The 52,734-nt window shown below is 65.1% G+C and carries 57 protein-coding genes; 25 read left to right on the top strand and 32 right to left on the bottom strand.

Features of this window, described 5'->3' with window-relative positions; genetic code table 11:
* Positions 1-199 precede the first annotated feature (199 nt).
* From BFE01S_RS33490 to BFE01S_RS33460, 7 genes are all read right to left on the bottom strand, one after another.
* Entirely contained in the window at positions 200-754 is a 555-nt protein-coding gene (locus BFE01S_RS33490; protein ID WP_028229246.1) for a phosphonate degradation HD-domain oxygenase, read from the bottom strand.
* 75 nt (positions 755-829) lie between these two features.
* Positions 830-1,441, bottom strand: a complete 612-nt coding sequence (locus tag BFE01S_RS41260) for a GntR family transcriptional regulator (RefSeq protein ID WP_245621264.1) — start codon at positions 1,439-1,441, stop codon at positions 830-832.
* A gap of 94 nt (positions 1,442-1,535) precedes the next feature.
* Positions 1,536-2,399 carry a 2-aminoethylphosphonate ABC transport system, membrane component PhnV gene (phnV, locus tag BFE01S_RS33480; protein ID WP_028229245.1) on the bottom strand — a complete coding sequence of 288 codons (864 nt, stop codon included), beginning with the start codon at positions 2,397-2,399 and terminating at the stop codon, positions 1,536-1,538.
* Positions 2,389-3,303 carry a 2-aminoethylphosphonate ABC transporter permease subunit gene (locus BFE01S_RS33475; RefSeq protein WP_028229244.1) on the bottom strand — a complete coding sequence of 305 codons (915 nt, stop codon included), beginning with the start codon at positions 3,301-3,303 and terminating at the stop codon, positions 2,389-2,391. The genes phnV and BFE01S_RS33475 overlap by 11 nt, the downstream gene beginning before the upstream one ends.
* Positions 3,281-4,360, bottom strand: a complete 1,080-nt coding sequence (gene phnT / locus BFE01S_RS33470) for a 2-aminoethylphosphonate ABC transport system ATP-binding subunit PhnT (RefSeq protein WP_156967254.1) — start codon at positions 4,358-4,360, stop codon at positions 3,281-3,283. The genes BFE01S_RS33475 and phnT overlap by 23 nt, the downstream gene beginning before the upstream one ends.
* Before the next feature lie 105 nt (positions 4,361-4,465).
* Positions 4,466-5,551 carry a 2-aminoethylphosphonate ABC transporter substrate-binding protein gene (phnS, locus tag BFE01S_RS33465; protein ID WP_028229242.1) on the bottom strand — a complete coding sequence of 362 codons (1,086 nt, stop codon included), beginning with the start codon at positions 5,549-5,551 and terminating at the stop codon, positions 4,466-4,468.
* A gap of 455 nt (positions 5,552-6,006) precedes the next feature.
* The gene (locus BFE01S_RS33460) at positions 6,007-6,762 is read right to left on the bottom strand and encodes a DeoR/GlpR family DNA-binding transcription regulator (protein ID WP_028229241.1); all 756 of its coding nucleotides are present in this window, start codon (positions 6,760-6,762) and stop codon (positions 6,007-6,009) included.
* Positions 6,763-6,927: 165 nt separating this feature from the next.
* On the opposite strand from BFE01S_RS33460, the gene BFE01S_RS33455 reads away from it, so the two are divergent.
* Together BFE01S_RS33455 and BFE01S_RS41255 are read left to right on the top strand one after the other, a co-directional pair.
* Positions 6,928-8,511, top strand: coding sequence for an ABC1 kinase family protein (locus BFE01S_RS33455; RefSeq protein WP_028229240.1), 1,584 nt, complete (start codon positions 6,928-6,930; stop codon positions 8,509-8,511).
* Positions 8,512-8,672: 161 nt separating this feature from the next.
* Entirely contained in the window at positions 8,673-9,632 is a 960-nt protein-coding gene (locus BFE01S_RS41255; RefSeq protein ID WP_084170374.1) for a DMT family transporter, read from the top strand.
* Here BFE01S_RS41255 and BFE01S_RS33445 read toward each other — a convergent pair.
* Positions 9,620-10,879 carry a L,D-transpeptidase gene (locus tag BFE01S_RS33445; RefSeq protein WP_245621262.1) on the bottom strand — a complete coding sequence of 420 codons (1,260 nt, stop codon included), beginning with the start codon at positions 10,877-10,879 and terminating at the stop codon, positions 9,620-9,622. The genes BFE01S_RS41255 and BFE01S_RS33445 overlap by 13 nt on opposite strands.
* 178 nt (positions 10,880-11,057) lie before the next feature.
* Here BFE01S_RS33445 and nadE point away from each other — a divergent pair, with 178 nt between their 5' ends.
* Entirely contained in the window at positions 11,058-11,894 is an 837-nt protein-coding gene (nadE, locus tag BFE01S_RS33435) for an ammonia-dependent NAD(+) synthetase (protein ID WP_028229238.1), read from the top strand.
* Between the two features lie 45 nt (positions 11,895-11,939).
* On the opposite strand, the gene BFE01S_RS33430 is transcribed toward nadE, so the two are convergent.
* The 3 genes from BFE01S_RS33430 to BFE01S_RS41245 form a co-directional block, all read right to left on the bottom strand.
* Positions 11,940-12,203, bottom strand: coding sequence for an RNA-binding protein (locus tag BFE01S_RS33430; protein ID WP_028229237.1), 264 nt, complete (start codon positions 12,201-12,203; stop codon positions 11,940-11,942).
* A 72-nt stretch (positions 12,204-12,275) separates the two neighbouring features.
* Positions 12,276-12,407 (bottom strand): hypothetical protein, encoded by a 132-nt coding sequence (locus BFE01S_RS46330; protein ID WP_281177422.1) that lies wholly within the window; start codon positions 12,405-12,407, stop codon positions 12,276-12,278.
* Between the two features lie 118 nt (positions 12,408-12,525).
* Complete coding sequence (locus BFE01S_RS41245) at positions 12,526-13,059, bottom strand: hypothetical protein (protein ID WP_245621261.1); 534 nt, start codon at positions 13,057-13,059, stop codon at positions 12,526-12,528.
* On the opposite strand from BFE01S_RS41245, the gene BFE01S_RS44835 reads away from it, so the two are divergent.
* Positions 13,058-13,420, top strand: a complete 363-nt coding sequence (locus BFE01S_RS44835) for a hypothetical protein (RefSeq protein ID WP_156967253.1) — start codon at positions 13,058-13,060, stop codon at positions 13,418-13,420. The genes BFE01S_RS41245 and BFE01S_RS44835 overlap by 2 nt on opposite strands.
* 63 nt (positions 13,421-13,483) lie before the next feature.
* Positions 13,484-13,999, top strand: coding sequence for a DUF1993 domain-containing protein (locus tag BFE01S_RS33415; protein WP_028229236.1), 516 nt, complete (start codon positions 13,484-13,486; stop codon positions 13,997-13,999).
* A 73-nt stretch (positions 14,000-14,072) separates the two neighbouring features.
* On the opposite strand, the gene BFE01S_RS33410 is transcribed toward BFE01S_RS33415, so the two are convergent.
* The gene (locus BFE01S_RS33410; protein WP_028229235.1) at positions 14,073-14,699 is read right to left on the bottom strand and encodes a LysE family translocator; all 627 of its coding nucleotides are present in this window, start codon (positions 14,697-14,699) and stop codon (positions 14,073-14,075) included.
* Between the two features lie 137 nt (positions 14,700-14,836).
* Here BFE01S_RS33410 and BFE01S_RS33405 point away from each other — a divergent pair, with 137 nt between their 5' ends.
* Positions 14,837-15,301 (top strand): Lrp/AsnC family transcriptional regulator, encoded by a 465-nt coding sequence (locus tag BFE01S_RS33405; RefSeq protein ID WP_028229234.1) that lies wholly within the window; start codon positions 14,837-14,839, stop codon positions 15,299-15,301.
* Positions 15,302-15,363: 62 nt separating this feature from the next.
* Positions 15,364-15,597 (top strand): hypothetical protein, encoded by a 234-nt coding sequence (locus BFE01S_RS33400; RefSeq protein WP_028229233.1) that lies wholly within the window; start codon positions 15,364-15,366, stop codon positions 15,595-15,597.
* Between the two features lie 43 nt (positions 15,598-15,640).
* On the opposite strand, the gene BFE01S_RS33395 is transcribed toward BFE01S_RS33400, so the two are convergent.
* The gene (locus BFE01S_RS33395; protein WP_028229232.1) at positions 15,641-16,816 is read right to left on the bottom strand and encodes a pyridoxal phosphate-dependent aminotransferase; all 1,176 of its coding nucleotides are present in this window, start codon (positions 16,814-16,816) and stop codon (positions 15,641-15,643) included.
* A gap of 358 nt (positions 16,817-17,174) precedes the next feature.
* Here BFE01S_RS33395 and shiA point away from each other — a divergent pair, with 358 nt between their 5' ends.
* The 4 genes from shiA (at position 17,175) to BFE01S_RS33375 (ending at position 21,386) form a co-directional block, all read left to right on the top strand.
* Positions 17,175-18,479, top strand: a complete 1,305-nt coding sequence (shiA, locus tag BFE01S_RS33390) for a shikimate transporter (RefSeq protein WP_028229231.1) — start codon at positions 17,175-17,177, stop codon at positions 18,477-18,479.
* 166 nt (positions 18,480-18,645) lie between these two features.
* Positions 18,646-19,743 (top strand): 4-hydroxyphenylpyruvate dioxygenase family protein, encoded by a 1,098-nt coding sequence (locus tag BFE01S_RS33385; RefSeq protein WP_028229230.1) that lies wholly within the window; start codon positions 18,646-18,648, stop codon positions 19,741-19,743.
* A gap of 37 nt (positions 19,744-19,780) precedes the next feature.
* On the top strand, positions 19,781-20,551 hold the full coding sequence (locus BFE01S_RS33380) for an IclR family transcriptional regulator domain-containing protein (RefSeq protein WP_028229229.1): 771 nt from the start codon (positions 19,781-19,783) through the stop codon (positions 20,549-20,551).
* A 142-nt stretch (positions 20,552-20,693) separates the two neighbouring features.
* Positions 20,694-21,386, top strand: a complete 693-nt coding sequence (locus tag BFE01S_RS33375) for an NnrU family protein (RefSeq protein WP_028229228.1) — start codon at positions 20,694-20,696, stop codon at positions 21,384-21,386.
* Positions 21,387-21,609: 223 nt separating this feature from the next.
* Here the strand turns inward: BFE01S_RS33375 and BFE01S_RS43670 are convergent, their stop codons facing one another.
* Positions 21,610-21,981: a hypothetical protein gene (locus BFE01S_RS43670; protein ID WP_084170372.1), complete on the bottom strand. Its 372-nt coding sequence runs from the start codon at positions 21,979-21,981 to the stop codon at positions 21,610-21,612.
* A 102-nt stretch (positions 21,982-22,083) separates the two neighbouring features.
* Between BFE01S_RS43670 and BFE01S_RS33370 the strand changes: the two genes are divergently transcribed.
* Positions 22,084-22,845, top strand: a complete 762-nt coding sequence (locus tag BFE01S_RS33370) for a helix-turn-helix domain-containing protein (RefSeq protein ID WP_028229227.1) — start codon at positions 22,084-22,086, stop codon at positions 22,843-22,845.
* 350 nt (positions 22,846-23,195) lie between these two features.
* Here BFE01S_RS33370 and BFE01S_RS41240 read toward each other — a convergent pair whose 3' ends face one another.
* Both BFE01S_RS41240 and BFE01S_RS41235 read right to left on the bottom strand, forming a co-directional pair.
* Positions 23,196-23,612, bottom strand: a complete 417-nt coding sequence (locus tag BFE01S_RS41240) for a VOC family protein (RefSeq protein WP_042339544.1) — start codon at positions 23,610-23,612, stop codon at positions 23,196-23,198.
* A 724-nt stretch (positions 23,613-24,336) separates the two neighbouring features.
* The gene (locus BFE01S_RS41235; RefSeq protein ID WP_169742699.1) at positions 24,337-25,251 is read right to left on the bottom strand and encodes a helix-turn-helix domain-containing protein; all 915 of its coding nucleotides are present in this window, start codon (positions 25,249-25,251) and stop codon (positions 24,337-24,339) included.
* Positions 25,252-25,383: 132 nt separating this feature from the next.
* On the opposite strand from BFE01S_RS41235, the gene BFE01S_RS33350 reads away from it, so the two are divergent.
* From BFE01S_RS33350 to BFE01S_RS33330, 5 genes are read left to right on the top strand one after another with little or no spacing between them, the layout of a single operon-like run.
* Positions 25,384-27,585: a TonB-dependent siderophore receptor gene (locus BFE01S_RS33350; protein ID WP_169742698.1), complete on the top strand. Its 2,202-nt coding sequence runs from the start codon at positions 25,384-25,386 to the stop codon at positions 27,583-27,585.
* Between the two features lie 19 nt (positions 27,586-27,604).
* Positions 27,605-28,552, top strand: coding sequence for an ABC transporter substrate-binding protein (locus tag BFE01S_RS33345; RefSeq protein WP_084170366.1), 948 nt, complete (start codon positions 27,605-27,607; stop codon positions 28,550-28,552).
* An 8-nt stretch (positions 28,553-28,560) separates the two neighbouring features.
* Positions 28,561-30,579 carry a Fe(3+)-hydroxamate ABC transporter permease FhuB gene (fhuB, locus tag BFE01S_RS33340; protein WP_042339541.1) on the top strand — a complete coding sequence of 673 codons (2,019 nt, stop codon included), beginning with the start codon at positions 28,561-28,563 and terminating at the stop codon, positions 30,577-30,579.
* Between the two features lie 21 nt (positions 30,580-30,600).
* The gene (locus tag BFE01S_RS41230) at positions 30,601-32,301 is read left to right on the top strand and encodes a cyclic peptide export ABC transporter (RefSeq protein ID WP_042339522.1); all 1,701 of its coding nucleotides are present in this window, start codon (positions 30,601-30,603) and stop codon (positions 32,299-32,301) included.
* A 50-nt stretch (positions 32,302-32,351) separates the two neighbouring features.
* Positions 32,352-33,194, top strand: coding sequence for an ATP-binding cassette domain-containing protein (locus tag BFE01S_RS33330; RefSeq protein ID WP_245621259.1), 843 nt, complete (start codon positions 32,352-32,354; stop codon positions 33,192-33,194).
* A 419-nt stretch (positions 33,195-33,613) separates the two neighbouring features.
* Here the strand turns inward: BFE01S_RS33330 and BFE01S_RS33325 are convergent, their stop codons facing one another.
* The 7 genes from BFE01S_RS33325 to BFE01S_RS33295 form a co-directional block, all read right to left on the bottom strand.
* Positions 33,614-34,912, bottom strand: a complete 1,299-nt coding sequence (locus BFE01S_RS33325) for a sensor domain-containing diguanylate cyclase (RefSeq protein ID WP_028229221.1) — start codon at positions 34,910-34,912, stop codon at positions 33,614-33,616.
* Positions 34,913-35,689: 777 nt separating this feature from the next.
* Entirely contained in the window at positions 35,690-36,019 is a 330-nt protein-coding gene (locus BFE01S_RS44830; RefSeq protein WP_052421062.1) for a hypothetical protein, read from the bottom strand.
* A 42-nt stretch (positions 36,020-36,061) separates the two neighbouring features.
* On the bottom strand, positions 36,062-36,556 hold the full coding sequence (locus tag BFE01S_RS33315; RefSeq protein ID WP_156967252.1) for a hypothetical protein: 495 nt from the start codon (positions 36,554-36,556) through the stop codon (positions 36,062-36,064).
* Positions 36,557-36,740: 184 nt separating this feature from the next.
* Positions 36,741-37,325, bottom strand: a complete 585-nt coding sequence (locus BFE01S_RS33305; protein WP_028229218.1) for a hypothetical protein — start codon at positions 37,323-37,325, stop codon at positions 36,741-36,743.
* A 227-nt stretch (positions 37,326-37,552) separates the two neighbouring features.
* Positions 37,553-37,891, bottom strand: a complete 339-nt coding sequence (locus BFE01S_RS43660) for a hypothetical protein (protein WP_156967251.1) — start codon at positions 37,889-37,891, stop codon at positions 37,553-37,555.
* 56 nt (positions 37,892-37,947) lie between these two features.
* A complete protein-coding gene (locus BFE01S_RS33300; RefSeq protein ID WP_028229217.1) occupies positions 37,948-38,529 on the bottom strand; it encodes a hypothetical protein in 582 nt (193 codons plus the stop codon).
* 297 nt (positions 38,530-38,826) lie between these two features.
* Positions 38,827-39,063: a helix-turn-helix domain-containing protein gene (locus BFE01S_RS33295; RefSeq protein ID WP_028229216.1), complete on the bottom strand. Its 237-nt coding sequence runs from the start codon at positions 39,061-39,063 to the stop codon at positions 38,827-38,829.
* A 57-nt stretch (positions 39,064-39,120) separates the two neighbouring features.
* Between BFE01S_RS33295 and BFE01S_RS33290 the strand changes: the two genes are divergently transcribed.
* Positions 39,121-39,528 carry a VOC family protein gene (locus tag BFE01S_RS33290; RefSeq protein ID WP_084170360.1) on the top strand — a complete coding sequence of 136 codons (408 nt, stop codon included), beginning with the start codon at positions 39,121-39,123 and terminating at the stop codon, positions 39,526-39,528.
* A 154-nt stretch (positions 39,529-39,682) separates the two neighbouring features.
* Here BFE01S_RS33290 and BFE01S_RS43655 read toward each other — a convergent pair whose 3' ends face one another.
* Both BFE01S_RS43655 and ilvD read right to left on the bottom strand, forming a co-directional pair.
* Entirely contained in the window at positions 39,683-40,291 is a 609-nt protein-coding gene (locus tag BFE01S_RS43655) for a class I SAM-dependent DNA methyltransferase (RefSeq protein WP_084170358.1), read from the bottom strand.
* Between the two features lie 781 nt (positions 40,292-41,072).
* Complete coding sequence (gene ilvD / locus BFE01S_RS33280) at positions 41,073-42,932, bottom strand: dihydroxy-acid dehydratase (protein WP_028229213.1); 1,860 nt, start codon at positions 42,930-42,932, stop codon at positions 41,073-41,075.
* Between the two features lie 482 nt (positions 42,933-43,414).
* Here ilvD and BFE01S_RS33275 point away from each other — a divergent pair, with 482 nt between their 5' ends.
* Complete coding sequence (locus tag BFE01S_RS33275; protein WP_028229212.1) at positions 43,415-44,749, top strand: ABC transporter ATP-binding protein; 1,335 nt, start codon at positions 43,415-43,417, stop codon at positions 44,747-44,749.
* Between the two features lie 64 nt (positions 44,750-44,813).
* On the opposite strand, the gene BFE01S_RS33270 is transcribed toward BFE01S_RS33275, so the two are convergent.
* From BFE01S_RS33270 to BFE01S_RS33255, 4 genes are all read right to left on the bottom strand, one after another.
* Complete coding sequence (locus BFE01S_RS33270) at positions 44,814-45,368, bottom strand: hypothetical protein (protein WP_028229211.1); 555 nt, start codon at positions 45,366-45,368, stop codon at positions 44,814-44,816.
* Between the two features lie 79 nt (positions 45,369-45,447).
* Entirely contained in the window at positions 45,448-45,828 is a 381-nt protein-coding gene (locus BFE01S_RS33265) for a TraR/DksA family transcriptional regulator (RefSeq protein WP_028229210.1), read from the bottom strand.
* A 75-nt stretch (positions 45,829-45,903) separates the two neighbouring features.
* Positions 45,904-46,545 (bottom strand): MarC family protein, encoded by a 642-nt coding sequence (locus BFE01S_RS33260; RefSeq protein WP_028229209.1) that lies wholly within the window; start codon positions 46,543-46,545, stop codon positions 45,904-45,906.
* 106 nt (positions 46,546-46,651) lie between these two features.
* The gene (locus tag BFE01S_RS33255; protein ID WP_028229208.1) at positions 46,652-48,082 is read right to left on the bottom strand and encodes an aminotransferase-like domain-containing protein; all 1,431 of its coding nucleotides are present in this window, start codon (positions 48,080-48,082) and stop codon (positions 46,652-46,654) included.
* Between the two features lie 231 nt (positions 48,083-48,313).
* On the opposite strand from BFE01S_RS33255, the gene BFE01S_RS33250 reads away from it, so the two are divergent.
* The 3 genes from BFE01S_RS33250 to BFE01S_RS33240 all read left to right on the top strand — a co-directional run bounded on the left by BFE01S_RS33250 (position 48,314) and on the right by BFE01S_RS33240 (position 50,117).
* Positions 48,314-49,243, top strand: a complete 930-nt coding sequence (locus tag BFE01S_RS33250; RefSeq protein WP_028229207.1) for a LysR family transcriptional regulator — start codon at positions 48,314-48,316, stop codon at positions 49,241-49,243.
* Between the two features lie 103 nt (positions 49,244-49,346).
* A complete protein-coding gene (locus BFE01S_RS33245; protein ID WP_028229206.1) occupies positions 49,347-49,802 on the top strand; it encodes a DUF1269 domain-containing protein in 456 nt (151 codons plus the stop codon).
* 66 nt (positions 49,803-49,868) lie between these two features.
* A complete protein-coding gene (locus BFE01S_RS33240) occupies positions 49,869-50,117 on the top strand; it encodes a hypothetical protein (protein ID WP_042339515.1) in 249 nt (82 codons plus the stop codon).
* Positions 50,118-50,162: 45 nt separating this feature from the next.
* Here the strand turns inward: BFE01S_RS33240 and BFE01S_RS41220 are convergent, their stop codons facing one another.
* Positions 50,163-50,513 carry a DUF6566 family protein gene (locus BFE01S_RS41220; protein ID WP_042339512.1) on the bottom strand — a complete coding sequence of 117 codons (351 nt, stop codon included), beginning with the start codon at positions 50,511-50,513 and terminating at the stop codon, positions 50,163-50,165.
* Between the two features lie 52 nt (positions 50,514-50,565).
* Positions 50,566-51,012 (bottom strand): hypothetical protein, encoded by a 447-nt coding sequence (locus tag BFE01S_RS41215; protein WP_156967250.1) that lies wholly within the window; start codon positions 51,010-51,012, stop codon positions 50,566-50,568.
* Between the two features lie 168 nt (positions 51,013-51,180).
* On the opposite strand from BFE01S_RS41215, the gene BFE01S_RS44825 reads away from it, so the two are divergent.
* Complete coding sequence (locus BFE01S_RS44825; RefSeq protein WP_156967249.1) at positions 51,181-51,336, top strand: hypothetical protein; 156 nt, start codon at positions 51,181-51,183, stop codon at positions 51,334-51,336.
* Between the two features lie 103 nt (positions 51,337-51,439).
* Here the strand turns inward: BFE01S_RS44825 and BFE01S_RS33215 are convergent, their stop codons facing one another.
* On the bottom strand, positions 51,440-51,853 hold the full coding sequence (locus BFE01S_RS33215; protein ID WP_156967248.1) for a DUF6911 family protein: 414 nt from the start codon (positions 51,851-51,853) through the stop codon (positions 51,440-51,442).
* A gap of 449 nt (positions 51,854-52,302) precedes the next feature.
* On the opposite strand from BFE01S_RS33215, the gene BFE01S_RS33210 reads away from it, so the two are divergent.
* Together BFE01S_RS33210 and BFE01S_RS41210 are read left to right on the top strand one after the other, a co-directional pair.
* Positions 52,303-52,527 carry a hypothetical protein gene (locus tag BFE01S_RS33210; protein ID WP_156967247.1) on the top strand — a complete coding sequence of 75 codons (225 nt, stop codon included), beginning with the start codon at positions 52,303-52,305 and terminating at the stop codon, positions 52,525-52,527.
* Positions 52,528-52,540: 13 nt separating this feature from the next.
* Positions 52,541-52,734, top strand: a 194-nt coding sequence (locus BFE01S_RS41210) for a hypothetical protein (RefSeq protein WP_042339509.1), incomplete at its 3' end; no start/stop codon positions are given.

Raw genomic sequence — 52,734 nt, 5'->3', positions numbered from 1 at the left:
CCGCCCGCAGACTCAAGCCCCACAAGGTTTCCCGGGGGGCTTCCCGTCTCCCCGCGCTCTCAAGGAAAGCGCGAAAGACCGGCATTCTAGAGATCCGCTTCCGTTCTGGCAAGCGGTTTTTTGACAAGGTCATGTCAGGCCCCGAACGGAACCCGGAAGAGGCGTCGATCCGGCCTCGCCGGATCGACGTAATCCGCCTTCAGCCGCGGCGCAGCATCACGCGCTCGACAATATGCAGGTAGTGATTGAGATCGGGCGTCGGCTTGCCTGCCACTTTCGCGAGATCGTCCCAGCGGCGCAGGCGCACCGCGTCTTCGGCGAACGGGCGCTGCGCAAACTCGCGGGCCTGTTCGTCATCGAAAATGCCGCCCTGCAGTTCGAGACTGCGGACCGAATCCGCGGAGAGGCGGCCGAAATAGGCTGCGTCGGTCGCGCACAGATAGCGCTTCGCATCCACGTGGAGTTTGATCGGCTCCAGCACGCTGTCCGGCAGCACCGGACGCAGGAACGGCAGCGCGTAGTACTGGTGGAGGTCGTCGATGCCGCGCTCGGTCGGTGTCTCGCCCTGGCGATTCAGCAGGTGCCCCAGGTCGTGCAGGAACGCCGCCGCCACGAGCTCCTCGCTCGCGCCCTCTTCTTCTGCCAGCGCGCCGCTTTGCAGCGCATGCTCCAGCTGCGTGACGGGTTCGCCGCTATACGCAACCGCGCCGAAGCTGTCGAACAGCCCCTTAATATCCGCCAGACTCAGTGCCATCCTTTCCTGCTCCTTGTTTCAAGCGGAGCCCGCGCGCCTCCGCTTGCTGCCTCGAACCTTGCGGCACGCGCCGCGTCAGATTCCCTGCCCACGCATCAGCGCGGCCGCCTCGTCGGCGTCGCGCGAGGCCAGCGCGTTGAGAATCGCGCGGCACACGCCATACGATACGTCCATCGCGCCAAGCTCAAGCTGCCCCACCCCCGCCAGACGCAGCTCGCTCACGCAGCGCCGCCAGGCCTCGTGCAGCTTGCCGTTGCCCGCGGCCGCCATGAGCGCATCGCGAAACGCTTCGCGCGCCCCTGCGCAGCCGTCGCGATCCGCCGCGGCCAGCGCGTCGCGCATCGCATCGAGCCTTTCGCGCAACACCGCCACCTGCGCGGCGTCGATCTGCGCCGCCAGCATCCGGCACGCCGCCTCTTCCAGCACCGCGCGCAACACGCCCAATTCTTCCGCCTCGGCGCCCGAGACGCTGCGCACGAACACGCCGCGATGCTTCTCGTTGCGCACGAGCCCCGCCTGTTCCAGCGCCCGGAACGCCTCGCGTACCGGGCCCCGCGAAACCTGCAGGCGTGCGGCCCAGTCTGCTTCGTTCAGCTTGTCGCCCGGGGCAAGCAACCCGGCCGCGATACGGCGCTCGATCTCGTCGCGCACCAGTCCGGTCAGCGAATGCTGGCGCACGAGCGCGATCGGCGTGACGGCTGCGTAGCCGCTCGCCGTCGCGCCGTCCGCCTCTTCGGCGACGTGCCGGCCTGCCGAAGCGGCCGGCACGCGCCCCCCGGCTTCAATCCGCACGGCGCTTGGGCGCCTGCGCCGCGATCAGCAGCAGCGCGACCAGCGAAACGATGAGCAGGATCAGCGACAGCGCCGAAGCCGGCAGGTAATAGCCGCGCTCGACGGCACCCACCACGACGATCGGCACCGTAGCGAAGCCCGGCGGATACACCGTGAGCGTCGCGCCCAGTTCGCCGAGCGAGAGCGCGAAGCCCAGCGCCAGACTCGCGCGGATCGCCGGCACGAGCTGGGGCAGCACCACGCGGCGCAGCACCATCGCGGGCGGCGCACCGAGGCTCGCCGCCGCTTCGCGCAGGATGGTCAGCTCGGGGCGCAGCGCGGCCGACGCGCAGCGGTAGCAGAACGGCAGCACCAGCGCGAGCTGCACCAGCACCACAATCGCAGCCGAGCCGGACAGATCGAGCGGCGCCTTGTGATAAGCGATCAGGACAGCGAGACCGAGCACGACGCTCGGCACGCCATTGGGCACCATCGCGAGCGTATCGACCACGGCGCCCAGGCCCCGGCGGTCGCGCCCTTCGAGCGCGAGCGCGAGCCACAGGCCGAGCGCCGTGCCGAGCACCGCCACGCCGAAGCCGATTTCGAAGCTCGTGACGAGCGCGTCGAAGTCGCTCGATCCGAGGCGTTCGAACCAGCGCATGCTGTAGCCGTCGGGCAGGATCGTGCCGGACCAGTGCGAGGCGACGCTCGACAGCGCCACGACGATCACCGGCAGCACGAACAGCCAGAAGCAGACGAGCGCGGCGAAACCGAGCAGCGCGCCGCCTGCGATGCGCGCGGCGAGACTGCGCTCGACCGGGCGCGCGCGCGGATGCAGCGGCGGCAGCGCGATGCGATCGGGATTAGCGGCCATTGCGAGCGCCTCCTTGAGTGCGGCGGTTCACGCGCCGGTACAACGCATAGAGCGAGAGCGACATGGCAAGCATCACGACGGCGCCGGCGGCGGCGGTCGGCAGGTCCAGATCGACGGTTGCCGAGCTGTAGATCGCCACGGGCAGCGTAACGAGGTGCGCGCTGCCGAGCACGAGCAAAATACCGAACTCGTTGAACGTCAGCAGGAAACACAGGATCGTGCCGGCGGCGATACCGGGCCACGCGAGCGGCAGGATCACGCGCGCGGCGACCATCCACGTGTTCGCGCCGAGGCTGCGCGCCGCTTCGATCAGGCGCATGTCGAGGAGCGCGAACGCGGCGAGCGTCGGACGCACGACGAACGGCGCGTAGAACACCACTTCCGCGAGAATCACGCCGCCCATGCCGAACAGGAAGTCGAGCGGCGGCGCCTGCAGATGGAAAAGCCGTTGCAGCCCGATGCTCACCGAGCCCTGCGAGCCGTACAGGAAGATCAGCGTGAACGCGACGAGAAACGACGGAAACGCCACGAACAGTTCGAGAAAACGCGTCACGAGCCGTGCGCCCGGGAACGGCTTGAAGAACAGGATCGCGGCCAGCGCCACGCCGAGCACGGACGCGAGGCCCGCGCTCACGCACAGGATCCACAGCGTCGTGCCGATCACGCCGCGCGAGTCGGGATTGCTGAAGAACGCCGTGTAGGCGCTCAAGCTCAGGCCGTGCGCGCCCGTGAGGCTCAGCAGCACGAGGCGCGCGAGCGGATAAACGACGATCGGCCCGAGCACGAATACGAGCAGGAAGGCGATGTGCCACTGCGCGCGGCGCTCGCGGCGGCGCACGGCGGCCGCGTGCGCGTCGGCGCCCGCCAGCGGGAGCGCGGAATCAGGGGTTGATAAGGACGACATCTTCCGCCTCGTAACGCAGGGACACGCGCATGCCTTTTTCCGGCGTCATGCCGTGGCCGCGCTGCAGGGTGACCAGCACCGGTTCGTTCGGCATCGCGTCGAGCACGACCGGCACGGAAAGCACCGAGCCGTACCATTCGACCGATTCGATCGTGCCGTGCAGCGCGCCCTCGCCGAGCGGCACGATGCGCAGGCTTTCCGGACGCAGGCAGGCGAGCTTGTCGCGCACGTCGTGGCGCGCGTCGCCCACCGGGAACGCGACGTTCGGCGGCAGCAGGTTCGCGGCGCCCAGATAGCGCGCGACATAGGCGTCGTTGGGCGCGTCGTAGAGTTCCTGCGGCGTGCCGAGCTGGGCGATGTGGCCGTCGCGCATGAGCAGCGTGCGGTCGGAGAGCACCAGCGCGTCGTCCTGATCGTGCGTCACGCAGACAATCGTGAGATCGGGCAGGCGCTCGTGCAGCGCCTTGAGTTCGGAGCGCACCGAAGCGCGCAGATTGGCGTCGAGCGCCGAGAGCGGCTCGTCGAGCAGCAGCACGTCCGGCTCGATCACGAGCGCGCGCGCGAGCGCCACGCGCTGCTGCATGCCGCCCGAGAGCTGCGCGGGCATGACGTGGCCCGCGTCGCCGAGCTGCACGAGCTTGAGCGCGTCGGCCACGCGCCGCGCGATGTCGCGCGACGGCACGCCACGCGCCTTGAGCCCGAACGCGACGTTCTCGAACACCGAGAGGTGCGGGAACAGCGCGTAGCTCTGAAAGAGGAGGCCCAGGTTGCGCCGGTGCGGCGGCACGTGGGTCAGGTCGCGGCCCGCTACGCGGAGCGAACCGGCGAGTCCATCGGCTTCGACGAACCCGGCGATGAAACGCAGCAGCGTGGTCTTGCCGCAGCCGCTGCGGCCGAGCACGGTCAGCAGTTCGCCGCGGCGGATCGTGAGCGACAGATCGTCGAGGACGGTGCGGGTGCCGAAACGGACGCTCAGATGATCGATCTGCACGCCCGCGGCGCCCGCGGTTTCCATGGCGCCCGTGATGCCGGACACGTCCGGCAGGGCGCGGGCCATGCCGGCCGGCGAGAGGCTTGCGGTATTCACCGGGTTCATCTCCTGTCGACCGGAGTCAGTGCGCGAGCACCGGCTCCGGTCCTATGCAAAGCAAAACTCAAACGCTTATTGCGGCTTGACGACTTCGATTTCCTTGCCCGATGCGCCGATCACGTCGTTCTTCCAGCGCGCCGTCCAGTCGGCCTTCTTCGCCATCACCTGGTTCCAGTCCACCGGAATCAGCTTCACGCCGGCGATCGCCTGCTTGACCGCTTCGCCGTTCTTGCCCGCGAGCGCCACGTCCGTGCGGGCCGGGATGCCGAAGATATCCGGCACCTTCGACTGCACTTCCTTCGACATCAGGTAGTCGATCAGCTTCTTGCCTTCCGCCTGATTCGGGCCGCCCTTGATCAGGCCGATCGCGTACGGCAGCTGGAACGTGGTGGGATGGCCGCCGGCATCGGCTGCGAGGAAGATCGGCTTGAGCGAGAGGCCGCCGTTGGCCGCGTCGTCGAGGTCCATCTGCAGGTCGCCGTTGGCCACCGCGATTTCGTTGCGCGAGAGCAGCACGTCGAGGTAGCCCGTGCCCTTCGTGTGGAACCTGGCGCTCTGCTCGAGCTTCTTCAGGTAGTCGAACGCCTTGTCTTCGCCCATCAGCGAGGTCGTGAGGATGATCACGGCCATGCCGTCGCCGGCCGTGGCCGGGTTCGAGTACGCGACCTTGCCCGAGTAGTCCGGCTGCAGCAGGTCGGCAAACGTCTTCGGCTGATTCTTCACGACGTCCGGGTTGATCGCGAACGAGAAGTAGTTGTTCACGAACGTGGCCCACGAGCCGTCGGCCGCCTTGGCGATCCCCGGCACGTTCTTGTAGTTCACGCTCTGGTACGGCTGCAGCAGGCCGCTTTGCTGGGCTTGCTGGATGAACGGCGGCAGCGTCACGAGGACGTCGGCCTTGGGCGAATCCTTCTCGACGTTGGCGCGGTTCACCACTTCGCCGCTGCCCGCCGTCACGATGTTCACCTTGACGCCTTCCTTCTTCTCGAAGGCCGGCAGCACGTCGCGGTAGAGATTTTCGAGGCCGTCGGCGGTGTAGAGCACGACTGCGTCGGCAGCGTGGGCGCTCAGCGCGAAGCCTTCCAGCATCATCGCGGCGGCCAGCATCGGCAGCAGCTTGCGTGCGAAACCCGCGCGATGGGAATTCGTGTGGTTCATGTCACTCTCCGAAGGCAAAAACCAGGTTGCTCGGGGATACCCGATGCGTGTGTGATCGAACGTCGGCGGCTGACCATGCCGCCTGCTTTTCCCGTCCGGTGCCGCCCACGGATTGCAGATTGTCTGCAATCCTCCGGTTGCGGCCTAAAAACGAGGGCTCGCACGAGGCGCGGGGATGCAGTCCGCCTGGCGTGCCAGCCCCGTCTGAACGGGCACCGGAAGAATCACAGATTTCCGTGACAGCGCCGTGACGATGATGGTGGATGGCAAAAAATTCCACAAATCGCCAAAAAAATACATAACGCCCGGCGCGCTTCGGCAGCGCGTTCAAACCGTTTTAGACGAAGAAAGCGAAGAGGGTGTGGCAACGCCGCGAATCGTGCAAACGCGCGAACGCGCCGTGCAAAGCGGCAGCGGCGGCCTCCGGACCGGCGCCCGGGCCTGTCGCTGCCGGGTCAGGCGACCAGCAGTTCCGGCCCGCGGGCCGCGATGGCACGCGCCACCGATTTTTCGGGCGCGAGTTCGGTGATGACGTAGCGCGCGCGCTCGAAACCGTTGATGCGCACGGGCGTCACGCGCCCGAACTTCGAATGGTCCGCCACGACGATCGCGCAGCCCGTGGCGAGGAGCATGCGGCTGCGCACCTCGGCCACCATGCGCGAGTAGTCGGTCAGCCAGCCGTCGACGCTGATGCCGCCCGCGCCGACGAAGGCGTAGTCGGCGTGATATTGCCCAAGCTGCTGCACGGTATCGAGGCCGAAGGTGGCCTCTTCCTGGTCGGAGAGCTCGCCGCCCAGCAGCGTCACGCGGTTCTCGTTGCGGCGCCCGAGCAGCAGCGCGATGCGCCAGTCGTTCGTATAGACGGTCAGCCGGTGGCGGTCGGTGAGCGCGCGCGCCACGGCATGAGTCGTGCTGCCCGAGTCGAGGATGACCGAGGCGCCGTCGGGCACGAACTCGGCAGCACGCTCGCCGATGGCGCGCTTGGCGCTCGCATTCGCGGCTTCGCGCGTGTCGAGGTCGGGCTCGCGGCGGTCGCTGGAAAGCGCGCCGCCATGGGTCGTGATGAGCAGGCCGCGCGCGGCGAGCGTATTGAGGTCGCGCCGGATGGTCTCGCGCGACACATGCAGTTCGCGCACGAGCTCGGCCACCGAGAGCGCGCCATTCCGGTTCACTTGCGAGAGGATGTATTGATGACGTTGTTCTGCGAGCATCTCGATGAGCGCCGGGCGCGGGTGAGTTCGGAAAGGCCGCCGTATTGTATTACGTGTATTACGCACGGCCATCGTTATTACGTGTGGCCAGCCGACCCGCATCCCTGCTACTCTCGCCTGTGCCGCGCCCCGCGTGCGGCATGGATCTGGTAGACGGCTGCATCGATGCGCTCAACATTCCGACAACTCCGGCTCCTCTTTTGTGTGCTGCGTTACGGCGCCAGGCTGCTCTGGCTCGCAGCGCCCGAACACCACAAGCTGCACTGGCTCCTCACGCTCGCCACGCGCCTGCGCGACGACGAGCGCTTTGCGTCGAGCCTGCACGGCGCGCTGCCCCGGCTCGCACCGGTTGCCGCGGCGTTCGCGCAGGTGCTGGGCGAGCGGCCCGAACTCGCCGCCGCCACGCTGCACGACGCCATCGACGCGCTGGAGCGCCTCGAAACCCCGCTCGCGCCCGATGCGCTCGAACGCACCCTGCACGCCGCGCTCGGCAAGCCGCCGAAGACGCTGCTCTCGTGGATCGACCCGGTGCCCTGCCACCACGGCTGGTGCGAACAGACGCACATCGCCCGCCTCGCGCTGCCCGTGAACGGCCATCAGATGCTGACGCTGCGCGTGCTGCGCGCCGACCACACCGAAGCCGTGGACGACGAAGCCGCGCTCCTGTGCAACGTCGCGCGCTGGGTGGAGCGCTTCTCGCCCACGGCGCGCAAGTTGCAATTGCGCAAGCTCGCGCTGGCGCTGCGCGAAGACCTCCAGCGCCGCTTCGACCTGCGCGCGCAGGCCGCCAATCTGAGCCAGGCCGGCCACCATCTCGCCGACAACCCGCGCATCGTCGTCCCCGACGTGATCTGGGACCTGTGCACGCCCCATACGCTCGCGGTCCAGCACCTCGACACCGTGCCCGCCACCGATCTCGTCGCGCTCGCCGAGCACCGCATCAACGTGACGCGGGTGGCCGCGCATCTGATCGAAGTGGTCACGCAGCAAGCGTTCGAGCACGGCTTCTTCCACGCGGCGCTCGACGCGCGGCGCGTGGCCGTCAGCGTGGAGCCGGACACGCACGGGCGTCTCGTGCTGGCCGCCTCCGCGCTGATGACGAGCCTTTCCTCGCCCGAGCGCGAGTTCTTCGTGCACGGCGCCACGGCGCTGTTCCAGCAGGACTACGCTCGCCTCGCAGCGCTGCATCACGCCGCCGGCAACGTGCCGGGGCACGCGCGCACCGAGCAGATCGAAGCCGAACTGCGCACGCGCAGCGAAGCGCATTTCGCCGACGGCGTCGATACCCGCAGCGCGGGCGCGCTCTTTCATCAGTTGCTGCATGCGGTGCAGCCATTCGGCGGCGACGTGTCGCCGCGACTCGTGGCGGCGCAGCGCGCGTTCGGCCAGGCGGAAGCGCTTGCGCGCGAGATCCATCCCGGCGTCGATGCCTGGAGCATTGCCGAGCGCACGCTCGCCGGCATCGCGCAGCGCGACCTCGATCATCGCGGCTGGATCCGGCGGCTTTCGCAGGAGTTGCCTCACCTCGCCCAGGTGGCGCCGCGCGTGCCGCAACTGCTCTTCCACTTCCTGCAACACCACGCCGGCGTGCGGCAGGGCCATCCCGCTACAGCCACCGCGCTGCACGCCGGTGCGGGGAGCCTTGCCGAAGCGTTGCGCAAAGAGCACCGGCGCACGCGCACTCTGTTGATCGCCTGCGGAGTGTGCGGCGTGGTGCTGGGCGCCGCAGCGATGTGGCTGGGCCGCTGAGCGCTCGCCCCTTCATTCGCTTTCATGCACCGAAGCCAGCGCATCGGCCCTCGGCCCCGGTGCAGTCCTGAACAAGACCCGTTACAGCCGGCGCGCGATACTGCACGCCTGCCATTCCGCGTCAGCCGCGTGGGCCCGAAGCCCAGCCGCAACCCATACCGATGCTTGCCACTTTCGCTCCCGCCCTCTTCGTCGTCCTGTGGTCGACGGGATTCGTCGTCGCCCGCGCCATCGCGCCCTACGCCGATCCCAACCTGTTCCTGCTCGCCCGCTTCGCCGGCACCGCCCTGCTGTTCGCGGCCGTCGCACTGATCGCACGCGCGCCATGGCCGCGCGGACGCGAGCTCGGCAAGCATCTCTTCGCGGGCGCGCTGCTGCAGGGAATCTATCTGGGCGCAGGCTACTGGGCCGTCGCACAAGGGCTGAGCGCCGGCGTGATGGCATTGCTCGGCGCGCTCCAGCCGCTCCTCACCGCCGCGTTCGCCGCGCGGCTCTTCGGCGAGCGGCTCTCGGCGCGCCGCTGGACGGGCATGGCCCTCGGCCTCGCCGGTGTCGTGCTCGTGCTGATGCCGAAACTGCACGCGGCGCTCCATGGCACGCACGCACCGGGCCATGCAAATCCGCTGCTGGTGGTGATCGTGGCGGTGGCGGCGGTCGGCTCGATCACGGCGGGCACGCTCTATCAGAAGACCTCGCTCGCCCAGGCCGATATCCGTTCAGCAAGCGCCGTGCAGAACGCGGGCGCGGCGCTGGTGGCCGCACTGCTCGCCGCGGTGCTGGGCGAAACGCGCTGGATCGCCACGGCGACGCTCTGGGTATCGCTTGCGTGGGGGATCGTGATGCTGTCCGGCGCGGGCGTGACGCTGCTGGTATGGATGGTCCGCCACGGCGACGCCGCGCGCGCCACCGCGCTGCTCTTTCTTGCGCCGCCGCTCGCGGCACTCGAAAGCTGGCTGCTGTTTGGCGAGACGCTGGCCCCGCTGCAGATCGCGGGCTTCGGCGTGGCGCTGGCCGGGGTGCTGCTCGCGCGGCGCGCCCCGGCGGGACAGGCACCGGGAGCACCGGGAGGGCCGGTGGCACCCGGGGCGCCTGCCAAACCGCCTCGCCGTCAGTCGGCCTGATCGCCGCCGGCCGGCACCTTCGCGTGCGCCTTGCTGCCGGGCGCGGGCGACCACGCGGGGCGCGTCTTGCGCTCCGAATCGATCACCACGATAAAGCGTCCCGCCCAGGGCGTGGCCTTCCGGTCCGACTTCAGCACCCACAGCGACTTGCCGGACGCGACGAGCGCTTCGTATTCGGCGTCGATGATGCCGTTGTGATCGATGAACGCATTCAGCGAGGCCGGAATCCGCACGCAGCCCTTCGAATGGCGGATGCCGAGGAGCGGCTCGAGCCGGTCGGGGTCGGTCGCGTGCATCTGGAAGCGCATCTGCGAATAGCCGCCCTTGCCCCAGCCCCGCTCGCCGTTCACCCAGCCCAGATCGTAGATGCGCATGTCGCGCTTGCCGTAGCCGCGTATGCCGTTCTCGTTCATCGTGCCTTCCGCGCGGAAGTCCATGTTGTCGGGCGTGTGCTCGAAAACGCCGAGCGGCGTGAGGAAGTGATCGAATTCGCCGGGCCGCCCGGTGGCAACCGGCGACGCGCCGATCATCTGCCACGGCTGCCCGGCCTGGGCGCGGAAGTAGAGGAAGAGCGCCTGGACGTTCGCGGCGCGGTCCACGAGGATCACGTATTCGCCCGCCAGCTCGCCCAGGTTTTCCGCTTCGAGCGCGGTCTGGAGGCGCTCGCCATAGGCACGCTGATCCGCGGGCGGCACGTGCAGGCGGCGCGTGACCTCGCGCGCGAAGACGGTGCGCATTTCGAGGGCGTCGCGCGTTTCCTCGGCGGCCTGCTCGGGGGTGAGGCTTGGGTGCTCAGGCAACGCGAGCACCTTGGGCTCCGATGCGCCGGTGGCGGCGGAGGCGGCCGACGAGGCGGAGGCCGCTGGAGCTGCCGATGGTATTGACGTCGAAGCGGCAGCCGATGCCGTGCCGCCGGAGACGGCCGAAGCCGCTGACGCATGCGTGACCGAAGCCGCCGAAGGCACCGAAGCCGCCGCCGCATGCACGGCCCCGGACGCCACGTGCGCCGCCGAAGCCGAAGCCGAAGCCGAAGCCGGCACAGCATCGGCAGCCCATGCGGGGTTCGCCGCCCATCCGGCACACGCGGCAGCCACGGCACACAGTGCGAGGCCGAGCGCGCGGCCGGTGCGCAGCAAGGGCCAGCGCGCCGTGCCATGATGGAAGCCATGCAAGGTGCCGCCCCGTGCGGCCGTCTGCGCGCCTGCGCCCGATCGATGCGAAAAGCGACGCGAATTCGTGTTGTTCATCGTAAGTCCGACCTGATGATGTGCATTGTTGGTCTGGAAGGGTCGAGACAACCGCGGGCCGCGCAAGCGATCGTCCTGTCCCGCCGGACGGTGCCCCGACACGCGATTCCCCCGCCATTAAACCAGACAATGCGCGGCGCACCCGCCTGCGCCGTGCAACCCGCGCCACGGAGAACCGATGGAAACGCCCCGCCTCGCCCCCCGCCAGCCCGCCATTGCCGCAGAACTGGGCGTGACGTCCCACTTCGACATCGACACCGAAATCGCGCGCCGCATCGATTTCCTGTGCACGCACCTGCGCACGAGCGGATTGCGCGCGTTCGTGCTCGGCATCAGCGGCGGCGTCGATTCCTCGGTGGCGGGCCGGCTGGCTCAACTGGCCGTTGAGCGATCGCGCAACGCGGGCCACGCGGCGCGCTTCGTCGCGATGCGCCTGCCCTACGGCGTGCAGCACGACGAAGCCGACGCCCAGGCGGCGCTCGCCTTCGTGCGCCCGGACGAAACGCTCACCGTCGATATCCGCCCTGCCGCCGACGCGATGCTCGCCGCGCTGCACGCCGGCGGCCTGGCGTTCGATCACGCGGCGCACCAGGACTTCGTGCTCGGCAACGTGAAAGCGCGGCAGCGCATGATTGCGCAGTACGCGGCGGCCGGCGCGCGCGCGGGCCTCGTGATCGGCACGGATCACGCGGCGGAGTCGCTGATGGGGTTCTTCACGAAATTCGGCGACGGCGGCGCGGACCTGCTCCCGCTCGCGGGCCTGACCAAGCGCCGGGTGCGCGCACTAGCGCTCGCGTTAGGCGCGCCCGTGCGGCTCGCCAGCAAGACACCGACCGCCGATCTGGAGACACTGCGCCCGCAGCACCCGGACGAGGCCGCGTACGGCGTGACCTACGAGGAAATCGACGACTTTCTGGAGGGCAAGCCTGTGAGCGCGGCGGCGCGCGCCACGATCATGCGCTTTTACGAAGCGACGCATCACAAGCGCGCGCTGCCCTACGTGCCGGCGCCCTGAAGCAGCACGACGACGCGAACGACGCAAACAAGAAACGATGGGAAGTTACGGCTGGGGCGCTTCGCCGTCGAACGGCATGGCGCTGACCTGGAGCGGCACGCCGGCCAGGTGCCGGCCTTGCAGCTCGCGCGCGACGGCCTCGGCAACATAGGGCACGTCGGCGTGCAGTTCGATATCGGCATGCGCGTTGGGCGTGCCGACGTCGTAGACGGTCACGTCTTTCGCGTAGTGTCCCAGTTCGTGCGTGAAGAAGTCGCGGACTTCCTGCTCGCTGCAGGTCTCGGGGACATTCCAGACGGTGATGTGCATGGCGGGCTACCGGGAGATCACGACCGAGGGCAACGAGCGCGAATAAATGCCAGGAACAAGTGCAAAGAACGATTACCGCGGATAACGCGTGCGGTTCGTGCGCACGCGAACGGGTTGCAGGCTGGCACGCGAGCGTGCGCGAGTCCACGCCACCTGACCGAGCAACGCTGCGGCAACGAGCAGCAAAACGGTGGACGCGATCATTTCACCTCTCCTTCTCTTTGACTGATGTCAGGATAGTCTTAATTCGTGACTGTTGCGCTGCGACATATTGCCTTCGGAACGCCGCATGCAATCGACGTGCCCGCGCGCAGTCGGCCGCTCAGGAACCGTCATCGCTCGCCGCCGTGAGGTCGGCCGCGGCGCTGGCGCCGCAGGCCATGCGGGTCAGCCGGCCGTACTCGCGCACCCAGTCGCCGGCAATCGCGGCCCGGGCCTCGGCCAGCGTCATCTGGCCCGCGCAGACGCAACGCTTGAGCCGCACGGTGAGGAGCGCCTTGCGACGCTCGCCATCGTGGCCGCCCCAAGGAAGCAGGTCGTAGTTGGCGGTCGCATCTGGCGAGCCGCCGAGCACGATGGGCACGCGGCGGTCGAGCGCATACTCCACGCCGTCGTCGGCGTCGATGCCGCGCTGCGCGAGCAGCCGGTCCTTCAGTGCCATGGCCTGGTCGAACGGCGGCGCGACGGTGTCGGCATAGCCCGGGCGGCAAATCGTTTCGCTCACCGACTGCTGGGTCACGCGCGAATCGAGCAACTGCGGATCCTGCGCGGCGGCGGTAGCGTGATACAGGCCGCCGGCCGCGGCGAGCACGAGCGGGGCGACGCGCCGCGCGGGACGAGCCAGAACCGCTGCCATGCGACGCGCGATGCGGCGTCTTTCTGCCTTTTCTGCGTTCATGGATAGGCGCACCACGGGAAGCGATGCGAAATGGATGGTCAACGCCGGATTATTAAAACACATCCGAAATTCGTCGTGGCGTTTGGCGCGCCATTTAATCGATTCCGGCCATCCGTTCGGCGCGCTCCGTCTCACGTTGACCGCGCGGCGCCCGACCCTGTCACGCTTGCGACATATTTCGCAAGTTTGCGTCTGTACATACGGAATTTTTGATTCGGAATGCCAGGAAATTTCAGGGAAACCCGACAGGGCCAGCGAGGAAGTGTCTCGCCGCATCGGCCATCCGGCCAATGGCGGCGGCCCGACCGATAGCGCATAATGAGCCGCCAGTCAGCGCCCGTCCGGGGCGCGGCTCGCCCATTCGAAGAAATGAGGAATTCCCATGTCCATCACCATGTATCAAGCCTCGGTGCCCGTTCTGATCCGCGGCCTCGCCAATCTGCAGACCATCATCGGCAAGGCCCAGGCGCACGCCGCCGAAAAACAGATCGACCCGTCCGTGTTCACCGGCGCACGGCTCTTCCCCGACATGCTGCCGCTCACGCGCCAGATCCATATCGCCACGGATACCGCCAAGGGATGCGCCGCGCGTCTCGCGGCCGTGGAAGCGCCGAAGTTCGACGACGTCGAGGTGACGTTCGACGAACTGCATGAGCGCGTGCAGAAAACCATCGACTACCTGAAGACCTTCAAGCCCGAGCAGATCGACGGCTCGGAAGAGCGCAGCATCACGCTCAAGATGCGCACCGGCCCGATCGAGTTCACCGGCGTGAACTATCTGCTGGCGTTCGTGCTGCCGAACTTCTACTTCCACGTCACCACGGCCTACGACATCCTGCGCCACAACGGCGTCGAGCTCGGCAAGCTCGACTACCTCGGCCGCCCGTCGAACGGTTAAGCGCCTGCGGCATCGCACCCGCACGGCGGCGGCGGCACGGTGCCGCCGCTGCGCGTGAGCGTTAGTCCAGCGACTAATCCAGCGACAAGCGCACGGCGAACGCCACCAGCACCGAAGAGAACGCCCACTTCTGCAACGTCTGCGCAAGCGGGTGCTTGCGCAACCATACGGCAATGCGCGCCGCGCCCAGCACATAGAGCGTATCGAAGAGCCCGCACACGATCACGAGCAGCACGCCCAGTTGCAGCACCTGCAGCCACACCGAACCCGCCTGCGGCTGGATGAACTGCGGCAGCAGCACGGAGCAGAACAGCAGCGCCTTGGGGTTGAGCAGGTTCGTGAGGAGGCCCTTGGCGAAGTCCGCGCGGCGCGAGGGCGCAACGGCAGTGTTTCCTTCCTCGGGCAGCACGAAGGCCGGCGCACGGAAAATCTGCACGGCGATCCAGGTGAGATAGAGCGCGCCCACGTAGCGCACCGCCTCGTAGAGCCACGGCGCATTGCGCAGCAGCGCCGCGAGACCGCAGGCCGAAAGCGTGACGTGCGTCGCCCGCGCGATGCCGAGCCCTGCTGCCGCCGCGAAACCGCTTCGCGGCCCGCGGCTCATGCTGGTCTGCATCACGAGCGCCATGTCCGCGCCGGGCAAGGCGCTGACGATAATCAGGGCGACGATGAACATGAGCAGCAGGTGGGCGGAAATCATGATGACCTCGTGTGAAAGAGGCTCTATGTTGCCGTCAACCGCGGAGCGATTTCTGTCGATTTTCGTCTGTAAACCGCCTATCTTTAGCGCAATGCCCTAAAATTCTATTTCCGACAAAGGAAATCCCCTCACGTCGCATGAACGACCTCGACAAACTGGACCGGGCGATCCTTGCCGCCCTGCAAACGGACGCTCGCATTTCGAACGCGCGGCTCGCCGAAAAGGTCGGCCTGAGCGAAACGCCGTGCGCGCGCCGCCTCAAACGGCTGGAGCAGGAGGGCTATATCGAGCGCTACCGGGCCGTGCTCTCGCGCCGCGCGCTCGGCTATGGCGTGGTGGCCTATGTCTATGTACGTTTTGCCGTGCACGAACGCGCGCTCGCGGACCGTTTCGAGCGCGAAATCGGCGCGATCGAGCGTATCCTTTCGTGCCATAACGTGTCCGGAACGGCGGACTACATCCTCCAGGTCGTCGCACGCGACCTGGACGACTACGGCACGTTCATGCGCGACCAGTTGCGCGGCCTGCCGGGTGTGACCGCCGTGGAATCGGCCATGTCGCTGCGCGAGGTGAAGGCCGAGAGCGGCCTGCCCGTGCCGTGAGCGCGCCGGGCGCCCCTGCCTCGCACTGCTTGTTTTTTGCCCATTTTTCACCGGAGCTTTCGATGACCCCAGAACAGGCGCGAGCCGAAGAAACCCAGGCCATGGAGCGCGTCCTGAGCGCCACCCAGCGCGTCAAGACGGCATTCGCCGCGTTGCAGTCGCAATTCCCGCCGGCAGGCGACGGCCATCCCTCCCAGTTCGCGCTGACTACGTTCGACGCGGCGTTGCAGGAACTGGAGGACGCCCAGGGCGCCTTCGACGAAATGCTCAACGACCTGCTGGACGGCGATCGCTGATCCATACGGCGCGCGCCGGGCGCCCCCGCCAGTGCCCTGGCCCTCAACCGGCGCGCTGCCGCGCGAAGGCGGCGATCCGCTCGCACGCCTCGACAAGACGCGGTTCGTCCACCACGAAGCCTAGCCGCACGTAGCCGCTGGCCGTTTCACCGAACGCGCTCGCATCGAGCACCGAAACCTTCTGCGCCTTGAACAGTTGCCAGGTGAACTCGTGCGTGTCGAGCCCCGTGCCGCGCACGTCGATCATCATGAACATGCCCGCCTCGGGCAACAGGCAGCGCAGACCCGGCACGCCGTTTAGCCGCTCGTACACGATATCGCGCCGGCGCCGGTAGAGTTCGCGCATGTCGGCGGCAATCTGCTCGCGGTTCTCGAGCGCCGTAAGCGCGGCCTGCTGGATAAAACCTGGCAGTCCGTAAAGCATGCACAGCGCAAGCCGCCCGAAATGGCCGACCAGCGTTTGCGGCGCAATCGCCCAGCCGAGCCGCCAGCCCGCCATCGCGTGCGACTTCGAAAGGCTGCCCAGCGTGACCGTGCGCTCCGCCATGCCGTCGAGCGCGCCGATGCTCACGTGCTCGCGCTCGAACGTGAGGTCGGCATAGACCTCGTCGGAAACGACCCAGAGATCGTGCGCTTTGGCGATTTCGGCAATACGCTCCAGGTGTTCGCGCGGCATCACGGCGCCGGTCGGATTGCAGGGCGTGGCGAAGAAGATCGCACGCGTGCGCGGCGTGAGCGCGGCGGCCAGCGCATCGCAGTCGAGATGGAAGCCGCGCGAGGGATCGACCGGCACCGGCACGAGCGTCGCGCCCGAAGCGCGGATCGCGGCCTCGTAGGTGAGGTACATCGGTTCGGGCACGAGCACCTCGTCGCCCGCCTCGCACAGGCAGAGCGACGACACGAACACGCCGTTCTGCGCGCCCGCGCACAGCATCACGTTTTCCTTGCCCACCGCGCGCCCGCTGCGCTTCGCGTGCTCGCGCGCAATCGCCTCGCGCAGCGGCTCGCGGCCCATGATCGTCGTGTAGTGGGTGTCGCCTGCGCGCAGCGCCGCCACCGCGCGCTCCACGATCACCTCCGGCGTGCCGAAGTCGGGGTCGCCCACGCTCAGCACGATCACGTCTTCGCCGCGCGCCGCCGCCTGCTGGGCGGCATGATGGATCTCCCATGCCGTCGTGCGCCTGCCCTGCAGACGCTCGACCAGATTCGAATACTTCATCGCCCACGACTCCTTGTTCGCGCCGCGGACCCGGGCCGCCGCGCCGTCTTGTTCAGATCTTTGTCCGGTCAGGCATTGTGCCCCGGGCGCCCCCGGGGCCGCAAAGAACGGGACACGGGGGAGCGCCGCCGTCAGGCTCGCGGCATTAGTGCTAACCCGCAAATCGTTCGATAATCGCACATCCATGATCGATTATCGTTCGTCTCTGTGCGCACAACGATTGCCGCGGCGCGGCGTGCGGCCTATGCTCCGTTCACCCAGTACCCAACCCAGCCGGCCACGCGCACGAAGCGCCGCCACCCATCCGCAATGAGCGATGCGGGGCCGCCGCGCTGGCATCCAGGCATCAGGAGACACCATGACCCCCGCCTTCGACACCCTCGACGCGAGCGCCGCGCGCCGCTCCCCCTCCCAGGCGCGGCGCGCCGCCATCGGCAGCTTCGTCGGCGCCGTGGTGGACTGGTACGACTTCCTGCTGTACGGCATCGTCGCGGCGCTCGTCTTCAACTCGGCATTCTTCCCCAAGGTGAGCCCGACCATGGGCACGCTCGCCGCGTTCGCCACCTTCGGCGTGGGCTTCCTGTTCCGGCCGCTCGGCGGGGTCGTATTCGGCCACTATGGCGACCGGCTCGGCCGCAAGCGCATGCTCGTGCTGACCGTGATGATGATGGGGCTTTCGACGGTGGCGATCGGCTTCCTGCCCACCTTCGCGACGATCGGCTGGTGGGCGCCCGTGCTGCTCGTCGCACTGCGCGCGCTGCAGGGCTTCGCCGTGGGCGGCGAATGGGGCGGCGCGGCGCTCATGGCGGTCGAATCGGCGCCGAAGCACCGCAAGGCGTTCTACAGCAGCGGCGTGCAGGTGGGCTACGGGGTGGGCCTCGTGCTGGCCACCGGCATTGTCTCGCTGCTCAATCACGGCTTCGGCGAAGCGGCCTTCAAGGCCTGGGCCTGGCGCGTGCCCTTCGTGCTCAGCATCGTGCTCGTGCTGATCGGCCTGTGGGTGCGCAAGAACATGGACGAGTCGCAGGAGTTCGTGGAAAAGGTCGAGCACGCCGGCCGCAAGGTGCGCATGCCCGTGCTGGAGGCGCTCACGCGCCACCCGAAGGCCTTCGTGCTGATCGTCGCGCTGCGCCTTGCCGAGCTGTTCACGATGTACATCGTCACCGCCTTCGCCCTCAGCTATTCGACGACGAATCTCGGCATGTCGCGCGACGTGTTCCTCAGCATCGGCCTCGTGGTCGGCGCGATCAGCTGCGTCACGATCCCGCTCTTCGCCACGCTCGCCGACCGCTTCGGCCTGCGCCGGATCTACATGATCGGCGCCGTGATCGGCCTCGCCTCGGCGATCCCGTTCTTCATCGCGCTGGAAGCGCGCGCACTCGCGTGGATCGTCCTGTTCTCCGTGCTGCTCGCCAACGCCGCGCACGATATGGTCGTGAGCGTCCAGCAGCCGCTCTTCACCGAACTCTTCGGCACCCAGTACCGCTATAGCGGCGCCGGCGTGGGCTACCAGTTCGCGAGCGTGGTGGGCGGCGGCTTCACGCCGTTCATTGCCGTTGCGCTCGTGGGCGTGGCGGGCGGCTCGTGGCACCTCGTGGCCGGGTATCTCGCGGCGGGCTGCCTGATCTCGCTCCTCGTGGCGGCCCGCATGCGCACCGCCTGACGCATCGCGAACACAGCGGCAAACGCAGCGGCGAACGCAAAGACGAACGCCGAAACGAACGCAGACACGACGCAGGCGCCGTAGCCGAGGGCACCGCGCTTGCACCCCTTCCAGCTCGCTTGATAGACTACACGCAATTCCGCCGCCGCCCTCCGGCGCCCACCGCATGACCGGAAGTCTCCCCATGTCCGATACGCGATCCGACGACAATCCGCTTGGCATTCGCGGTCTCGAGTTCGTGGAGTTCGCGTCGCCGGACCCGGCGGCGCTCGCGCGCCTCTTCACGCAGCTCGGCTTTCGCGCCGTGGCGCGGCACCGCTCGAAGGCCGTCACGCTGTACCGGCAGGGCGACATCAATTTCCTCATCAACGCGCAGCCCGATTCGTTCGCGAGCCGCTTCGCCGATGTGAACGGCGTGGGCGTCGTCGCGATCGGCATGCGCGTCGAGCATGCCCAGCAGGCCAGCCATCGCGCGATCAAATGGGGCGCGTGGCGCTTCGACAACGAAACGATCGGGCCGCAGGAACTGCGCATTCCGGCCATCCAGGGCATCGGCCATTCGCTGATCTATTTCGTCGAACGCTGGCGCGGCAAGCCCGGCAGCGACGAGTCGGTGTTCGACGTCGATTTCGCGCCGCAGGACGAAACCGGCGACGTGCAGGCCGCGCTGCCCGGCACGGGCCTCGTCTCGGTCGATCACCTCACCCAGGTGGTGAGCCGCGGCACGCTGGGCGAGTGGCAGGACTTCTACCGCACCGTGCTGCACTTTTCCGAAGCGAGCGAAACGAATGCGAACTGGCACGTTTCGGCGGCCTCGGCCGTGATGGTATCGCCGGGCAACCTGATCCGCATTCCGGTGTACGAAGAAGGCGCGCCGCGCACGGCGCTCATGCACCGCTACCTGCACGAACACGCTACGGACGGCGTGCAGCACGTCGCGCTCGCCACGCACGACATCTTCGCCGCGGTCGATCGCGTGCGCGCGGCCGGGCTGGAGCTGGTCGCGCCGCCCGCCGCCTATTACGAGCAACTCGACGCGCGCCTGCCCGGCCACGGGCTCGACATCGACGCCCTGAAGCGCCGCCACATTCTCGTGGATGGCGACACGTCGGGCCCCGGCGCGCCGCGTCTTTTCCTGCAAACCTTCGTGCGGCGCGGCCTCGGCGAAATGGCGCTGGAGATCGTGGAGCGGCGCGGCGACGAGGGCTTCGGCGCGGGCAACCTCGCGGCGCTGGAGCAGGCGCGGATCGACGAGGCGCCCTGACGCGGCCCGCCGCCATAAAACGAAACAGGATGGGTGCATGGATCGTCCGCCGCTCGCAAGGCGCGACTGGATTGCCGGACTGGAAAAGGGTCTCGCCATCCTCGAAGCATTCGACAGCGAACACGCCCGCATGACGCCCTCCGAGGCGGCCGCCCGCACGGGCTTGACGCGCACGGCGGCGCGGCGCTATCTGCTCACGCTCGAACATCTCGGCTACGTGGTCGGCGACGGCAAGCAGTTCGGCCTCACGCCGCGCGTGCTGCGGGTGGGCTGGTCGTATTTCGATTCGGCGCGCCTGCCCAAGCTCGTGCAGCCTTATCTGCAGCAACTGAGCGCGCGCATCAACGAATCGGTGTATGTGAGCGTGCTGGACGAGCGGGAACTGGTTTTCATCGCCCGCAACAGCGCCTCGCGCGTGATGGCCACCGGGTTCGTGCTGGGCGCGCGCGTGCCGGCGCCGCTCACCTCGCCGGGCGTCGTGCTGCTCGCGCATCGCGCCGATCAGGAAGCGGTGCGCCGCTGGCTCGACACGGTCGAACTGCATCCCTTCACGCCGCACACGCTGACCACCCCGCCGCCCCTGCTCGAAGCGATCCGGAGCGCGCGCGCGACCGGCTACGCGCTCGTCGAACAGCAGTTGCAGGCCGGCGTGCGCGGTGTGGCCGTGCCGGTCAAGAATCGTCACGGCGAAGTGGTGGCGGCGCTCAGCACCAACATGCCGATCGGCCGGGAATCGGCGGAAAAGGCGCTGCAGCGCGTGCTCGCGCCGTTGCAGGAGACGGCGCTGGCGCTGCTCAACATCGTCTAGGCACGGCGGGCAGGTTTCCGTCGAATGCTCCCTCCAGAAACGCCGGGGAAAGCGGTCGGAATCGAACGAAGAAAACCGGGTACGCGTAAAGTGCAGATACTTTTTTGCCCGTGTCGAATGACAACTACAAGGAGCAAGACCGATGGGAACGATCGACGCAGTCGTGGTGGCGGCAATCGCCTTCGTGGGTAGCCATTTCCTTCTGTCGCATCCGCTGCGCAAGCCCTTGACCGGCGCGATAGGCGAAGCGCCCTTTCTGGGCGTCTATTCGATTGTGGCCTTCGCTACGCTCGGCTGGCTGATCGCCGCCTTTATCAAGGCACCAGTGACGACGCCGTTATGGCCGGCCGGCGACGTGACCTGGGCGCTGGCCAGTGCAGTCATGCTGATCGCGGCGATCCTGCTGATGGGATCGCTGATCCGCAACCCCGCGTTCCCCACGGGCGGGCGCCCCGCGCCGTTCCCCGATACCGCGCGCGGCGTGTACGCGGTCACGCGGCACCCGATGATGTGGAGTATTGGGCTGTGGGGGTTGTGCCATATCGCCGTGTATCCGGTGGCCAAAAACATCGTGCTGGCGGGGGCGATGGTGTTGCTCGCTTTGGTGGGCGCCGCGTTGCAGGACCGCAAGAAGGAGCGGCTCGAACCTGAGCATTGGTCGGAGTGGGAAGCGAAGACGAGTTATCTGCCGTTTGCGGCTATCGCCGCGGGGCGCGCGCGGTTGGGCGGGTTTGGGATGCATGCGCTGGCGGGCGGGGTCGTGGTGTGGCTCGTGGCGACCTGGGCGCATATTCCGCTGACCGGGTGGTATGCGGGGATTTGGAGGTGGTTGTAGGGGGTGGGTGGCAGGTAAGCGGCGGTGTTTGGTGCGGGCAGGCGGGGAGGTCGCTTCGCGACCCGGATCGGCCGTTCGTTGCTGCAGGCGAGCAACGGCCGTTAGTGGAGTAGCGCAGTCGTTCCAAAGGCAGGTTCGTCCGCTCGCTGAACGGCTAGGCAGACTCGGTGACGGCCTTCGAGTGCATCGAGACAACCGCGCGCATGGTGCTTTGGCTCTCGCGTCAGCCACGCGGCAGCGGTTGTCTCGACGCTTCGCGCAAGGCACGCGCCCAGTCGCCTGAGAATGCGAATCGAGGGAAGGTCACCCATTGTTCGAGGAGGATGCGGGCTACGGCTTCGGCCGGTCCGGAGAACGGCTCGGGTCGGCCGGGCTCGCCACGATGGCAGCGGCCCTGCCACACAAGCGATGCTGCCATTACGGCCAGTGAGAGCGTCGCCGCTGCCCACATGCCAAGCAACAGGGCGGCGACTAGCGCCACATTGCCTACGATAAACGCCGGTACAGCCGCAAGGTGCACGAGCAAGGTACGGCGCGAACGGTGGGTTCGCGCGTAATCCAGCCACTGCCGTTTGACGAGTTCCACGAGGGGCATTTGCGTATATCCTCTGCTGTGCGAGATAGGTAGACAACCCGGAACATCCTGAGCGAGGGGGCGCGTCCTGTCTTGAACGTTCTGGCTATCAAGAATCCAATCATGCTCATTGCCCCCAGTTCCGGCGCATTCCCATGGCCCACCGCGATGTTCGTGTGGGGAGAGGGAGACGCTTCCAGCGAACATCGGCACCACAGCGTTCAGCTCATCCTGGCGCTGACTGGGAGTCTTCGCATTCGTCGTAGCGAAGGTGCGGCTTGGCATAGCTGCGACGCGGCGCTGGTGCGCGCGGACGCCCCGCATGAAGTGGACGCTCGCGGTGCCACGGTGCTGATCGGCTTCGTCGAGCCAGAAAGCCGACTGGGCGCAGCCCTGGCAGAACGCATTCCTTTGGATATCGCCCATATCCCGGCGGACGAGGCGGCACGCTGGCGCGGCGTGGTCTGCGCGGGCGGTTTGCCGGGCGATGCGGAAATCAGGAGGTGGATCGAGGCGGACCTGCATGACGGTCGTCCCCAGCCGACCCTGCACCCTGGCGTGAGACGCGTCCTTCGCTACGTCCGCAACCACCTGCATGAGCGCGACGCGTTATCGCTGAATGCGCTGGCCGTAGTGGCTGGCCTGTCGCCGTCGCGGCTGATGCACGCCTTTACCGCCTCGATGGGCATCGCACTGCGCCCCTACTTGCTTTGGTTGCGCCTGCAACTAGCCTGCAGCGAACTCATGGGCGGCGCGAGCGCGACTGAGGCGGCGCTGTACGCAGGATTCGCCGATGCTGCTCACTTGAGTCGTACCTGCCGGCGTATGCTCGGAACCGCGCCAACGGTAATCGCCGCGAGCACGGCTCGCTGCACTACTGGATGAGCCGCTTCCATTCGAACGACCGCTCATACACGCAGAGCGGGCTCTCAACTGTCCACGGAACGAAAAATCCGAACGACGCTCGATGGCCGCTCAGTGCCTCATGCAAGGAGCATGGGTGACCGAATCTTCCTCGGCCACCATCGACCGCGCACCACCCATAGGAGACAGTCGACCCCTGCCGAAAGTGGCCATTCGATCCAGCTTGTACGCAACCGTCGCGGACTGTTTAGGACGTCCGATTTTCAGGTTATTGACTGCGCGCGGCCAACGCTCGGTGGATCGTCAGCGGGGTACGAGCCAACGCAGTACAAGCGGCAATACCTCGCCATAACGGCGGTGCCGCTCAGCAATCAGACATGAGCACTGCCACTTTGCCCCGGCATCGGACTGTATCCCTTCGGCGCTTCGTGCATCAGCGCCAGCGTATGTCCATCCGGGTCTTCAAAAAACGCCATCCATAGATCGTGGTCTTCCATGGGTGCGATCAAGTGTGGACGCCCCGAGAACACGACACCCCGCCCTTCAAGTTCGGGTACCGCATGAGCGATGTCCGCGCAGCTGAAATAGATCACTGGGGCCTCCGCGTTGTTTCGCTCGTACCCGGATTTTTCAAGAAGCAGCCGGACACCACCACAATCAAAGAACGTGAGAGTCCCAAAACGAAATAGTTGCCTTAGACCCAGCACATCCCGATAGAAAACTTCTGCCCTATCGACATCCTGAACGGACAACGCGATCTGCCCAATGCGATTTAGACTGAACGGCATGTTTGCCTCCACCCATGCTCGGACCCGGCCGAGGCAATCCATGCGGCAGTCGCCTTCGACGAGGGAAAGTGTAGCACTTGGGGGTCTCGCATCAAACCGTCGCAGACGGCCCCGCCGTGACGGTAGGCGTGTCACGTAACTTTACGTGCGCGACACCAGTCCCTTCGACAGCAGCCTGCTGCCGCTTCTGGCGAAGTGCACAAAGATAAACTTTGAGCTGCTTTCGAATCCGGGTTCTCCAACAAGCTATTGGATTTACGCAGTTACGTGCGATGAAGCGTGCTTGCTCAGCTACTTCCAAACGATCAACTACCTTCATGCCCAGGAGCTCCGGGCTAACCGATGACAGGTAAGTCGAGCGCCAACAATCTTTCTGGCGATGGCGAGGTCCGCTCCAGGCCGGCTAGTGCCGGACGCCGTTGGCCGTAGCCGGCCCGTTGGCGCCGCTCGATTGTTTAGGACGGCATGTCACAGTTGTCGATCATAGCGGTCGTTGGCGCGACGACGTGGCGAGTCGACTTCGCGCGGAGGCTGGCGCAAAGGCTCAGGCTGGGAGGTAACTCGCGACCCGTCATCAAGTTGGTCGCTCTCATCCGCAACATTTCGGCGCGAAACTCGCGCTGGGCGAGGTGTTCGATCATTCGGGCGAGGCATCGCTCAGCGCCTTGCTCGCGAACTGGCACAGGGCTTGAAACTGGGCGCACCCACGACCTGCTCGTATCGCTCATTGCACCTGCTGCACTCCACCCGCTTCCTGAGCGCCGCCGCGATTGCGCAGGAAACGTTGCGGCGTCTCACCCATCGCACGTCGGAACATCGTGATGAAGGCGCTGGAGTTGCGATAGCCCAGTTCGGTGGCGATAGTCGAGACCGGCATGCCTTTGGCGAGGCGCGAGATCGATTCGACCAGCCGCAACCGCTGGCGCCACTGGCCGAAGGTGAGGCCGGTTTCCTCCTTGAAGGCGCGCTCCAGTGTGCTTTCGCTCGCGCCCACGCGGGTGCCCCAATCGTTCAGCGGTGTGTTGTCCGCGGGCGCGTCCATCAACTGACCACAGATCTGCTGGAGCCGGCGATCCTTCGGTAGCGGCAGCAGCCCTTCGGAAGCCAGTTGCGCCTCGCGCATCTCCTGAAGCAGCAGCGGGTCGATCAATTTCGAACGGCGCTCGGGATGCCCGTTCTGCTGATCAAGCACGAGCGCGCCCACCAGTTCGTTGAGCAGCGTCGAGATCATGAGGACATGGCAGTTCGGCTCGTCGCGCGGCGCGATATCGCCCTCAAAATAGACCGTGTACATCACCGCCGGGCTGACGGCCTGCAACTCGTGCGCGACAAGCGGTGCGATCCACAGTCCGCGGTACGGGCCGAGCGTCCACGCACCGTCCGGCGTGATGACGCGCAGCACGCCGCGCGTCGTGTAGACGAACTGCGGCTGTGAGTGCGAGTGCCAGCTTTCAATATCACCAGCGCCGAAATCATAGCGTTTGGCGATGACAGGACGCTTGAGATAGCGTCGCTCACTTCCGGTAAAGCGTTGCCAGATCTCGGTCATTTTGTGAATTTTTTGAGGAAATATCGTAAAACCACTAAATTTCGACGGCTTCGCGTAGCTAGTTGACAGGACGTCGGTGAAACTTGGCACGTATTCTATCGTCCGCATGCCGCATTATGAATATAAATCGTAATGATTCTTATTTATTATTGCGGCGAATCTCAAATCTTGAACGAGGCAGACGGGATGAATCGGGGATGGGGCGGGAAGATATCGGACAGTGTGAATAACCAGACGGGAAGAACCACGCGCACGAAAGTGCGCACGATCACGGCGATCGTAGCGCTGGCGATCGCAAAGATCGCCAGCGCGCAAACGGCGGCGGCGCCTGTGGCGGCATCGGACGCGGCGACGCAAACCGCACTGCCGGGCCAGCAGCTGCCGGCCGTGGTTGTACAGAGCGCGCGCGACAAGGAAACGGGCACGGGTCCGGTGGTGGGCTATGTGGCGAAGCGCAGCGAAGCCGGCACCAAGTCCGACACGCCGATCATCAAGGTGCCGCAGGCAATCTCGGTTGTCACACGCGACCAGATGGACGTGCAGAACGCACAGAGCGTGGCGCAGGCGCTGCGCTACACCTCGGGCATCAACCCCGAACAGCGCGGCACCAATACCGACTCGCTCGAATACCTCTACGCGCGCGGCTTCCTCGTCGACGAGTACTGGAACGGTCTGCGCACGCCCGGACCGAACGGCGGCTTTGGTTTCAACGTCACAAGCTTCGATCCGTATATGTTCGAGCGCATCGAACTGCTGCACGGCCCGGCCTCGGTGCTGTACGGCCAGGGTTCGCCCGGTGGCACGGTCAATCTGGTGAGCAAGATGCCCACCGATACGCCCTACCATGAAATCGGCTTTCAAACGGGCAGCTATGGCCGCCTGCAGGGCTTCGTCGACATGAGCGGCCCGATCGACAAGGACGGCAAGGTCCTCTACCGCCTGACCGCCGACGGCTTCAACACCGGCACGCAGACCGACTATGTGAACCAGCAGCGTTTCTCGATCGCGCCGACCATCCAGTTCCGCCCGACCAAAGACACAACATTTACGATCTTCGCGAACTACCAGTCGGATCCGGAAGCGGGCATCTACAACTCGGTGCCCTACACCTGGAAGAGCCGCAGCGAATATCCGGGCGAGCCGACATGGGACAGTTTCCGCAAGACCCAGGAGTCGATCGGCTACCAACTGGAGCACCACTTTAACGACGTATGGTCGTTCAAGCAGAGCTATCGTTTCATGCGCAACACGCAGACGATCCAGTACGTGGGCAATGACGGCTTCAAGTCAGGCACGGATACGCTTGCGCGTACCGCGTATCTGAACTTCGGCAGCGTGAATTCGCATACCGTGGATAACCAGGTGAACGCGAAGTTCAACACGGGGCCGATGAAGCACAACGTAACGGTCGGCCTCGACTATCAGAACATGCAGTTCGACCATTACTTCTACGGCAATCTGACTTCGACGCCGGGGCTCGACGAAAGCAACCCGATCTACGGCCAGACGATCCCGTATCCGAACTTCATGTTCGCGACGTCGAACGCCACCTCGATCAAGCAGCTCGGCGTGTACGCGCAGGATCAGATCGATATCGACAAATGGTCGTTCCTGTTCGGCGTGCGAGAGGACTGGGCCAACGAAGATCAAACTTCATACAAGACGGGTGCGACCACCGCGCAGTTCAATCGTGCGTTCACGTGGCGCGCGGGCGGCGTGTACCAGTTCGACAGCGGTATCGCGCCGTACGTCAGCTATTCGCGTTCGTTCCAGCCGCAGATCGGCACTTCGTATAGCGGCGAGGCGTTCGCGCCGATGACGTCCGAGCAGTATGAAGTGGGCGTGAAGCTCCAACCGAAGGGCTACAACAGCTTTGTCACGGTGTCGGCGTTCCATATCACCGAGAACAACGTCGCCACCACCGATCCGCTGCATAGTGGCTTCAGCGTCCTCACGGGCCAGGTGCGCTCGCAGGGCTTCGAGGTGGAGGGCCATGCAAGCCTGACCAACAACCTGCAGCTGATCGCAAGCTACACCTACACGAACCTGCTCAACACCAAAAGCAATTCGTCGAGCCTCAACAAGGTACCAGTGGGCATTCCGCGCAACACGGCATCGCTGTGGGCCGACTACACCGTCCCGGCGGGTCCGCTCGCGGGTCTGCTGTTCGGCGGCGGCGTGCGTTATATCGGCGGCTCGTATGGCGATACCGCGAACACATTCATGACTTCGTCGGCCACGCTCGTCGATCTCTCGCTGCGCTATGACCTCGGCCGACGCTTCTCGAGCCTGCAAGGCTGGACCACCTGGCTGAACGTGTCGAACCTGCTCGACCGCAAGTACTTCGCCTCGTGTACCGGCGCGAACTACTGCTACTGGGGACAAGGTCGTCTGTTGATGGCGGGAGCGAAATACCAGTGGTAGTTCTTTCGGGTCCAGTGCAATGAATCGCCGTGCCATGCTCGCCGCGCTGCTGGGCGGCGCTTCTCTGTCCTTCGGCGTGAGCGCGCGGGCGGCCGCGCCGCGCCGCGTGATCGTGCTCGACTGGGGCCTCGCTGAGCTGATGCTCGCTCTCGGCGTATCGCCCGTCGGCATGGCGAACACAACGGGCTTCCGGCGCAATTTCACGGCGTGTCCGGTGCCCGCTTCCGTGGTCGATCTCGGCTTGATGTTCCAGCCCAACATGGAACTGATGCTCGCGCTCAAGCCCGATCTCATCGTCATCACGCCCGCACATACGTCGATGCGCGATGCGCTCGAACGCATCGCGCCCACCGTCACGTTCGGCATGTTCCGCGCGAGTCCCACGCCTTATACGTCCGCCTGCGAAGAGACGATGCGCCTCGCGCGTCTCTTCGAGTGTGAGGCGCAAGGCGAGGCTGCCGTGATGCAATCGCGGCGCGCCATCACCGCAGCGCGCGCGAGGCTCGACGCGCTGCCCGTGACGTCACAAGCGCGCACCGCGCCGGTCTACCTGACGCGCTTTATCGACGAGTCGCATCTGCGTGTGTTTGGCACGCACAGCCTGTTCGGCGAGCTGCTCGAGCAGCTCGGTTTGCGCAATGCGTGGGGCGCAGCGGATGGCTCGGCCGCTTCGGCGATGACCGGCTTCGATGCGCTCGACGCCGATCCGCGCGCAACGCTCGTGTACGTCAAGCCGTTGCCCGGCATGACCGCGACGATGATGCAGACGAGCCGTGTCTGGCAGGCCATGCCTTTCGCGGGCGCGGGCCGCATGACCGGCATGGCCGAGGTGCCACCCGAAGGCGGCATCCTGAGCGCGGCCTGGTTCGCACATGCGCTCGTCGATGCGCTCGCCGCGCTGCCGGCGACGTCGACTGCACCGCGCTCCGTGGCCTTGCCTGCGCAGCGCGCCGCGGGGGCTTCATGAAGAACGTCATGACTCCGCCCTTCGCACCGATGCACCGCACACCGCTCGTGCCCGTCTGCGCGCTGTTCGCGCTTGCGGCGGCGCTCTTCGCGCTACGCCTCGACGCGCAGCTCGCGCCCGCGTACTGGTGGCAGGCGCTCGTCGCGCCCCCGGCCTCTAACGTGACCCAGTTGCTGGTGCACTACGGCGACTTTCCTCGCGTGACCGTCACGTTGTTGTGCGGAGCCGCGCTCGGGCTCGCGGGCGTCGCGACCCAGCAGGTGTTGCGCAATCCGCTCGCGGAACCGGTGACACTCGGCATTTTCTCGGGCGCGTGGCTGGCGCTGGCACTCGCCACCGTCTACGCGCCGTTCCTGCTCGCTGGTGGCCGCGACGCGGTCGCGCTCGCAGGCGGCGCGGCGGCACTCGCCGCCGTATTCGCGCTGGCGGCACGGCGTGGGATGTCGCCGCTCGCGCTGATCCTGGCGGGCATGATCGTCAACCTGTGCGGCGGCGCCTTCTGCCTCGCGCTGGCGATCTCGCACTACGACCTGCTGAGTGGCCTGCTGGTGTGGGGCGGTGGATCGTTCGCGCAGCACGACTGGCGCATGGCGCTCTCGCTCGCGGCGCGTTTCGTACCGTGCGCGCTGCTATTGCTGCTGTGTCTGCGGCCGCTGACGGTATTCGATCTCGGCGATACGGTGGCGTCGAGCCTCGGCGTATCGCTGCGCGCCACGCGCGGCATCACGCTCCTGCTCACGTTGCTGATCGCCGCGTTCGTGGTGAGCGCGGTGGGCGTGATCGGCTTCGTCGGGCTCGCGGCACCCGCCGTCGCGCGGCTCGCAGGCGCGCGACGGCTGCGCGAGCGCGTGATCTGGTCGCCGCTGATCGGCGCGGCGCTGCTGTGGCTCGCCGATCAGCTCGCGCAATTGTGCGCGGCGCGCTTCGGCATGGCGATTCCGACTGGCGCGATCACGACGCTGATCGGCGCGCCGCTCCTGCTGGTGATGCTGCGCCGCCTGCGCGGGCGTCCCGATCTCGCGCACGCGCCTGCGCAACGAGGCGCACCGATATCGCCGCGCGGCCTGCGTCTTGTCGCGCTCGCGAGCGTGCTGATGCTGGCAATGGTGATCGTGCTTTCGCTGATGCTCGGGCGTGGTCTCGAGGGCTGGCATCTGAGTGACGCCCACGAAGCCGCCGCGCTGCTGTTCCTGCGCCTGCCTCATGTCGTGGCGGCGGCGGGCGTGGGCGTGCTGCTCGCGCTCTCGGGCGGCATGATGCAGCGCATGACCGGCAATCCCATGGCGAGCCCCGACCTGCTCGGTATCCCGGCGGGCGGCGCGTTAGGTTTGACGGGTGCTCTCTTTCTTACCTCGGCCCCGGGGCTGCCGACCTTTCTCGTCTGGTGCGCGGCCGGCTCGATGCTCACGCTGTGCGCGCTGGTGCTGATCTCTCGCGCCTCGTCGTTCTCGCCCGACACGCTGATCCTCGCGGGCATGACGCTGAGCGCAGCGTTCCAGGCGGTCTCCGTGATCGCGGTATCGAGCGGCGACCCGCGCGTCGTCATCCTCTACAACCTGCTGGCGGGCTCGACCTACAACGTCGGACCGTGGATGGCCGCGCTCGTCGCCGGCTGCGCACTGCTTGCGCTCGCGGCCGTCCCGTTGTGCCGTCGCTGGCTGGAGATTCTTCCGCTTGGCGATGCGGTCTCGATGGGTCTCGGCGTACGTATCGCCGGGGCGCGGTTCTGCCTGCTGATGTTGAGCGCGTGGTTGAGCGCCGTCGCGACGCTCGTGATCGGGCCGCTGTCGTTCATCGGTCTGATGGCGCCGCACATGGCGCGCATGCTCGGCATTCACCGCGCCATGCCCTTGCTGTACATCTCCGCCGCGTTCGGCGCGACGCTGATGATCGGCTCGGACTGGCTCGGCCGCTGGGTGCTGTTCCCGCAGGAAATGCCGGCTGGCGTGATGGCCACGCTGCTCGGCGGACTCTATCTGATCCTCACGATGTTCCGAAGGCCGGCGCAAGACCGGCCCGGTTCATGACGCACTGTCCCTCGGAGACTCATGTCTTTGCTCTTGAAACTCGCGCGCAATTCACGCTGGACCTTGTTCGTTGCGCTCATCACCAGCCTCGTTAGCGGCTTGGGTAACGCCGGTCTCGTCGCACTCATCAACCAGGCGCTGTCGGCCTCCGTGGTGCAACTCGCGCGGCTTGGCTGGCAGTTCGTCGCGCTTGGCATGATCGTGCTCGCCACGCGTACGCTCTCGCAGACGCTTTTCATGGACCTCGGCCAACGCGCGAAGGCGAGCCTGCGCATGCAGACGATCCGCCGCATCGGCGACGCCTCGTTTCGCCACCTGGAGCAGCAGGGCGCAGCGCGCTCGCTCGCCGTGCTCACCCAGGATCTGGACGCCATCGTGATGCTGTTCGTGCGCATGCCCGCGCTTGCGATGCAAAGCGCTGTGATCATCGGCTGCCTTGCATACCTGAGCGTGCTGTCGTGGCAGATCCTGCTGGTAGCGATCCTTACGATCGGCATCGGTGCGGCGGGCTTCCGGGTGGCCAACGGCCGCGCGCTCTTTCACCTGCGCGCGTCGCGCCGGCGCGAAGACGATCTGGTGCGCCACTTCCGGGCACTCTTCGACGGCGCCAAGGAGCTGAAGCTGCATCGCCTGCGCCGCGCCGCCTTTATCGACGACACGCTTTCCACCAATGTGGAAGCCGTGCGTGTGCAGCGCACGCGCGGCTACGTGCTCTACGCGGCGGCAGCGAGCTGGGGCAGCTTCATCCTGTTCGCGTTCATCGGCATCACACTTTTCGTGGTCGCGCGGATCTTTCCGGTGAACACGCACGTGATGTCGGGTTACGCGATGGTGTTCCTCTACATGATCATGCCGATTGAGTCGCTGCTTTCTGCGATTCCGAGCGTCAGCACCGCACGCGTTGCACTGGAGCGCATCGAACAGGTGAACGCCGAATTGCCGCCAGAGGTTGAGTATGATGCAAACGGCCCCGATGCGCCGGTGAACGGCGGGTTCGACAGCATCGTGCTCGACGGCGTCACGCATCGTTACTTCCGCGAAAAGGAGAACGATGTGTTCTCGCTCGGGCCGATCAACCTCGCGTTCAAGCCCGGCGAACTCGTCTATCTGATCGGCGGCAACGGCAGCGGCAAGACCACGCTCGCGAAGATGATCGTGGGTCTCTATCCGCCCGAGAGCGGCCGCATCCTGCTCAACGGCGAGAGCGTGGGCGAGGCTAGGCGAGATGCTTACCGCCAGCTATTTTCCGTGGTGTTCAGCGACTTCTTCCTGTTCGACAACCTGCTCGGCATGCGTCTGGAGCGGCTCGATCAGACAGTGCAGGAACTGCTCGTGCATCTGCAACTCGATCACAAGGTCAGCATCGACGACGGCGTCTTCTCCACGCTCGAACTCTCGCAAGGGCAAAGGAAGCGGCTCGCGTTGCTGGTCGCGTATCTGGAGGATCGGCCGTTCTACCTGTTCGACGAATGGGCCGCGGATCAGGACCCGCTCTTCAAGGACGTGTTCTATCGCAAGCTGCTGCCTGAACTGAAGGCGAAGGGGAAGACCGTGCTGGTCATCACGCACGACGACCGTTATTTCCATCTCGCGGACCGCTATATCAAGCTCGAATACGGTCAGCTCATAGAGACCGGCGCGGGTGCGGATCCCGGCGCGCGATCCGTCGATGGAAGGGTTGAAAGCAGTACGGTGCACACGCCCTTTGCCGCGCAGAAATAAGGTCTGGCGATCGTGTTGATGAATCTGTGTTGCTGTCGAGGTTTTTACCGATGAGTATGTCTACGAGTTTGCCCACGACGCTTTCGCCCGACGAGGCGCCGCTGACGGCAGTTCCCGCGCGAGCGCTTTTTAAGCTCGATAACGTCTCGTTCGAAGCCGATGGCCGCACGCTGCTTAAGCCCTTATCGCTGACACTGATGAAGCAGCGCGTGTATGGCCTGATCGGTCACAACGGTTCCGGCAAATCGACGCTTGTGAAGCTGCTCGCGCGCCAGCTGCAGCCAGCTGGGGGCGTGATCGAATTTGGGGGGCGACCGCTTGAGAACTGGGAAAGCCGGGCGTTCGCACGTGAGGTCGCGTACCTGCCGCAGCAATTGCCCGCCGCCGACGGCATGACGGTGCGCGAACTGGTAGCGCTCGGGCGTTATCCATGGCACGGCGCGCTCGGCCGCTTCTCGCGCGACGACGCGCAGAAAGTACTCGAAGCGATGGAGCAGACCGACGTGCTGCGTTTTGCCGATCGCGCCGTCGACAGCCTCTCGGGCGGCGAGCGGCAGCGCGTGTGGCTCGCAATGCTGATCGCGCAAGATAGCGATTGTCTGTTGCTGGACGAGCCGATTTCTGCGCTTGACATCGCTCACCAGATCGAAGTGCTCACGCTCGTGAAGCGTTTGAGCGAGGAGCGCGGTATCGGCGTCGTGGTGGTGCTGCACGACATCAACATGGCGGTCCGCTTCTGCGACGAACTCATTGCGCTCAAAGGCGGCAGCCTGCTCGCGTACGGTCCGTCCGCCGAGTTGATGCGTGCCGAGACGCTCAGCGCGATCTATGGCATCCCGATGGGTACCGTCGCGCATCCGGACGGTGGCTTGCCGATCAGCTTCGCGCACTGAGTGCGTCTGGTGTAGTGAGTTTGCTGGAGAGGGACGTCGAAGACCAGGTGAGGTGCCGGTGCGGATGCGGACTGCCGGATCCAAAGAACGTTTCGATTCGCAGAGTTCCATGGCGGCTTCCCAGGTGGAGCAGCCCTTTGAATGGCTGGACACCGTTGTGCACGACTGTCGCTTCATGGCCGAACTCTGCCCCAAGGGGGAGAAACCTTGTTCGACCCCGAGCCCTACGGTCGAGGCTCTCAAAATAAATGAGCAGCCGACTCCGGCTGTACCATCCGCAGCAGAAATCTGCAGCGGGCTGCCGGGTTTCAACCGCGCCCGGTTTCATGAACAATTCGACGCCGACGTTGCAAGGTTCTTCCAGGCAACGCTGCCATGGGAAACGGCCTCGCCTTTCGTGTGCAGGCACAACGAAACGTCTACCCGACCTCGACGCGGTTACGGCCCGACTCTTTCGCCACATAGAGCGCCCGGTCTGCCCGCCGCATCAACGCGTGCACATCACGCTCGCCCGCTTCCCGCGTGACGACACCGATACTGACGGTGAACGAGATCGGCTTCACGCGCCACGCGTGCTCGAAATCCTGTTCCTCGAAGCGGCGCCGCAGCGTCTCCGCGATCCGGCACGCGACTGCGGCGTCCGCGCCCGGCAATGCCGCGACGAATTCCTCCCCTCCCCAGCGCGCGAACAACCGGGACTCGTGCGGAATCGACATACCGACCTTCCCCAGCACCTGCAGCACTTCGTCGCCGATATCGTGGCCGTAGGTGTCGTTGATCTTCTTGAAGTAGTCGATGTCCAGGATAAACACAGACAGGAGGTCGTCGGTACCGAGCACCTTTTCGACAAAATCCAGGAATTCGCGGCGATTCGCCAAGCCGGTCAGGGCATCGGTCACGGCCTGCTTTTTCAGCAGTTCGATGAGCTCGGCGCGCTCGCGGATATCGCGAACAACTGCCGTGAATTCGATGACGCCATTCACTTTTATTTTTGAAATCGCGATTTCGACAGGGATGACCGTGCCATCCCGATGCCGTCCATACACGCTGTTGCTTTCGTCCATGCGGGGCGGTGTGATCGAGCGCAGGCTCATCTGCACGGAGTCTGCGAACTGCCTGACGTTCCGGGAATGATTCGCGCGAAACTTTTCCGGCAACAGGATCTCGATCCGCTGTCCCAGCACCTCGGCCGACTTGTAGCCGAACAGGTTCTCTGCCGCGCGATTGAAGAACGTGATGTTGTGCTGTTCGTTGATCGTTACAATCGCGTCGTAAGCCGAGTCGACCACCGCCCGAAAACGGGAAGCACTCACTTCGAGTTCATGTGTCAGCCGCATTTCCGAGGCGGTGTCGAAACCTGTCACGAGGACTTCGTGCACGGCCGTTCCACTGCTCGTATGTCTGAGAGGTTTAAGCGAGAGGCGCCACGGGTGTACGCCGTCATGAAGGGCGAAAGACTGCTGCAGTTCCTGCGCCGCTCCTGACGTGAAGCATGCCCGTAGCTTTTCGCACAACTCGAGTCCCACTTGTTCCGGAATCAGGGCGTCGAATGAGATGGGGAACGTGTTCCAGTCCGCAGCCATCCCACCCGCCATCTGGATGAACGGGTCGTTGCAGGCATTGATGACGAACTCGCCATGAGCACCGCGCCCGACCACAGCGAAGCTGACCACAGCGCCGTCCACGTATTCCTGTGATCTGTTACTCAAATCCGACATAGCCTTACCTTGCAACACGTTGACGCCGCGCCGACCCAGCTAGTGAACGGTGTTGCTCAAACAGCCGCATCGACTTTTAATATCGGCAACGCGCCGGAAGTCTTGAGGGGTGAAAACCGACAGGGATATGGTTGGTTTCGGTTGGTTTCGCAACAGCAGCAGCGCCGTAAGGCACCGGGACGGATTGTCTTTGTCGCTGAACCGGAAGAACTCTCGTCCTGTACACGCCAGTGACATCGGTGTTAAACCCGTCCCATGCCTGCGCTGGTAGACGAAATTATCGCCGTGGCCGCGTTGACAAGTTTATCGGTATCGTGCCGAAAGAATCTAACTAATTTGCCATAATGCCGACCGCGCCCAAGGTCTTGGGCGCCGTTGGCGCCCTAAGGAAGAGGAGTCTTGTTCGACCCGGAGCCCACCAGTCGGGGCTCTCAAGAGGTATGGAAACGGTATGGAAAACGCTCTCCGGTAACACCACGCCAGAAGGGCACGCGTATTGCGGCCCATGCCCGCCACTGCGCATCCGTGATTCGCTGGCCAACGCCGCGAGGATATCGAACCGCCACGCACCGATCCAGCAACGCCCCAGCTGGCAAGAAAAGTCCGCCCTGCCGGGCGTCGCGCACCGGCGGCGGCGACGCCTTCGCCCGACGCGCGCCGCGACGACGCACGACCCGCCGCACGTGCGCCACCAGCTCGATGCGCACCTCCTGTCCTTCGTAGCCGTTCCGCGAAATCAATCGAAGTACATCACGTCGCACGCCATCGAGCGCGGGATCAGTCAGCATGCGCATCGAGACATGCAGCCCGATGCGTCGGGCACGCTCGAGCAACTGGCCGCGGCTCATTCCGTTCCAGCACGCGCCGATAAACGTCGCGACCGTGGGTGCCAGCGACCGGGTCGTAGTATTTCGCGGGCAGCCGCGTCGGCTGATCATAGCTCAGCGCCCGGCGCACTTCCTGTTCGGTGATGCCGAGGAGCGCCACCTCATCCCGGAATCTGGCCAGTACCGCCGCGACTTCGCGCGCTCGCGCATCGGCCAGCAGATCGTTCACGCGGCCGAGTTCTGCACGCAGCAGCTTCAGTTCGGGGTTCGGCTCAGACATGGTCCTTTGGGGGTAACGCCGGCGGGCGCCGACCGTCCGATTCTAGCGTCGGCGCGAGCCGCGAAAAAGATGCCGGTGCCACCACGCCGCCCAGCCGTGCGACGCGTCCCACACCCACCCGCCACGCCCGCACGCGCAATGCATGGCGTGCAGAGCCTCGCGCCGCCGTTGCGCAGCCTCGCGCGCTTCCCGTTCGATCTGCTCCGCGATCGCGCGCGCGGGCTTGCGCATCTTGCGACGCATCCGCTTGTGGTTACGGCGAACCCGTTGCGGCGCAACCCGCCCCTTCGCATCCTTGACCGGGACTAAGCAGAAAATCATCAGGCCGATCATCAGCAGCATGACGGCAGTCATCACATTCGCGAGAACGTTCAGCGGCCCGGGAGTGAGCCAGGCGTAATAGCTCCCGACAACGACGATCGCCAGCGCGACGGCGGAAGCGCTCAGGAAGGCCCTGGAGATGAACATCGCAACCACTTTGCCCGTCACCACCACGTGGCGCGAGCGTCGCGCCGCGCCGACGGCGCCACTGAGCATGTATGCCCCCACTGCGGCACGACGACAATCACCAGAATCCCGAGCAGCACCGCGCAATCCTCCGGTACGGCAAGAAAATATTCAACGCCCCAGACAATGGCACGCGCGATCGGGTTTCGGGGCACCCCGTCGAACCCGAACATTCCCAGGTATGCTGCCGCGCCGAGCACGATGAGGCTCTCCGTCAGTACGAGGCAGTACAGGACCACATCGTGTAGATATTCTCCGGCTCGCTCTTCGCCTTCTCGTTGAGTGAATAGGCCATCAAGCCCACCAGGCCGACCGTGAGCAGGAACATCGCCAGATAGGGATGCGCGCGACCGAAGCGGCTGCCCGGCGTGCTTTTGGTCAGCGCGACCGAACGGCACCCACTGGCCAGCTCGTACTGCCCGGGGCCATTCCGGAAAGGATGGAACATCAGCGCCTGGCGTTCCAGCACCTGGCGGTCCGGGACATCCGGCCCAAACGTGACGGTCGTGAAACCCCGGTCGGCATTCATGCGCCCCTGCGGCCCGGGAGGAGCTGCCTCGCCCGACAACGTCACATGCGTGGCCTTGCCATCGAACACCACATCGACCGTGAGGCGGCCGGCGTCACCGGTGTAATGGCCATCGAGCTGCGGCCAGAACATCCCCCACACGACCAGCGCCAGAAAGCCGACCAGCCGCGCAGCGCCGCCCGACACTTTCGCGCGGCGCAACCAGCGCGAACGGCCTGCCGGTGCAACAACCTGCACAACGGGAGGCGTCCTGTCGTTTGCGATGCTCATTGCGCCCCCTCCACCGCCCGGGCACGGCGCGACTGAAAGGCGGGAAAACCCCTCGCAGCGCAAAGGCCCGGCGGCCGGGCGCGCTCGACACGCATACCGGTAGACCGACGAACGGGACGGCTTCGGGGAAATGATCGACAGCAGACGGCATGATGTGGCTCCTTTTGTCAGATTTTTGTTGTTATCGGCAAAAGGCCCGCTATTCGAAGAGCGATCTGAAAATATTTTTACGACGCGCTCCCGGCACCGAATGGCGCTCGGGGTACGGCGATGTGCGGCGCCCTGCCCTGGCCCGATCCGGCGGCTTTCGCGCGAACTTCTGGTCGTTTGCCGTCCGACGAAGTAAAAGTTGATCCATTCCAGAAGTAAGACTTGTACCGGTCCCGCAAGGGCACTTCAGGCTCAGCACATCGTCCGAATAGCTGCGCCGGAAGCTCCCTCAGATTCTTCCACTTCACCGCACTGCGGAAGGCACGGCCATCTTCGTCAAGTGACTCGATGATCGCGCGCTGTCCGCGCGCTTCGGCCATTACCCGTACCACACGCTCCTCGTAGTGCATCAGCACGCCGATTTCCGGGGGGGACCGGTTTGCGCCGGCCGCGTCCTGCACGACTCATGTCTTCACGCCGGATTTTCGAACAGCTTGCACAGCGACCGTAGGTTTCCGGGCCGCGCGTCGAGGAGCGCGGCGTGCGGAGCTGACCGAACTGGATACGCGCAGGCGCAGGAGTTCCAGCTCCTGCGCCTGCTCCTGAGCTTCGTGACTCGCCCGCATCGCCCCACGCCGCCCTTCCAGCATACCCGCCTGATGGCGTAAGTCTCCCAGTTGCTTCTGCAGTGACTGGATCTCGGTCTGCGCACGTTCGCCGTCACGAGTCGCGCGTTGCTGCGCGCCGTCCAGTTCCGCTGCAGACGCATACTCGCAGCCCGCTCGCGCTTGAGCTCAAGCAGCGTGCGTTTCTCTGCGGCCTGAAGTCGGGTCTCGGCAAGTTCGGTGCTGGCCCGCTGCTTGTCGAGTTCAGCGGCGAAATCGGTGCGGGCCTGCACAAGAGCAGCGTCCCGCTCACGCAGTGCCTGCTGCGCCCGTGCCAGCTCGCCTTCGAGTGCGTCACGTGTCGCCGCTGCTGCGGCCTGAGCCTGTTCGAGTTCCTGGATGTGCACCTGCGCGGCGAGCAATGTGCTCGTCCTCTGCTCGAGCGCCATTTCGGTACGCGCCAGATCAGCCTGCAGTGTGGCGACCGAAGCCTCAGCCGTAGACCCCAATAAAAATGACACCGTTGCGACAATAAATGTGTCACAACGCGCCGGGCATCCGGCCCGGTGGCGGAGTGGCGCAGAGATGCACCCATGGCAAGCTCGTCGCCGCTGCCTAGGAACATCCGGTATCGCCCCTGAGCGCCCTTGAGTTCCCAACAAAGCGGACAGCGGGTGTACGCGCAATAGAAGGCCGGTGGAGTTCCACGACAGGAATCTCACGAGGAACCCAGCGTCGGCCTGGATCTAACGACGTAGCCGCACGCCGTAGCCAAGACCAGCCTCTTCGCTCAGAAACAACACGCCGGCACTCTCAAATGCGGCCATCACCTTGATGACCGTCGAAAAATGCGCGTGGATATCCTCGCCTGCCGCTTCGAGGCGTTTGACCGTGATTTTCGAAACGCCGGCCATCTCCGCAAGCTTCGTCTGATCCCAACCGAGAAGCGCTCGGCCTGCCCTGATTTGTATGCCCGTTATCATGCTTGACACTAAGTATCTCTATTGATACTTTTAGTATCATACCCGACGAGGCTACCTATGGCTACCAACGCAGCACCTGAAGACTGCAGGATGACACGATCGGTCTCTTATTTCCTCGTAGATGACGTGTTTGCGACCGCAGAGTTCTATCGTGATGTCCTGGGCTTTACCTTCGACGAGTTCTTTGGTGTCCCACCAAGCTTTGTCATGGTCCAACGCGACGACGTGAACATCATGTTCCGGCAGGTGCGGCCACCAAGGACTCCGGTCGCGCGGCCCAATCGAACCGTCATGGACGAAACGTTTGATGCCTATGTCTACGTCTCGAATGTGGATCAACTTGCCGCGGAACTGCGCGCAAAGAAGGCCGATATTGTTGAAGGACCGGTTGATAGGATCTATGGCATGAGAGAGCTGCTCGTGCGCGATTGCAACGGATACGTCATTGCCTTCGGGCAGGGCTGAATCCGGCGGCCCGTCGTAGATCGGTTAGATGAGCTGAGTGTTGCCAGCTGCTGAACCTGCAAAGACATCCCGAGCAGGCAACCGAATTGCCGACAATTCGCAGCGCGAGGTAGGCCGACCCGGAGCAGCCGGTCGGCGGTCGCTTCGGTGCCATTTAGTGCTCGACTTGAGCGAGCCAAACAGTGTGCCCACCGCAATCCGCGTCTTCGACGATATGGTCTACAACCAGAAAGCCATTTGCTTTCAGCAGCGCTCGATATTCTTCGGGAGCCAAACTAGCGTGATAGAGAGGTTCACCACGGTACGAGCCAGTGGCTTCACCATGCGAAGGTCCACTAGTAAACATCAGTGCGGCGCGCGGTGACGCGTGTCGCTTAAAGATCGGAAACATGCGGCGCTGATCATCGTGACAGAGATGAAAGAAGCTGTCCCAGGCAAGCAAGCCATCGAATGTCCGCTCAAGTGCGAGGCCACGCATATCCCCTACGCGCCAGGATCGCTGCGGAAGACGCTCACGGCAGAGCGCTATTAACGCTGGGGAGCTATCGATACCGTCCACCGCGAAGCCTTTATTGACGAGATATTCCGCAATCGGCGAGCCTGAACCGCAACCAATGTCGAGCACGGATGATCCACGTCTCAAGAGCGCACCGAATCTATCGAGCCAGGCGGTTTCGCTCCCGTTGCCGCGCCGACGATCCGCGACATAGTCATGCGCATGCCGGTCATAGAGATCGATGATCTTGTCCGCGTCTGATTTCATGTACTCCGACCCCGAGGGATTAATGCCGTGAACAAACCCGCATTCATCATTCTATGCATTGTTCCCTCTAGTGCGCCTCCCGCAGCTCATGTCGCACTGTGAATGGCAGCTTTCGCTCGCGCATTTCTTGTTGTCGAATGTCCCAAACTGGCCGCATTGCAACAGCCATTCAAACAATAGACTCCCGGATAAACCTAAGTAAAATATTTATTAGCTCGCGCAACGCAGATCGTCACTTGCACGCCGATGAACCCACCAAGACCTCCGCCGATAGCGGCCCCAAGGACGGGGGAACCATGAAGTCCTCCTAAATGAGTCCCTAATCCTCCACATACTCCGCACGCAGTCCAGCCAATCCATGTTTGCCAATGGCGCCGGGCCCGTCGGCGGCCCTGCCTCCAAACGCGGAGTCGTTCTTCGGGAGATAGTCGCGCAAGCTCCGGGATGTTTTTAAGCGTCATGTAGATCGCCATGCCTGTTCTCTTGAGTTGACCAGTCAGTTTTCGCGCAATGCCTATCGCATCGTAATTGGCCGCACGGTGCCCTATGCGGGTGGCATCGATCGCCTGGTCTTCCTGGATCATGATCCAAACCGCGAGCTCAGAAAGGCTGGAACGCGCTACTCCACTATCTTGCCGTCTACCGAAGGTGGCCGCTTCCTGGCCAGCCCCACCCCGCCCCAATCGCCCTCACCCAAACTCCCCACCACAAATAAAAAAGGCCGCTCCCAAGAGCGGCCCCACACGTTATAGCAGAGAAACGGACTCAAAGGCCGCCGCCCTCAATCCTCCAGCAACGACAAATCCCGCACCGCGCCCTTATCCGCCGACATCACGAGCTTCGCATAAGCCTTCAATGCCGCCGACACCTTGCGCGGACGCGCCTTGGCAGGCTTCCAGCCCTTCGCGTTCTGCTCTTCGCGGCGGCGCGCCAGTTCCTCATCGGAAACGAGCACGTCGATCGTGCGATTGGGAATGTCGATACGGATCTTGTCGCCGTCGCGCACCAGACCAATCGCGCCGCCCGCTGCCGCTTCGGGCGAGCAGTGACCGATCGAAAGCCCCGAAGTCCCGCCCGAGAACCGCCCATCCGTGAGCAGCGCACACGCCTTGCCGAGCCCCTTCGACTTGATATAGCTCGTGGGGTACAGCATCTCCTGCATGCCGGGGCCGCCCTTGGGGCCTTCGTAACGCACGATCACCACGTCGCCGGCCTTGACCTTGTCGTTGAGGATGTTCTCCACGGCCTCGTCCTGCGACTCCGTCACGTGGGCCCTCCCTTCGAACACCAGCAGGCTGTCGTCCACACCCGCCGTCTTCACCACGCAGCCGTCCAGCGCGATATTGCCGGTCAGCACGGCAAGGCCGCCCTCCTTCGAGAAGGCATGCTCATACGAGCGGATGCACCCTTCGGCGCGGTCGAGGTCGAGGCTCGGCCAGCGCGTGTTCTGGCTGAACGCCACCTGGGTCGGGATGCCTGCCGGACCCGCCTGATAGAAGGTCTTCACGGCGTCGTCCTCAGTGCGGACGATGTCCCACTGGTCGAGCGCGTCCTTGAGCGTGGCCGTGTGCACCGTCGGCACGTCGGTGTGCAGCTTGCCCGCACGATCGAGCTCGCCGAGGATGGCCATGATGCCGCCCGCGCGATGCACGTCTTCGATGTGGTACTTGTTGGTGTTCGGCGCCACCTTGCACAACTGCGGCACGACGCGCGAGAGGCGGTCGATGTCGGTCATGCCGAAGTCGATGCCCGCTTCCTGCGCCACCGCCAGCAGGTGCAGGATGGTGTTGGTCGAGCCGCCCATGGCGATGTCGAGCGTCATGGCGTTCTCGAATGCCTTGAAGCCCACCGAGCGCGGCAGCACGCGTTCGTCGTCCTGTTCGTAGTACTGGCGCGTGAGCTCCACGATGCGGCGGCCGGCGCGCTTGAAGAGCTGCTCGCGGTCCGCGTGCGTGGCCACCACCGTGCCGTTGCCGGGCAGCGAGAGGCCGAGCGCTTCGGTCAGGCAGTTCATCGAGTTGGCCGTGAACATGCCCGAGCACGAGCCGCAGGTCGGGCAGGCCGAGCGTTCGACTTCGGCCACTTCGGCATCGGAATACTTCGTGTCGGCCGCGATCACCATGGCGTCGATCAGGTCGAGCTTCTTGACCTCGATGGCCTTGGTCACGGGATTGGCAAGACGCGTCTTGCCCGCTTCCATGGGGCCGCCCGAAACGAAGATCACGGGAATGTTCAGCCGCATCGCGGCCATGAGCATGCCCGGGGTGATCTTGTCGCAGTTGGAGATGCAGACCATGGCGTCGGCGCAGTGCGCGTTGACCATGTACTCCACCGAATCGGCGATGATGTCGCGGCTCGGCAGCGAATACAGCATGCCGTCGTGGCCCATGGCGATGCCGTCGTCCACGGCGATGGTGTTGAACTCCTTGGCCACGCCGCCCGCAGCTTCGATCTCGCGCGCAACGAGCTGGCCCAGGTCCTTCAGGTGCACGTGGCCCGGCACGAACTGGGTGAACGAGTTGACGACGGCGATGATCGGCTTGGAAAAGTCGTCGTCTTTCATGCCGGTGGCGCGCCACAGGGAACGCGCGCCCGCCATGTTGCGGCCGGCCGTGGAGGTTTTGGAACGGTATGTGGGCATCGTGGTTGCTGTAGAAAAATCGCAGGAAAATCGCTTGAAAAGCGTCGCTGGCTCATTCCATGGGGACCACGGGATTGACGGCCCCCCTCGCGCGCCCGTGCGAACAACCTCTTGAGTCGTGCCTGGGGCTTAACTCAGCAATTATCCCACACACCTGTAAGGGGCGCTCCCGGGCCCCGCCCGGCCGGGCCCGAGCGCCAACTGGACCGCAACCCGGCACCCCCACGCCGACAATTCGCTTACTGGCCGGGCGCATGCACTTCTGCCGCGAGCCAGCCTCACCCTCATCCCCGCAGAAAATCACGGGATTCCTAAACGATGCCAAGTTTCTGTCACGAAGTACCTGCATGATTGGACACTGGGGCGTTGCTGTCCCGTCCAGGCTCCGCGCAAGCTGAACAACCTCTTTCAGCAAGCTTTATTTCGCACAACCGAAGCTGACGATCCGCTGCAATCGACAGACTTGACCGAGAGTTCCTACCATGCAAAACGTCCAGGCCGATATCGCCGATCTCCTCAAGCCCGCTACGCAGCCCGGCAAAGAAGTGCTGTGCGTCCAGCACGTGAGCCGCGGTTTCGACAAGAACCAGAGCGAGCTGCTCGTGCTCGACGACGTGAACGTCACGCTGCACGAGGGCGAAATCGTCGGCATGCTGGGCCGTTCGGGCTCGGGCAAGTCCACGCTGCTGCGCATCATCGCCGGCCTGATTCCGGCCACGGGCGGCGAGGTGGTCTATCAGGGCAAAACGCTGCGCGGCCCCGCCGAAGGCGTGGCGATGGTGTTCCAGACCTTCGCGCTCTTCCCCTGGCTCACGGTGCTGGAGAACGTGGAAGCCGGCCTCGAAGCGATCGGCGTGGGTCCCCAGCAGCGGCGCGAGCGCGCGCTCGCGGCCATCGACCTGATCGGTCTGGACGGTTTCGAAAACGCCTATCCGCGCGAGCTTTCGGGCGGCATGCGCCAGCGCGTGGGTTTCGCACGCGCGCTGGTGGTCGATCCCACGATCCTGCTGATGGACGAGCCGTTTTCCGCGCTCGACGTGCTCACTGCAGAAACGCTGCGCACCGACCTGCTCGACTTGTGGACCCAGGGGCGCATGCCGATCAAGTCGGTGCTGATCGTCACGCACAACATCGAGGAAGCGGTCTTCATGTGCGACCGCATCCTGGTGCTTTCGTCGAACCCGGGCCGCGTGACGGCGGAGATCGAAGTGCCGTTCAAGCATCCGCGCAACCGGCTCGACCCGGCCTTCCGCCGCCTCGTGGACGAGATCTACGCGAAGATGACCGCGCGCCAGATCGGCGCGACGGCGAAGCGCGAACTCGAACTGAGCAGCGGGCTGCCCGGCGTCTCGACCAACCTGATGGCGGGTCTGATCGAAACGCTCGCCGCCGAACCGTACAAGGGCCGCGCGGACATGCCGGAAATCGCGCGCACGCTGCAACTGGAAGTGGATGAACTGTTCCCGGTTGCCGAAATGCTGCAATACCTGGGTTTTGCCGAAGTGGTCGAAGGCGACGTCATCCTCACGCAGGCCGGACATCTTTTCGCGGACCGCGGCACGCAGGAGCGCAAGATGATGTTCGCCGACCACCTCTTGCGCTGCGTGCCGCTCGCGGCGCAGATCAAGAACGTGCTGGGCGAGCGCCCGGGGCATCGCGCGCCGCGCGTGCGCTTCGAGCAGGAACTGGAGGACTTCCTCTCCGATGACGCCGCAGAGGAAACGCTCGACACGGTGATCGCCTGGGGCCGTTACGGCGAGGTCTTTTCGTACAACGACAAGACGGAGATCTTCAGCCTCGCCGACGTGGAAGCCTGATCGCTGTCCCGCTTCGAGGCGCGGGATGCGCCTCGAAGCCCGCTATTCGCCCGCTATTCGCCCGCTATTCGATCGGCTTCTCGCTATCCCCCGCCAGCAGCATTTGCGCAAGCTGGGTGAAGCTCCACCCGTCGGCCTTTCGGTCGAGCACCCACACGAGATCGAAGCGGTCCTCGGGCCAGGCGGCGGGCACCCTGGGCGCGTGAGGCAGGTAGCCGATCAGCGAGGGCAGCACCTTGTGCTCCCACGCCACCAGCACGATGCCCGACTGGGCCAGCACGTCCTTCATCAGCGCCGCCCCGTCGTCCTTGAGATACGCGGTGACGAAGTTCACCTGCGAGCCGGCCTGCAGCAGCGCCACGAGCGGCGCGACCGTCTGCATGGCCCGGCGGCTCTTGCTCGCCGGCCCCGTGCCGGGGGCGAACACCGAGTGAGGCGTGAGCTTCGCCGCGTGGCCGCCCTCCTGCGGGCAGAAAAACCGCGCGAGCGCACCGGCGCGCTGCCAGCCGCGCACGGCCAGGCTTTCTTCGTCGGCCTTGCCGTTCGCATCGACGCCGCCGCCCAGATCGGGGGCCGGCTTCTCGGCGTGCCGGATGAACATGATGCGTTCGGGTGTCACCTCTTCCTCCGCGGTTCGGCTTCGGGGTTTGCCTTCGGGGCTGGCTTCCGGCTGCGCGTTCACTCTCGTTGCGGGCACATCAATGCCGTGCTTCGCGCGCCGCCTGCTCCTGCACGGTCAGGATCGCCTCCGGCACGGCCTCGAGCCGCTCGACGGGAATCGGGTCGCCGCTTTCGTCGGAGTAGCCATAGGTTCCTTCGGCGATCTTTTCGAGCGCACGCTGAATGTCGGCAATACGCTGGTTGCTCGTATCGCGCAGCGCCTGGTTCGCGACGTCCTGCGCCAGCCGCTGCCCTTCGTCCTCGAATTCGTGCGCTTCTTCGCCGTGGTCTTCCTCGAACGTGCGTTCGTCCGCTATCGTGCCCTCCTCGCCGCCCAGCAGTTCGCGCTGCAGCGCTTCGAGACGCACGCGCTGCTTCGCAATGAAGGCTTCGCCCAAACCCGCACTCTGATCAGACATGATGTTTCTCCCTCCAATGACATCGACAAGGCACCCGGCAGCGCCTGGCAGAACAAACCCGCCATCAACCCGGCACTAGCGGGCCAGCCCCTTGAACAGTGCAGAAAGACTCGCCGTCATCATCTCCACGGCGATGGCAGCGAGAATCATGCCCATCAGCCGCTTCGTGATGGCGGTCACTTTGGGCGAGAGGACACGCCCAATGCGCGGTGCGGAAAAGAGCGTAATGGCCAATAGTACGAGGAAAACCGCGAGCCCCAGCGCGAGGCTGACTTCCTTGCCCTCTTCGGTTGCCGTATGCCCGAACACGATCAGCGTGGCAATCGTTCCGGGACCGACGAGCAGCGGCATGGTCAGCGGAAACACGGCCACGTCCTGATCGGCACCGTTGTCGCCCAGTTCGCTCTGGCGGGGGGTGTGCTGCGCGCTCGACGACCCGTGCAGCATGTCGAGCGCAATGAGCAGCACGAGCAGGCCGCCCGCGAGACGAAAATCGGCAATCGTCACGCCGAACACGCGGAGTATCGCCTCGCCCGCCGTCACCGAGATCAGGCAGCCGATTGTCGTCCCAACGAACGTAACCGCCGCAATTTTCCGTTTTCCCGTATCGGAAACGCCTTCGGTCAACGAGAGGAAAACCGGAATATTGGCGATGGGATTCATGATGGCGAAGAGCGCCGAGAACACTTTGACCGAAAACGAAAAATCGATAGCCATGGAATCCACTCCGCAATAGCCTCGCGTGAACCTCTTTCGCCTCTCCGTGCATCGAGAATAACATTCACGCCTGCCGACCGGACCACAGGACGGCCGGCCGCCGCGCTTAACCACGCATGCAGAGGGCGGCGAGCTTGCCGACGGTAATCACCGCCTGCTCGATTTCATCCGTCCAGGGGCTGCTGTAATTGAGCCGGATGAAATTCCGGTAAGACTCCTCAAAGATGGAGAACATGTAGCCCGGCCCGATCGTAATGCCCTGGTCCAGCGCGAGCTTGTAGAGGCGCAGCGAATCCACGGACGCCGGCAACTCCACCCACAGCACGTAGCCGCCCACCGGCTGCGACATGCACGTGCCCTTCGGAAAGAAGCGCGAGACGATGGCCCGCATCATGCTGGCCTGCTGGGCATAGAGCTTGCGCACGCGCCGCAGATGGTGCTCATAGCCGTCGCGCTCGAGAAATTCGGCGATGGCGATCTGCGGGATCGTCGGCGAGGTGAGCGTGTTGAGGAATTTCAGTTTCTCGACCTGATCCCGGTATCGTCCCGGCAGCGCCCAGCCGATCCGGTAAGCCACGGTCAGGCTCTTCGAAAACGTGCCGCAATGAAGCACGAGCCCCTTCGTGTCGAAAGACTTCAGCGTGGTGGGATAGGCGTCGCCGTAATACAGCTCGTTGTAGACGCCGTTTTCGATCACCGGAATATCGTGCGCCGTCACGAGATCCATGAACGCGCGCTTGCTCGCATCGGGCATCAGGAAGCCCAGCGGATTCTGGAAGTTCGGCATGACCATGCACGCCTTGACGGGATGCGATGCGATCACGTCGGCCAGCGCATCGACATCGATGCCCGAATCCGGGTGCGTCGCCACTTCGATCGCCTTCATCCCCAGCCGCTCGATGGCGTGCAGCATCGCATAGAAGGTGGGCGACTCCACGGCAATGGTGTCGCCGGGCTTCGCCACCGCCTGGAGGCACAGATTGATCGCCTCCGTCGCGCCCACGGTAATGACGATCTCGTTGGGGTCGATGGCCATGCCGTTTTCCAGGTAGCGGCGGGCAATCTGGCGCATGAGCCGCACATTGCCGGGCGGCAGCGCGTCGATCACGCTCCAGACTTCCTGGCCGCGGCCGGCGTCGTAGGCGTAGCGGTTGAGCTTGTCGAAGGGGAATGGGCGCGGATCGGGATACGGTGAGCCGAGCGGCACGGCGTCGTCCACGCCGATGGAGCGCAAGGTGGAAAGCACGAGGCGGCTCACGTCCACGGGCCGCGAAACCGGCTGCGGCCGCGAAGGCCGCAACTCCGGAATGCGGCCCTCGCCCGCGTGGCCCTCGCTGTTCACGAAGTAGCCGGACTGCGGGCGGCTCGTAATCAGGCCGCGGCTTTCCAGCAGGATATACGCGCGCACCACGGTCGCCACACTGAGCCGGTGCTGCTGGCCCATCTGGCGCACCGAGGGCAGCTTTTCGCCATGCCGGTAGACCCCTTGCCGGATCGACGTTTCGATTTCGTCCGCCAGTTTTTCGTAAAGGTTCATCGAACGCCCTCCCCGGCGCGGTTCGATCGTAGCAGAACTGTACTGCGCGGCGCGGGGTCGATTTGTGCATACCGCGCATGCATGCCTCCCTTTATTCTTGGGCCGTAATGCGTCGCCTCAACGATTCGCGACGCGGGAATCCGGAGCCAGGGGAATGAAAGGGGTCATATGTCCACGCCGCCACCAGAAGCACGCACCGACCAGCGGGTTAGCCCAGCCAGGGAGCGCAGCGTGAATCTGCTGGAAGCAATGCGGATCTACGTCAGAGTGGTGGAGCGAGGCAGCATTTCGGGGGCCGCGCGCGATCTCGACATCGGCCAGCCGGCCGTGAGCGAGCGCATCGAGCGGCTGGAGAAGTATCTGGGCTGCCAACTGCTGCTGCGCAACGCGCGGGCATTCAAGTGCACGCCGGAAGGCATCATCTTCCACGAACGCAGCAAGTCGGTGCTGGGTGCCGTGGAGCAGGCCGTGGCCGAAGTCTCGAACGACGAGCAAGCCGTGAAAGGCACGATCCGCATTGCTGCGCCGCACTGCTTCGGCGAAACGCTTCTGCCCGAGGGGCTGCGGCGCATTCGCGAGAGCTATCCGCAGCTCGACATCGAGCTCGTGCTGAACGACAAGATTGCCGACCTCGTGACCGAGGGCGTGGATATCTCCTTTCGTCTCGGGCCGCTCGGCGACGGCGCGTACATTGCCTACCCGCTCGGCCAGATCGAGCGCTGGCTCGTCGCCTCTCCCGACTATGTGAAGCGCCACGGCGCGATTGCCGAACCCGCGGAGCTCGCGAGCCACAGCTTCATTCGCGTGAAGGGCACCTTCGACTCCGATCTGCTGCCGCTCGCATCGCATGTGCCCGATGCACCGGAAGCCGCCGCCCAACGCGTGGACAGCGTGCCGATCCAGACGACCATCAAGACCACGCACTGGCGGCCGATGTTCGAAATGGTGATGGCGGGCGTGGGCATCGGCGTGCTGGAAGCGCCCGCGTGCCGGGACGCCATCGAGCAAGGGCGCCTCGTGCGCCTGCTGCCCGACTATGCGGTGCCGCCGCTCGCGCTGAATCTGCTGATCCGGCCGCAGCGCCCGGTTCCCGCGCGCGTGCGCAAGATTGTCGATATGCTGAAGACCTGGGTGGCCGAAGCGCTGGGCGCGGACCGATAGTCAATATCGGAAGATTCGCGCTGGCGGGTGTGTCGTTATTGTCTATCTTGAACTGCGTTGAACCGCGTTGAACTGGCGCGGCCCATCGAACGAGGAGTGCGAAATGTCTCAAATGCTGATCGTCGCGACTTTCGACAATCTGGACGCGGCGCAACGGTGCGCGCGGGATCTCAACAACTTCGTGACGGACGACGGCAGCTTCAAGATCGAGAGCGGCGTGATGGTCCAGAAGAGCGCCGACGGCAAGCTTGCGGTGCTCGATGAGTACACCGGGCCGTACTGGGGGACCGCGATTGGCGCCGTGACGGGCGGCCTGATCGGCCTCATTGCCGGACCGCTCGGCGTGGTGGCCGGCGCGGCAGCGGGGGCTGGCGCCGCGCTCGCGGGCCGTGCCATCGAGCATGGGCTCGACAAGAAGATGACCGCTTCGATCGAAGGCGAGCTTCTTCCCGGCAACGTTGCGTTGATCCTCGAAACGAAGTCGCCCCCCGAAACCGAGGTGGATGAAGTCGTGCGGGGTTATGGCGGAAAGATTTTCACCCAGCGCCTATCGTGGTAAAGGGCGCTGGTTCGCCGCACCATGCCATAACTGCTCTGCCCACCATCGCTCATGAGGTGAATCGCCGTGTCAGCCAGCACCCTTTATCGCCGGTTCCAGATCGCCGCGACGCTCGCGCCGCTGCCCAACAACCGCGGACTCGCAACCGTCTCCGCCACCACCACCGACGCCGCGCGGATCGCCGACCTCGGCACCGACCGCTTCCTGCACGTGGAGCGCTGGGTGGACTCGCTCGACCCGGACGCGCTCCAGGTGATCGTGGACGAATGCAAGGTCGCAATCGACCATTACGCGGACAACGTAGACGACAGCTAGGCGTGCGCGAAAGCTGCGACTTCGCGCGGCGCCACGTACAGCGTGCTACGTGCTCGCGCCTTTGCGCACGAGCACGTCGTGCACGATCCGCTCGGACTCCTGCGATTCCTCGATCCGGAAGAACCACTTCTGCGCGTGCGCGCGTATGGCAACCCAGGAACGGTCGTGCGGATCGTTCATCATGCGGCCGATGAACTTGCAGCCCCGTTCGATGCCGTCGCGATTCGCTTCGACCTCGGTCCGCCACTCGGGCTGAACCGTGTCGGGGCTGCAGGTCGCAAAGAGGTGCCCCTTGTGATGGATCTCGACATGGGCGATCCACCCACCCAGCCTGTTGCACCGCGAATGCGCGGTGACGTCGAACCCATAGCATTCCATGCGTTCCTGTTGCGCCATGTTCGCTCCTTGTTCGGGTCGTTGCGTGCCTGGAAGACGAGGCCCGCGCCACTCAACTGCCGGGCTGCGCGGTCGCCCGGTCCTTGTCGATCACCGCGCGGTGGATCGCTTCGGTTAGCGTATTGTTGACCTCGATGAGCTTGCGCATCTCCGCCTGGAGTTTCAGCAGGGCCTCCGCGTCCTTATAAGTTTGCAGCGCCTGCTTGTCCGAGGCCGCGGCCGCCACCTTCTGCCCCACCATGATTACGGAGAGCAGCACCAGTTGCAAAAACGTCTGTGCAATCCAGGCGATCAGGGTGGGCACGCCGCCCGCAATCGACGAAGGCAGACTGATCAGCGCGATGGCCGCGAAAACGTAGGCACACCACATCGTCCCCACGGCATTGGTGATGATGACGGCAATCTTGCCGTTCATACCCACGTGCTCCTGCGTGGTGAGGTGGGGGCCGGCCTTGTCGCGTTCCTTGATGCGCACGTTGGGATCGTAGTCGGTAGTCATCGTGAGGTCCCCTTTTGAAAAGTCGTTGGCTGGCGCGGCGGCGCGCCAGTGGTGCCATAATGAATGCGCGAGCATGATCGAACGTGTGCCACGGGGGCTGCCTGAAGCAGGCGGCCCCGCGTGCCGCGGCCTGCACCCGAAGCCAACCACGACGGTGAGGAGTTGACCATGAAGCCAGCCATCAAGCGCGAGCCCGCCAGCCGGCGCCACCGTTTCCTGCATGATCTGAAGTGGATTGCCATATTGTGGTGCGTGGGCTTTGGCGGCACGGTGCTGCTCACGCTGCCCCTTCACTTCCTCGTCATGGCGATGATGCACAAATAGCGTGCTGCACGCAGTATCCGCAACGCTACGGCTCATCAGTCGCAGCGCAGCATCAGCGTACGCATGGAATCGTTATCGTCGTACGTTTTCACGCCCCGGGTTCTCACGCCCTCGCGCGCGTACCGAGCCCCGCCATCGCGCGAAACGTCTGCCTCACAACGGCAAAGTCGCGCGTCACGGCACGGCGCGCCCAACTGTCGCCCGGCATGCTGACGAAACCGCAGTCGAGGCCATCCACGCCGGGAAGGTCGATCGCGGCAGCCTCGTCGCCCACCATCGCATTGAGCAGCAGTACGAACAGGCCGTGCTCGGCGTAAAGCGCAAGTTCGCAGAAGGCCGGTAATGCGGGGGGCGCTGTCGTGGCTGTCGTAACGACGCGCAGCACCACAACGCCGTCCTGCTCGTTGAAGAGTTCGATCAGGCGCTCCACGGTCGAAAGGTCCGGACTGTACACCGGACTCAACGCGTCCCGCTTCGCACCCGCGCGCACGACGTAGCCTCCGATCATGCCGTTCATGACGCCCCCTGTGGCGGCATTCGCCTCGCACATTCTGCGAGTCTGTCCTTCACGTTCGAGCCATCGTACATCTAAACTGAATGAACGAAACGCTGCGCGCAGCGTGCGAATCCGATACCTAATATCGGCTCGCGCCATGCACCCGGACACCCGATATTAGGTATCGGATGCACGGAGGTTCACAGCCGCCGGATCGCCTCATAGAATTCAAACGTCAAATTGTCCCTTTTTGTGGTTCGCATTGACTGACCGCCTGAAGACTTCGGTTCGCTCGATCGACCACCGCAGAACATTTCAATTCCATTGCCGTGCAATGACGGGGGCGGCGCACAAGAGACCAGATAGTCAGGACACCGCGCTGCATGCGCGCGCCGGCTTCGCGCCGCATCGAAGCCAGCGCCGCTCATGCACTCAGGACGTACCGATCGCCGCTTCTGCAGGAGTCGCCTATGCCTATGTCTGATGCCGAGCCTCAAGCCGTAATCGGTCCCGTCACCGTTTGCGCCCTCTTCATCGTGGCGACGCTCGATCCGGGTGACGGCGCGGTTTCGGCCGTGCGCAACGGGTGCGGCAAGGTCGCGGCATTCGCGCGTTCGGCGGGCAAGCGCATTGCGCTCGCCACGCCCGGCAACATTCTCCTGCCCATTCGCGCTGCCCATATTTCCCACGGTTAGAGGTCACCCGATCATGCCTACACTCTGCGATATTTGTCACGCCCGCCCCGCGGTCGCACGCGTTGTCGTCAACGAGAACGGTGAGCGCAAGTCGCTGTCGATCTGCGACTACCACTACCGGCAGTTGATGCGTCATCAAAGCATGCTGAACCCGTTCGATTCGCTGCTGGGCGGCAACGGCCTCTCGCGCCTCTTCGGCGGCATGGG

The organism is Paraburkholderia ferrariae NBRC 106233 (assembly GCF_000685035.1).
In the GTDB taxonomy this organism is placed as follows: Bacteria; Pseudomonadota; Gammaproteobacteria; order Burkholderiales; family Burkholderiaceae; genus Paraburkholderia; species Paraburkholderia ferrariae.
Note: the sequence above shows the minus strand (reverse complement) of the source record. Positions and strands in the feature narration are given on the sequence as shown.

What these genes read in the sequence shown, in the direction of transcription:
- BFE01S_RS33490 (WP_028229246.1), bottom strand. Translation starts at nt 754, where the DNA reads ATGGCACTGAGTCTGGCGGATATTAAGGGGCTGTTCGACAGCTTCGGC.
- phnV (WP_028229245.1), bottom strand. Translation starts at nt 2,399, where the DNA reads ATGGCCGCTAATCCCGATCGCATCGCGCTGCCGCCGCTGCATCCGCGC.
- BFE01S_RS33475 (WP_028229244.1), bottom strand. Translation starts at nt 3,303, where the DNA reads ATGTCGTCCTTATCAACCCCTGATTCCGCGCTCCCGCTGGCGGGCGCC.
- phnT (WP_156967254.1), bottom strand. Translation starts at nt 4,360, where the DNA reads ATGGCCCGCGCCCTGCCGGACGTGTCCGGCATCACGGGCGCCATGGAA.
- phnS (WP_028229242.1), bottom strand. Translation starts at nt 5,551, where the DNA reads ATGAACCACACGAATTCCCATCGCGCGGGTTTCGCACGCAAGCTGCTG.
- BFE01S_RS33460 (WP_028229241.1), bottom strand. Translation starts at nt 6,762, where the DNA reads ATGCTCGCAGAACAACGTCATCAATACATCCTCTCGCAAGTGAACCGG.
- BFE01S_RS33455 (WP_028229240.1), top strand. Translation starts at nt 6,928, where the DNA reads ATGCGCTCAACATTCCGACAACTCCGGCTCCTCTTTTGTGTGCTGCGT.
- BFE01S_RS41255 (WP_084170374.1), top strand. Translation starts at nt 8,673, where the DNA reads ATGCTTGCCACTTTCGCTCCCGCCCTCTTCGTCGTCCTGTGGTCGACG.
- BFE01S_RS33445 (WP_245621262.1), bottom strand. Translation starts at nt 10,879, where the DNA reads ATGAACAACACGAATTCGCGTCGCTTTTCGCATCGATCGGGCGCAGGC.
- nadE (WP_028229238.1), top strand. Translation starts at nt 11,058, where the DNA reads ATGGAAACGCCCCGCCTCGCCCCCCGCCAGCCCGCCATTGCCGCAGAA.
- BFE01S_RS33430 (WP_028229237.1), bottom strand. Translation starts at nt 12,203, where the DNA reads ATGCACATCACCGTCTGGAATGTCCCCGAGACCTGCAGCGAGCAGGAA.
- BFE01S_RS46330 (WP_281177422.1), bottom strand. Translation starts at nt 12,407, where the DNA reads ATGATCGCGTCCACCGTTTTGCTGCTCGTTGCCGCAGCGTTGCTCGGT.
- BFE01S_RS44835 (WP_156967253.1), top strand. Translation starts at nt 13,058, where the DNA reads ATGCGACGCGCGATGCGGCGTCTTTCTGCCTTTTCTGCGTTCATGGAT.
- BFE01S_RS41245 (WP_245621261.1), bottom strand. Translation starts at nt 13,059, where the DNA reads ATGGCAGCGGTTCTGGCTCGTCCCGCGCGGCGCGTCGCCCCGCTCGTG.
- BFE01S_RS33415 (WP_028229236.1), top strand. Translation starts at nt 13,484, where the DNA reads ATGTCCATCACCATGTATCAAGCCTCGGTGCCCGTTCTGATCCGCGGC.
- BFE01S_RS33410 (WP_028229235.1), bottom strand. Translation starts at nt 14,699, where the DNA reads ATGATTTCCGCCCACCTGCTGCTCATGTTCATCGTCGCCCTGATTATC.
- BFE01S_RS33405 (WP_028229234.1), top strand. Translation starts at nt 14,837, where the DNA reads ATGAACGACCTCGACAAACTGGACCGGGCGATCCTTGCCGCCCTGCAA.
- BFE01S_RS33400 (WP_028229233.1), top strand. Translation starts at nt 15,364, where the DNA reads ATGACCCCAGAACAGGCGCGAGCCGAAGAAACCCAGGCCATGGAGCGC.
- BFE01S_RS33395 (WP_028229232.1), bottom strand. Translation starts at nt 16,816, where the DNA reads ATGAAGTATTCGAATCTGGTCGAGCGTCTGCAGGGCAGGCGCACGACG.
- shiA (WP_028229231.1), top strand. Translation starts at nt 17,175, where the DNA reads ATGACCCCCGCCTTCGACACCCTCGACGCGAGCGCCGCGCGCCGCTCC.
- BFE01S_RS33385 (WP_028229230.1), top strand. Translation starts at nt 18,646, where the DNA reads ATGACCGGAAGTCTCCCCATGTCCGATACGCGATCCGACGACAATCCG.
- BFE01S_RS33380 (WP_028229229.1), top strand. Translation starts at nt 19,781, where the DNA reads ATGGATCGTCCGCCGCTCGCAAGGCGCGACTGGATTGCCGGACTGGAA.
- BFE01S_RS33375 (WP_028229228.1), top strand. Translation starts at nt 20,694, where the DNA reads ATGGGAACGATCGACGCAGTCGTGGTGGCGGCAATCGCCTTCGTGGGT.
- BFE01S_RS43670 (WP_084170372.1), bottom strand. Translation starts at nt 21,981, where the DNA reads ATGCCCCTCGTGGAACTCGTCAAACGGCAGTGGCTGGATTACGCGCGA.
- BFE01S_RS33370 (WP_028229227.1), top strand. Translation starts at nt 22,084, where the DNA reads ATGCTCATTGCCCCCAGTTCCGGCGCATTCCCATGGCCCACCGCGATG.
- BFE01S_RS41240 (WP_042339544.1), bottom strand. Translation starts at nt 23,612, where the DNA reads ATGCCGTTCAGTCTAAATCGCATTGGGCAGATCGCGTTGTCCGTTCAG.
- BFE01S_RS33345 (WP_084170366.1), top strand. Translation starts at nt 27,605, where the DNA reads ATGAATCGCCGTGCCATGCTCGCCGCGCTGCTGGGCGGCGCTTCTCTG.
- fhuB (WP_042339541.1), top strand. Translation starts at nt 28,561, where the DNA reads ATGACTCCGCCCTTCGCACCGATGCACCGCACACCGCTCGTGCCCGTC.
- BFE01S_RS41230 (WP_042339522.1), top strand. Translation starts at nt 30,601, where the DNA reads ATGTCTTTGCTCTTGAAACTCGCGCGCAATTCACGCTGGACCTTGTTC.
- BFE01S_RS33330 (WP_245621259.1), top strand. Translation starts at nt 32,352, where the DNA reads ATGAGTATGTCTACGAGTTTGCCCACGACGCTTTCGCCCGACGAGGCG.
- BFE01S_RS33325 (WP_028229221.1), bottom strand. Translation starts at nt 34,912, where the DNA reads ATGTCGGATTTGAGTAACAGATCACAGGAATACGTGGACGGCGCTGTG.
- BFE01S_RS44830 (WP_052421062.1), bottom strand. Translation starts at nt 36,019, where the DNA reads ATGTCTGAGCCGAACCCCGAACTGAAGCTGCTGCGTGCAGAACTCGGC.
- BFE01S_RS33315 (WP_156967252.1), bottom strand. Translation starts at nt 36,556, where the DNA reads ATGCTCAGTGGCGCCGTCGGCGCGGCGCGACGCTCGCGCCACGTGGTG.
- BFE01S_RS33305 (WP_028229218.1), bottom strand. Translation starts at nt 37,325, where the DNA reads ATGAGCATCGCAAACGACAGGACGCCTCCCGTTGTGCAGGTTGTTGCA.
- BFE01S_RS33300 (WP_028229217.1), bottom strand. Translation starts at nt 38,529, where the DNA reads ATGGCGCTCGAGCAGAGGACGAGCACATTGCTCGCCGCGCAGGTGCAC.
- BFE01S_RS33295 (WP_028229216.1), bottom strand. Translation starts at nt 39,063, where the DNA reads ATGATAACGGGCATACAAATCAGGGCAGGCCGAGCGCTTCTCGGTTGG.
- BFE01S_RS33290 (WP_084170360.1), top strand. Translation starts at nt 39,121, where the DNA reads ATGGCTACCAACGCAGCACCTGAAGACTGCAGGATGACACGATCGGTC.
- BFE01S_RS43655 (WP_084170358.1), bottom strand. Translation starts at nt 40,291, where the DNA reads ATGAAATCAGACGCGGACAAGATCATCGATCTCTATGACCGGCATGCG.
- ilvD (WP_028229213.1), bottom strand. Translation starts at nt 42,932, where the DNA reads ATGCCCACATACCGTTCCAAAACCTCCACGGCCGGCCGCAACATGGCG.
- BFE01S_RS33275 (WP_028229212.1), top strand. Translation starts at nt 43,415, where the DNA reads ATGCAAAACGTCCAGGCCGATATCGCCGATCTCCTCAAGCCCGCTACG.
- BFE01S_RS33265 (WP_028229210.1), bottom strand. Translation starts at nt 45,828, where the DNA reads ATGTCTGATCAGAGTGCGGGTTTGGGCGAAGCCTTCATTGCGAAGCAG.
- BFE01S_RS33260 (WP_028229209.1), bottom strand. Translation starts at nt 46,545, where the DNA reads ATGGCTATCGATTTTTCGTTTTCGGTCAAAGTGTTCTCGGCGCTCTTC.
- BFE01S_RS33255 (WP_028229208.1), bottom strand. Translation starts at nt 48,082, where the DNA reads ATGAACCTTTACGAAAAACTGGCGGACGAAATCGAAACGTCGATCCGG.
- BFE01S_RS33245 (WP_028229206.1), top strand. Translation starts at nt 49,347, where the DNA reads ATGTCTCAAATGCTGATCGTCGCGACTTTCGACAATCTGGACGCGGCG.
- BFE01S_RS41220 (WP_042339512.1), bottom strand. Translation starts at nt 50,513, where the DNA reads ATGGCGCAACAGGAACGCATGGAATGCTATGGGTTCGACGTCACCGCG.
- BFE01S_RS41215 (WP_156967250.1), bottom strand. Translation starts at nt 51,012, where the DNA reads ATGACTACCGACTACGATCCCAACGTGCGCATCAAGGAACGCGACAAG.
- BFE01S_RS44825 (WP_156967249.1), top strand. Translation starts at nt 51,181, where the DNA reads ATGAAGCCAGCCATCAAGCGCGAGCCCGCCAGCCGGCGCCACCGTTTC.
- BFE01S_RS33215 (WP_156967248.1), bottom strand. Translation starts at nt 51,853, where the DNA reads ATGAACGGCATGATCGGAGGCTACGTCGTGCGCGCGGGTGCGAAGCGG.
- BFE01S_RS33210 (WP_156967247.1), top strand. Translation starts at nt 52,303, where the DNA reads ATGCCTATGTCTGATGCCGAGCCTCAAGCCGTAATCGGTCCCGTCACC.